The organism is Isoptericola sp. MSGPD8_1_ISO-PGPR-S23-394, assembly GCF_058072785.1.
In genome coordinates this window covers 339,247-396,917 of sequence record NZ_CM176517.1, presented here as the reverse complement: position 1 = coordinate 396,917, position 57,671 = coordinate 339,247, and the positions used below count along the sequence as shown (strand labels likewise).

Genomic DNA, 57,671 nt, shown 5'->3' with positions numbered 1-57,671 from the left:
GGCGCTGGTCGCCTACTACCGGTCCCACCGGGCCTGAGCTCGCGGGCGCCACGGGGCCGAGGGTCGCCCGCTCAGTAAGGTCTGGACCATGCCTCCACTCGATCCGCGGGCGATCCTGGCCGGGCGGGCGACCGCCCGGCCCTCGGTCGGCACGATCCTCACGATCGCCGTGTCGTCGCTGTGCCTGGTCGTGGCGCTCGCGATCATGTTGCAGGACGGGGCCACGGGCGTCCCTGCGGCCGTCGTCCTCGCACTCGTCCCGCTGCCGCTCCTCCTCGCCGGGATCCTGGCGCTGGACCGCCTCGAGCCCGAGCCGCCCGACGCCCTCGTCGCCGCCTTCGGCTGGGGCGCCGGCGTCGCGGTCCTGCTCGCGATGCTCCTCAACACCGCCGGGCTCGACCTGGTGTGGGCGCCCATGCTCGGCTCCGAGCTCGGCATGTACGCCACCGCGGCGATCACGGCGCCCGTGGTGGAGGAGATCCTCAAGGGCGCCGTGCTCGTGGGGCTGCTGTGGTTCCGCCGCAACGAGCTGAACGGTCCCACCGACGGGATCATCTATGGCTCGATGGTGGCGCTCGGCTTCGCCGTCGTGGAGAACATCAGCTACTACGCCTTCGCACCGCCGGGCACCCTGGCACTGACGTTCACGGTGCGCGGCCTCGTCTCCCCGCTGCTGCACCCCCTGTGCACCTCGCTCACGGGCATCGGGGTCGCCGCCGCCGCGCTGCGCCCCGCGGGCCGCAGCCGGGTGGCGCCAGTCCTGGCCGGGCTCGTCGGCGCGATGGCCCTGCACTCGCTGTGGAACGCGTCGTCGGCGTTCGGCCTGGCCGGGCTCGGTGCGGCCTACCTGGTGGGGCTGGGTGTGCTGGTCGCTCTGGGGTTCGTGCTGCACCGCGACCGGCGCCGCATCGTCGGTCTGATCCGCACCTATGTGCCGCCCTACCAGGAGTTCGGCGTGGTGACCCCCCACGACGTCTGGATGCTGTCGAGCCTGCAGCGCCGCCGTCAGGCCCGTGACCGCGTGCGCGCCACCCGGGGCCGCGGCCCGGCGCGGGCGCTGGCCGACTACCAGCAGGCCGCCACCGAGCTCGCCATGCTGCACCGGCGCCACAGCCTCGGCCTGGTGCCCGACGCCGGGTTCGTCGCCCGGCGCGACCCGTTGCTGCTGCTCATGCACCACGCCCGAGCGGCGTTCCTGCCGCCACCCGCGTCACGAGGTACCTGAGCCTGGAACAGCGGGCCCTCATCCGGTCGCCTCCCCGGCCGGGTCGACCTGCGACAGCTGCCGCAGGCATGCCGTGGCGTCGAGCACCTGCCGGATCTCTCCCTGCCGGGCCGCGGCCAGCGCGCACCAGGCGAGCTGCCGGGCCAACGGCTCCTGCTCGGGCAGGATCTGCGTGTCGGCCACCGACCTCATCACCCTGACGAGTGCCGTGGCCACCACCTGCGGTTCCTGGCACCCGTCGTGATGGAGCCCGAGCGCCACCGACGTTCGCACGTCGATCGCTCCCCGCAACGCCCGCCGTACCGTGGGACCCGCCCACGCCACCGCAGCGCGGCGGCGCCGGCCTTGATGCTGTGCCAGACGGCAGTGGAAGTCCTCCAGCTCGTCCGGGGTCAGCTCCGGCGGCAGGACGGTGTCGATCCTCCACGTCGCGCCGCCGGACGGGACCGTGCCGTCGGGCGTGCGGGTCAACGTGGCATACCCCCAGATCGTCGGCGTGATCACGCGGTGCAGGTCTTTCCCGAGCATCGGTCCCCCAGTGTCCGTGGCGGTCGGTGGGATGAAGGACGCCCCGCCTCTCGCCGCGCACAGCGAGAGGCGGGGCGGACCCGGTCAGCCTGCCGTTCGGCGTGCGGCCCGCACTCCGTAGGCGCCTGCCAGGGTCAGCAGGACAGCCAGGGCAAGGATGCCCGCGATCGTGGCACCGGTGCGGGGCAGCGACCCGACCGGGGTGACGATCGTGTCCGGTTCGTCCCCGGCCGCCGGCGGGGTAGAACCCGGCGGGGGCGTCGGCTCGGCGCAGGCCTCGGCGGCGGCGGTGAGGTCGTTGTGCCCGATCCCCGCGACGTTGGCGAACCCACCCGGCTCATCCGATCCCGGCTCCGGGCAGGTCCACGTCGAAGCATCCGCCGCCGACCCGTCGACCGTGGCCGTGACCTCCACCCGGTACGTGTGCTCGCCACCAGCCTTCAGCCCGACCTCCGCCGTGACCACGTTCTCCGCGGCGCCCTGGTCACCCAGACCCGTCCACGACTCCAGGATCTCGGCGGCCTTGGGAGCCTCGGTCACCGTGGCCGACTCGACCTCGATCCCCGCACCGAACCGCAGCCGGTCCGTGAGCGTGTAGACCCCGCGAGCCGCGCCGTCGTTCGACGCGACGATCTCGTAGGCGACCGTCCACACACCGTTGTCCACGCTCGGCTCACCGACCACCGACTTGGTGATCTCGATCGAGGGCACCGGCGCGCAGTCGGTGTCCGTGACCGTCCCACCGGTCTCGTCGGTCAACGTCGCCGCGTTGTTCAGCCCCTGGGAGACCAGGTTCGAACCCGTCGGCTCGGTGCAGTCCGGCGAACCGGTCCCGTCCTCGCCCACCTCGTCGGTGAACGTCAGTGGCACGTCCGCCACCACCGTCACCGTGTAGACGTGCGGGGCATACCCCTCGTCGTCCAGACCCGCGATCGACACGTCCGTGGCGATCCGCTGGTCGCCGTCACCGTCGAACCCGTCGTTGACGCTCACGCCGTCCGGACCGGACACCGAGACCGTGTCCACCGTGATGACCTCGGCGAACAACAGCTCGTCGTCCAGGTCGTACGTGGTCGCCTCGGTCCCGACGTTGCCCACCGTCAGGTCGTACACGACCTCCCACTGACCGCCACCGACGGGCTCCGCGGAGACCAGATCCTTGTCCAGCGTGGGCTTGCCCGGCCGGACGCACTCGTCGTCCGAGTCCTCGATCCCGTTCCAGTCGACCTCGGCCACGTTGTTGAGCGCCCCGTCGACGGCGTCGCCACCGCTGGTGCACTCGTCGGAGTCCGGCAGGACCACGTCAGACAGGTCCGCCGCGTACCGCACCGTCACGGTGTAGGTGTGCACCACCGCGGCGCCGTCCGCCCCGGCGATCGACTGACCCTCGACGATCAAGGTGTCGTCCACACCGTCGAAGCCGTCGTTGACCCCGACCGAGTCCTCGGCATCCGTCGTCACGTCCTCGACGCCGACCACCGAGATGCCTGTCCCCCACGCGAGGGTGTCGGTCAGGTCGTACTCACCGGCACCCGGACCGCGGTTGGTGACCTCCAGCTCGTAGGTGGCGTCGTAGACCCCGTCCTCACCATCGACCGGCGCCACCGCACCCGTGATCGACTTGGCGATGTCGATCAGCGGCGGCTCGGTGCACGCCTCGTCAGCCTGCACCTCACCGTTGTGGACCAGCTCCGCGGTGTTCGCGAAGCCGCCGGACTCGCCCGACCCCGGCTCCGGGCACTCGAGCGTCTCCGGAGTGACGGTCTCGAGGTCCAGCGAGGCCACCACCTCCACCTGGAACGTGTGCGAGGCACCCGCATCGAGCGACTCACCAGCCACGATCACGTTCTCGGGTGCACCGGCCGCTCCTTGACCGGTCCAACCCGAGTTCGTGCTCACCCCGTCCGGAGCCGAGACGACGGCGGACTCGAGGATGTCGATGCCCTCGCCGTACCGCAGCTCGTCGGACAGGTCGTAGTCGCCCGTCGCGGCACCGATGTTCTCGGCCACCACGTCGTACGTGATCGTCCACGTGCCGTCACCGTTGGCCACGGGGCTGTCCTCGGACAGCTCCTTGTCCATGACGATGAGCGGCAGTGCGGCGCACACGTCGTCCTCGGCGAGGATCCCGTTGTGGTCGAGATCGGTCGAGTTGGCCAACCCGCCGCTCTCGCCCGATCCCGGTGGGGGGCACTGCAGCACCGACGGGTCGATGGTGTCCTCGTCCAGCTGGACGGTGACGGCGATCTGGTAGGTGTGCGTTGCTCCGGCGTCGAGGGCGACCTCGGAGGCCACGACGTTGGCCGCGGCGCCCTCGGCACCCAGCCCGGTCCATCCGTCGTTGGTCGTCACCCCGTCCGGAGCCGTCACGACGCCGGCCTCGGTGATCTCGATGCCCTCGCCGTACCGCAGCCGGTCGGTCAGGTGGTAGTCGCCTGCCTCGCCACCGACATTCTCGGCTACGAGGTCGTAGACGATCGTGAACGTCCCGTCGCCGTTCGGCGTCGGCCCCTCGGTGATCGCCTTGTCCACGACGATGTACGCGACCGCGACGCACGCCTCATCGGTATCAGTGAGGTCGTTGTGCTCGATCTCCGCCGTGTTCGACAGGCCTCCCGGCCCGTCCTCACCCAGCGCTGAGCACGGTGTGATCACCGGGACGCCCGTGGTGCCCTCGGCGATCCCGAGCACGACCTCGACCTGATAGGTGTGCGTACCACCCGCAGGCAGCAGCACGTCCGAGGCGATGACGTTCTCCTCAGCGCCCTCGGCGCCCAGGCCCGTCCAACCGTCACTCGGCTCGACGCCCTCCGGAGCGGTGACCACCGCACCGGAGACGACCTCCAGGTCACCGTTCGCCGTCATCCGGTCCGTCACCTCGTAGACGCCCTCCTCGGCGCCGGTGTTCATGGCGACCACGTCGTAGGTCACCGTCCACGTCCCGTCCCCGTTCGGGGTCGGGCCATCCGAGACCGACTTGGTGATGTCGATCGAGGGGACGGGCGCGCACGCCTGGCCCGGCTCCGTCTCGCCAGTGGCGTCCTTCGTCAGCTCCGAGATGTTGTTGAATCCCTGCTCGGCGTCCGACCCCTCGGCCGGGCACACCGTCGGGTCCGGGTCGGTGCCCGCGCCGTCGAGCTGCAGCGGCACGTCCGCGACGACCGTCAGCTCGTAGGTGTGCGGCGCATAGCCGTCGTCGTCGTTGCCCGCCAGCGGCACCTCCGACGCGATCAGCACCTCACCCTGGCCGTCCCACGCCGGGTCGGCCAGCTCCACACCCTCCGGCGAACCCGTCACCTCCGCCGAGACGATCCCGATCTCCTCGGCGAACCGCAGCGTGTCGTCCAGCGAGTACGACGCCGACGCGGTCGAGGTGTTCGACACGACCAGCTCGTAGACGACCTCCCATTGCCCGTCACCGACCGGTGTCGCCGAGACCAACTCCTTGGTGTGGGTCGGGTCGCCCACGATCTCAAGGCCCGCCGGGTCACAGTTGATCGTCGGCGGGACCTGCGAGTCCTCCGGCACATCCGCCGACGCGCACGCCGTGTTCACCACGCCGTCTGTCATCGACGCGTCCGCCACGACCTCGAACTCGTGGACCTCCTCCTCGCCGGGCGCGAGCTCATCGATCGTGAACGAACCCAGCTCGGGCTGCAAATCGTCCGACACCTCGACGCCCGTCAACGTCCCCTGCCCCGTGTTCTCCACCACGATCCGGTACCGGATCGCATCACCCACCGAGAACGTGGGGTAGTCCTCGACGGTGTTCGCGTCGTGCCACTCGCCGTCGACGTCCTGCACATACTTCTTCAACGCCGCCGAATAGTAGTTCGCCACCGTGATCGGTGCCGAAGTACGCATCACCAGCTCGGTGCGCCCGTCTCGCGCTTGCGCCCGGTTGACCAGGACGTCCCCGCCCTCGACACCGTCCGTGGCCACGTTCAGGGTGAACTGCTGCGTCGCACCCGGAGCCAGCTCCGGACCGATCACGCGCACCGCCGTCGCATTCGGGGTGAAGGTCGTCGACCACCCCACGGTGTTGCCCGCCGCATCACCCGCGGAACCGTTCGAGGCGTCCGCCGGGTCGTCGCTCAGCGACGCCGGGTCCGCCGTCGTGTAGTACACGGTGGCGCCGCCTACGGCATCCACCCCCGTGAGCCTGTACGAGCCCGCGAACTCCGTACCACGCTCGTCACCGTTGAACGGCAAGATGTCGATCGTGTCGGTGAACGGCTGAGCAGCTGTGTCGAACGACCGCAACGTCACCGTCCACGACCCCTCACCCACACCATCACCATCAACGTTCGGGATGAACGGCGTGTCCGCCGACTTCCCGATCGTGGTTGTTCCCCCCTCAGCGAGCGTGACGTCGGCGGTGACAGCCGGCGTCGCGACGTCGGTCCCGTCCCCGAACGTGATGCCCGCGTAGGCAGAGTTCGTCATGACCGATCCGGCCTCGGCCTCCTCGGTCACCGATGCCTGATAGGTCTGGGTGTGGACCACGTTCGTCTCGGTGCTGTCGTACACCCAGGTCAGTACCTGACGTCCCTGCGCGTCGGCCGATGTCGATGGCTCCGGGGACGCGGAGCCCGGCACGTATGCGAGACCGAGCGGAAGGGTGTCGACGATGCGGAAGTCTGGCACCGTCTCCGGAACTCCCGTACCGCCCGTCGCCGCGTACTCGAGCGTGAACGTTGCGGAGGTACCCGGTGCGAGCAGGTTCCTGTCGACGGACTTCGCGATCATGGGGTCGACAGCGACCGTCCGCAGGATGTCACGGGACTGCGACGTCGTGGGGTACCGAGCCCCGGGCGTCGCGACAGGGCCTGTGGTGTCGTACTGCCACGGCCCGTCGTTCACCTGGTACGAGCTGAACTGCCACACGTCGGTCCCTGCGGCGACGTCGCCCTTGATCTGCTGGGTCGTGAGCATGACCGCGAAAGCCAGCGAGCCTGCCACATTGGATGAGTATCGGTACTTGACCGCCTTGACGGTGGTGGGATCGGCGGGCGGCTCGGTGACCCAGTTGCCGGCGTCGGCGTCGCAGTTCTGCGCGAATACCTGCGGGTTGTAGACGCCCGATCCTGGCGTGAGCGCCGAGTGGTTCCCGACGTAGTAGAGGTAGTCGCCCCTCGCCTGGTTGTCCTGCGGGACCTCGACGTCGACGAAGTCCACGTTGCGGGTGTCGAGCGCCGTGCACAGCTCGATCGTCTGGCCCCCACCGTTGTGGTGCAGCGCGCTGTGGTTCGACGACTGGACGAGGGAGCCGGCAGCGAGTCGGTAGGTATCATCGTGGTTCGTCCCGCCCGAGTTCGTGAACGCACGCCGCCATGCCGAGTTCCACCCACCCTCGCGGGTCCACGTCTTCTCGCTGGCGTTGTTCTCGGGGTCGTCGGTGGCCGTCAGGGTGCCGTCGGCCGACGTGTACGTCGGCGCCGTGACGTCGAGCTGGAGGGCCCCCGCATCCGGGGCCTCGAGGATGATGTTGACGCGGCCGCTGGCGATCGCATCCCTGTCGAGGGGCAACGCTGCGCCGTTGGAGCTCTCCGTGGGGATGTTCGCAGGCGAGTAGTCGATGCCGGAGATCGTCAGGTCGAACGAGTCTGTCGTTCCGATCCGTACCAGGCTGCAGGTGACCGACTGCGCAGTCTGCTCGGGCGGAAAGCCCGCTCCGGAGTACGGATGAGCAGAGGCGGCGGAATAGTCGAAGTCGCCGCACGTAGCGGAGACGATGGACGCGCCAGCGGACTCCGGCGTCAGGTCCAGGCGGTACGTGATGCTGTCGGGGCCCGCCGCGCTGCCCTTGGCAAGGTTCAGCGTCCATTGGAAGTCGACGTGCTGCCGGTCAGGATCGGGCCCCTGGTTCCACACGGTCCACTGCGTCGGCCCGGTCCACGTGATGTCCATGTCGAAACCTGGAGCCTCGATCGGGAGTGCCTCGACAGCAGCAGTCGAGCCGTCGATGTCTCCCGACAGGGATACCTGGCCACCATCGCTGCCCGTGACGAGGAGCGCCGTCTGGAGCGCAACCGCGGTTCCCTGGTCCTGGGTGCCCAGGTTGCACGTCAGCACCGTCCCGTCCTCCGACAAGCTGGAGGCAGGGTCGACTCCGTCCGTGAGGCACAGCGCCGGCACTCCCTGGAATGCGCCCTGGTCCGAGGTCGCCGTGAACGTCACGTCGTCGACGGGGTCGTTCGACGGCGCCTCCGCGTCGTCGTTCACGTTGATGCGCCACTCGGCGACGACCACGTCGCCAGGCTCGGTCACGTCAGGCGTATCGTCGGCCCATCGGGCTGTGATCTCGTAGACCGGGACGGCGTTCGCTACGGTGGCGGTCGTCGCCAAGGCGCCGGTGAGCGCGACCGCGAGGGCTGCTGTCATCGACAGGACGCGGGCCATGGGCGAACGACTGGACGCTCGTGTCCAGATCGAACGGCGTGCGGCGGGTCCGGACTGTCCGGCTCCCCCAAAGATTCTCGGCACGAGCACCTCCCGGGTCAGAGCACGCGAACGCCGCGCGCTACCACTCATACGACCGAGGTGCCGCGAGTCCCGCTGGGCGAGCATCGTGATTTCATCATCCGGCTCATCAACTAGCGGGATGATTTCACCCACCCGTGCCCCGGCGTCGTCGGCGTCACCCGGGGGCGCCGACGACATGCCGAGCGAGCCTCGCCCTGCGCCTCCACCACGGATGCGCCATGATCAGCACCGTGAACACTGCGGGGGGCTCACGTTTCAACGATGAACGACATGAGATCGAGGAGGTGTTGCGGTCAGGGGACATCGACCTCGTGGAGAGGTACTTCGACGAGCAGTGGTATGCGCTGCCGGCGAACTACGCCTCCGAGCTGGTCACGTTCGGGGCCTCGTTGGACCAAGACGTGATCAGTCGGCGACCACGACTTCTTCATGCTTTGCTCATGGCCGCACATCATACGGACCTGACCGGACGGGATCCACACGTCCGAGCAGTCCTGCACGAGCTGGCGCGACGCGGGAGCGCGTACGCCTCACGGCTCGATCGTGCGCGGTCAGCGAAGGACCTCGTGTCGATGGGAACGATCGCTGTCATCTCGGCACGTCTCTACGGCGACTACGCGGAGTCGGAGAGGATCGGCGCCTGGGTCGATCGGCGCGAGCCCCATCTCGTCCACCCTTCCGCAGACCTTCGTTCCGCGGCCCTGCGGCCCGGGTGGCTCACCAGCCAGCGGGCACTCACGGCGCTGCTCGCCGGGGACGTGGACCGGGCCAGCGAGCTGAACGCCCAGGCGTACGGCGAGGCTGGTCCCCCTCCGCACGCCCACTACGCAGGCGCCAACGCTGCCGCCAACCTGGCTCTGGTCTGCGCTTTTCGCGGTCACGTCGAACTGGGTCAGTCCTGGGCCGAGAAGACCTATCGGATGGGCCCCCTGACAGCGCAGATCGAGCACCTGACGGCACTGGGCGCGAAGGTCGCGCGAGCGCTCTGCGCCATGGAGGAAGGCCGTCCGTCCGAAGCTCGCGCCCTGCTGGAGCAGATCGGCCCACCGACGCAGAGCGTCGAGCTGTGGCCCTTCGTCGCCTACGCCTGGGCGACGTTCGACTCCACCTATGGAGACCCGGCCGAGGGAGCCAAGCGGCTCGACGAGGCGCGCACCCAGCACGGGGCAGGCACACCCGACAGCACGACGATGACCGGTGAGCTGGTCTACCGCTCGGAGGCCGCGCTGGAGTCCCGGATCGCCCCGGGGAGCCGCGTGATCAACCTGACCCGCGCCCTCGACCATCCGTGGTACCTGGCCCACCACCTGGCCTGGGCCCATCTCAGCCAGGGGGACGACCGCGAGGCGGTCCGGGTCGCATCGCGCGCCCTGCACTCCGCTGGCCCGGCGCGCCCGCTCGGCGACCGCATCGCCCTGCACCTGGCAGGAGCACTCGGGCGTCTCGGACTTGGCGAAGAGGGCGAGGCGAGGAGTCAGTTCCTCCTCGCTCTCGGGCTGCGCTCCACGGCGGAGCACGTCCGCCCGTTCCTGGCTGCACGGAACGACGACCTCGCCCGGCTGTGCCGCATCGCGGGAGTCTCCCCTGTCCTGCCCCCCAGCGGGTCCGCGACCAATCCGGTGCGGTTCAGCAGGCCAGTACACCTGACGCGGCGCGAGCGCGAGGTCCTGCGGTTGCTCGACGAGGACGCGACGGCCGCAGGGGCAGCACGCGCTCTCTACGTCTCACCAGCGACCGTCCGGACGCAGATCCAGAGCATCTACAAGAAGCTGGGGGTCTCGAGCCGGCTCGACGCCCTGGCCCGTGCCCACATGCTCGGGCTCATCGACGACGCCGCTCCCCGACCGCGCTGACGCCGTCCGGCCCCTGACCACGGGGCCGGACGGCGGGCGCCATCGTCGCTCAGGAGCGGCGCCACCGCGAAGCGACCAGCAGCAGGCATCCGAGCGCGACCAGCAACGCCATCGCCACGAGCACCGCCGTACCGACGTCGGCGCCGGTGCGGGGGAGCTCACCGCCCTGGCCGTCAACCGTCGGGGTCGCCGCGCTCGGAGTGGACACCGTCGACTCCGGCGAGACCACCGGCCGGCCGCCCGCGTCCGAGCCTGCTGCCGAGGCGGTGTTGTCCACCGATCCCGCGGCACCGTCCGACGCCGTCACCGCGTAAGGAGCGGCGGTGACGGTCACCGTCTGGCCCGGGGCCAGCTCGTCGACGCCGTCGACGCCGGACACCATCGGATCGACGACCTGCACATCGAAGATCGTGGTGTTGCCGACGTTCGTGATGTCGAACGCGTACGTGATCTCCTCTCCCGGGCCGGCGACCTCGTCGCCGTTGCCGTCGTCCAGGGCTGCACGCTTGGTCAGCGCAAGCCCCGGGACGGACTCCAACGGGACCGTGACCGACGAGGTCTCCTCCAGAGGGTCTCCCCGCAAGGAGGAGGCGGTCACGGTGGCAGTGTTCTCGAGGACCCCCGCATCGATCTCTGCCTGGCTCACGGAATAGCTCGCCGTCGCCGTCACCACCTGCCCCGGCGCCAGGGAGCCCGGCTCACCGGGCCAGTCGTCGAACACCACGTCCGACACGCCCTCCAGCTCGTCGTCGATCGTGACGGCCGCGATCGTGACGCTGCCGGTGTTCTCCACCTCGAACGTGAAGGTTGCTGCGTCACCGGCGAGGGGCCGGGTCGGGTCGACCAGCTCCCCGGTCTTCGCGAACCGGAGGGCCGCGTCCCCGTCCAGCACGACGGTCACGTCGTCCCGGGCGTCGACGAGGCCACCGCGAGCACCTGCCGCACCGACCGTCGCCTCGTTGAACACCTCGCCCGTGTCCAGGTCGTCCTGCGAGACGTGGTACGTCGCCCGGGCGACCACCGACTCCGCCGGGGCGAGCGTGCCCGACTCCGCGGGCCACTCGCCGTACGTGATGTCGGAGAGTCCTGGCAGGGCGTCCGAGACCTCGACACCGGTGAGCGTGACGTTGCCCGTGTTCGTCACCACGAACGTGTAGTCGAAGGCGTCGCCGGCTGCCCCGACGTCGGCCGTCGACCCGGCCGCCTTGTCGAGAGCGACGGCAGGTTCCGCGCCCAGCGGGACCGTGGAGGTGTCCCCGTCGGTGACGGCGCCGCCCCGGACCCCGGTCGCCGACGCGGTCGCGACGTTCACGACCTCACCGCCGTCCAGGTCCGCCTGCGTGACGGCGTAGGTGGCCGTCGCCCGCACCTCGGCCCCAGGGCTGAGCTCTCCGGGCGAACCCGGCCACGGACCGAACGTCACCGCCGAGACACCGTCGAGCTGGTCGTCGATCTCGACCCCCTCGAGAGTCACGTTGCCGGCGTTCGTCACGACGAAGGTGTAGTCGACGAGGTCGCCCGCCCTCGGCGCGACGGCGGCGATCTGTCCCGACTTGTCCAGCGTGACGCCGGCCGCCGCGGGGAGGGCGACCGTGTCCCCGTCGAGAGCCGAGACCGATCCACCGTTCGCAGCCGTGCCGGTCGCCTCGACGACGTTGTCCACCCGCCCGCGGTCGAGGTCCTGCTGGGTGATGACGTACGTCGCGGTGGCGCTGACCTCCTCGGAAGGAGCGAGCACACCCGGTTCACCGCCCGGCCACGGCCCGAACTCGATCGACGACAGGCCGTCGAGCTGGTCGTCCAGCGCGACGTCCGAGACGGTCGACGTGCCGGTGTTCGTCGTGACGAACGTGTAGGTGACCGTGTCTCCGGCTGCGGGCGCCCCGGCGTCGAGCCGCCCGGACTTGGTGACGGACAAGGAGGGATCGGCCGGGACGGGCACCCGCGTCGCGTCCTGCGCGACCGCCGTCTGGCCGTCCGGCGCCATGCCGGTCACCGTCGCCTCGTTGTCCACGCCGCCGGCGTCGACGTCGTCCTGGTCGGTGACGTAGGTGGCGGTCGCCGTCACGGACTCGCCGGGAGCGAGCACGCCGGCGTCCTGGGGCCACCCGTCGTAGCTGATCGGCGACAGCCCGGGCAGCGCGTCCTCGACGGTCACGTCGTCCAGGGTGACGTTGCCCGAGTTCTCGATCTCGAAGGAGAAGGTGACGGTGCCGCCGGCGGACGTGCGAGCCGGGTCGTCGGCCGCGCCCGTCTTCTCGAACGTCAGCGCCGGGTGGGACGCGAGGAGGACCGTCGCCGTGTCGGAGGACTCCACCGTGGTGGTGTCCGGTGCGCTGCCGGCGGCCGTCGCGGTGTTGTCGACGGATCCCGCGTCGACGTCGTCCTGCGTCAGCTCGTAGGTGGCCGTCGCGACCACCGAGTCGCCTGCGGGGAGCACACCTTCCGCACCGGGCCACGCACCGAACGTGAGTGCCGACAGGCCCGGCAGGTCGTCGACGATCTCGACGTCCGCCAGGGTGACGTTGCCGGTGTTCTCCACGTCGAAGGTGTAGGTGACGACGTCGCCGGCGTCCGCGCCGGACGTCTCCCCCGACTTGGCGAGCCGGATACCCGGTGCGTGCGCGATCTCCACGGTATGACCCGCGTCGTCGGTCGCGACACCGCCACCTGCGGAGTCGGCCCGGACCGTCGCCGTGTTCTGCAGCTCGCCACCGTCGACGTCGTCGGCGGTCAGGGTGTAGGTGGCCGTGGCCGAGACCGACTGGCCGCTGCCCAGGTGGCCGGGCAGGGTGGGCCACGGCTCGTACGTCACCTGTGACAGCCCCGGCATCGGGTCGTCCAGCTCGATGCCGCTCAGCGGACCGCTCCCGGCGTTGGTGATCGTGAAGCGATAGGTGACGACGTCTCCGGGGCGGGCGTCGGCCGGGTCCGCCGGCGTGGCGGTCTTGGTGAGCACGACCCGGTCGACGACGTTCACGTCGGTGCTTTCACCGCTGAGCGTCGTCCCCTCGAACGCCGGATCGTCCGCGGTCGCGGTCGCCGTGTTCGTGATAGCCGTGCCAGCGTCCTCGAGAACGCTCACCGTCATGCTCACCTCGACGGAACCGCCGGCAGGGATCGTCTCGACGACCCACGTGACGTCACCGTCGGCGTGCTGGCCGTCGTCGGACGCCGAGACGAGCTCGGTGCCCGCCGGGACCTCGTCGACCACGGTGACGCCGGTCAGCTCCTCGTGGTCGAGCGGGTTGGTGACCGTGATCGAGTACGTCGTTTCCTGACCCGGCACCACGGCGGACCTGGCGTCCGACTTCTCGACCTCGAGGTCACCGGCCGCCTCGGTCGTCCGGACCAGGACCGTGTGCTCGTTGTTCGTCTCGTCGGAGTCGTAGGTGGGGCCGTCGACCAGCGCGACGATCTCCGGGTCCGCGCGCGTCACGATCGCCTCGAGGAGGAGCGGCGCAGGGCTCCCCGTCGTCAGCATCTCCGTCGGCGTGCACTCGAGTGTCGCCGGACCCTCGACGGGTGCCGTACCGTCCGACGTGCAGGTCCAGCCGTCCGGGGCGAGCTCGTCCACCCGGACGCCCGCCGGCAGCGAGAGGGTCACGACCGCCTCGGCCTCGGCCGAACCGCCCAGGTTCTCGAACTCGAACGGCACCACCACGGGACGTCCGACCTGACCGTCCACGGCGTCGGCTCCGCCCGCGACGAGGTCGGCCTCCGTCGTCACCGCACACACCGGCCGGGGCTCGGAGGCCAGCGTGCGGTCGGAAGCGACCGCCACGGAGTTGCAGGCGAGGGCGTCGGCTCCCACCGCACCCTCGATCGCCGCGGTCAGGACGAACGACGCCGTCTCGCCCGGCGCCAGGTCACCCGTGACGAGCGCCCGCACCGACCGCATGCCGACGGGCTCCGCCGACCAGTCGTCGTCGCCGGGCTCCGGGTGGACCTCCGGACGGTCCGGGTCGGTGGACGCGGAGAACGCGAGCTCCACGTTCGGGCTCGTGCCCGTGACCGCACTGAGGCTCTGGTCGAGCTCCGAGCCCCGCGGTGTGCTCGCGGTGCTCGGCGTGATCCCGGTGTCACCGACGTGCGGGAGCACGTCGTAGGCCACCACGTCGCCGAGGGACGTGTTGCCGCTGTTCTGCAGCGTCACGCGGTATCCGATGCTGGTCGCGTTGGCCGGCACCTGCACCACCCGGTCCGGGTCGGCGATCCACTCGCAGCCGTCCGCGGCGGTCGGGTCCGGCTGGCAGATCTCCTTCACGACCGTCAGGGAGTCGGCGGCGGAGACGGCGACGCTCTGGGACGTCGTCGCGAACCAGGCGGAGACGTCGCCGGAGCCGTCCACGTCGTCGGTGTTCTGCGTCCCCTCGCGGAAGTCCGCCTCGGTGTCGTCCCAGGTGCGGGTCGAGTCGCCCATCCATGCGTGCGCGACGCTGGTCGTACCGGCGGCCACGGCGAACGTCGGCTTCGCGACGACGGTCATCGTCGGCAGCGGCTCGTAGTCGTCGAACGCCGTCGCGTCCGGCCACACCGCCACGACCACGTCCCGCTCGACGCCGTCGACGGTGCGCGTCGCATAGTCGAACGTCACGCCGTCCGGCGCGTCGGAGAACGCCGCCGACCCTTCGGAGACGGTCCACCCTGCTGGCGCGATGAAGACGTACTGCGGGGTGAAGGGGCTGTCGGTCGGCATGTCGGTCACCGAGCCGGCGACGCTGAACGTGACGTCCCGGTCGGGTACCGCGCTGCCACCGCCCTCGACCGCGGGAGCAGCCGAGAAGTCGGCGACCACCTCGGGAACCGCACGGGGTGTCTCCACGAGCCGCACGGTGCGTGAAGCCTCGGTCTCCTGGGGCTCCAGCTCCGGCGCGTCGGGCCAGGACATGGTCGACGTCGCCGTGTTGACCCGCTCGACGTCGACGGGCGACCCGGGCTGCACCCGGTAGCGGACGTTCGCGTTGAACCAGTTGAAGGTCCGGTCGTCGGGCTGCGCGCGCGACGGCTGGATGTCTCCGCTGGTGACCCTCATCGACACGATCCTGGTGCCCTCGGGCGCCCGGTAGCGGGAGCCCGAGGTCGTCCCGGTCCGACCGTCGTCGAGCTCCCACTCGATCGTTCCCGGACCGGACAGCGCGATCTCGAAGACGTCGAGGTTCTGCTGGTCGAACGTGTCCTCGATGACTGCCGTTCCCACCTGGTTGCTGCCGTTGCCGGCGGACACCGTCCACCGGTACTCGTTGGCGGGCTCGCCGGCGTCCGGCACCTCGATCAGCCGCGTGGGCCCGTCCGTCCCCGTCCGCGACGTGTCCTTCGCCGTCGTCCCTGTACCGAACGGGTCCCAGCAGGCGACCACGACGTCGACGGTGGTGTCCGCGGACTTGGTGGTGCGAGCCGCGTCGAGGTAGGTCGCCTCGACGGAGAGGCTGACGGGAACCGTCGCCTCGAAGTTGCATCCGTCGGCGTCGGCGTCGGCGAAGTTCTCCCCCGGGAACCGGAGCTCGACCCGGTGCGGCCGGTAGTTGTCGCGGGTGTACCAGGCCGACTCCGGGCTGCCCCAACCACCCGCGGCGTCATACACGGGCTCGTCCTCGGTACCGCGCGTCCACGTGATCGTGTGGGTCGCCTCGTCGTACACACCGCCATCCGTGTCGACGACCTCCGCCTCGGGCGGCAGGGTCTGCGTGACGGTGTAGCTGCCGGCCGCGACCCACTCGGTGGTGCCGTAGGCGTCCCGGTAGGGCCCGCCGGTGACGAACAACGGGAAGGCGCCGCTGCCCATCCTGTTCGTGAGGGTCAGCGGGTCGTCGACGGAGACGGTCCTCTCCGCACCGACGATGGCGACGCTCGGGTCGGGGACCTCGTTGTGCCAGACGACGGGAGCAGCGGTCGCCTCGACCGGGTCCGGCACGTTCTCGGCCGACGCCTCCACGCCCATGACGATCTCGAAGCCGTCGGGGTAGAACTGCCCGGCTCGCGCCGTCGCGCCGAAGCCGCTCGTTCCCTCCGCTTCGACCTGGTAGGTCACGAGGAACGTCCCGGAGTCCCCGGCGGCCAGGTCTCCGAGCTGGAAGACCTTGCCGGTCAGGTCGTCGCCCGTCGGTGTCACGTCGGGTGCCCCGTTGGGGCGCGTCCACGTCTCGTACGCGAGGAGCGCAGGGGTGCTGTAGTCCGCGCTCGGCGCGAGCGCCGCCAGCCCGTAGGGGTCGGGCTGCGACGGGGAGAAGCGGACCTCCGCACCGGTGCAGTCCGCCACCGAGCACGCGTACGAGACCCGGTACGCCAGCCGGTCGTCGTGCTGGCCGTACGACGTCTCCGTGACGGGCTCACCGGTGAGGTGGTGCACCGGGGTCACGCTCACGGTCAGCACCGCGTCCGCTGCCGCCGCCGGGCCGGCCGCGACCGTCCCGGTGAGGGCGAGGGCGGCGACGACGGTGGCGGCGACACCGCGCACGAGCGATCCCACCCGGCGCAGCCCCCTGCGTCGTCCCGTCGCTGCCATGGTGGAGCCCTTCGTCTGCTTCATCGGTCCCTCGCGTCGTCGGTGGAGATCTCGAGCTGGACGGAGTAGTCGTCGTCACCGTCCGGATTGACGACACGAACCCGTGCCGTGTGGGTCTCGCCGGCGTCCGTCACCGTGCAGTCGTGCTCGGCGCCGTCGGCGACGCTCAGCTCGCCCGCGGCGCACCGGACCGTCGGCCGCACATCGATCTGTCGCTCGATCGTGGTCATCAGCTCCGTCGCGAGGTGTTCGCCGTCGGCCGTCGGTCCAGCACTGCAGCTCGCGACGAACAGCAACGGGACCAGGGCCACCAGCCCCGGCCGGCGCGTGCCGCCCGAGCGCCGGCGCAGCCGCGTTGCACCGGTGCGTTCCACCACCGGACGACGTGTCGTGCACCCCACGTTGTGCTCCCCAGTCCTGGTCGTCGCAAGCCGCCTGAACGCGGCCAGCGAGACATATTCGACACGCTCCGGTCTGGTAGCGCTCGTCCACCGGTGAGAGATCATCAACAGGGTCATCATCCACGTGGCCTCGAGACGGCCACCGGCCGAGGCCGTCCGGACGCCCGGTACACGCGCGGGCGCCCGCGAAGACCCAGCGCGATCGCGGCGCCGACGGCGACGTGCTCGGCGACGAGGAACCCCGCCGCCTCGCGCGTCGCCGCACCGAGCGGACCGGCCAGCGACACCAGCAGGACCACCCCGCACAGCACGAGCCACGTCCGCTCGCCGTCCCCCGTCAGCCGCCGCAGGAGCGCACGCGCACCCCACCCGAGCAGCCCTGCCACCAGTCCGGCCACGACGACGTCGACCAGCCCCACCTCGCGCAGCCCGTCCCCGGCACGGGCCCGCAGCTCCGCACCGCTCAGCGTCGCGACGATCCACACCACGGCGGCGACCGCCGCGGCCAGCAGCGGGACGGCCCACGGCGGTGTCGGACGGCGGAGCACGCCGCGCCCCGGTCGCCCGGTCCCATGCCCGCCGTGCGGCGTCCGCCCTGTCGCCTGATCGGTCATCGCCCTGCCTCCTCCTGCCGTTACGCACCGGCTGTCGTCGATCGTCTGTGGGAGACCAGCCTGGGAGCGGAAGGCCCGGCCGCGCCTCGGCCGGAGGGAGACATCGACCACGACCTCCGTCGTCGGCGGCCCCGACCGCTGCCCGGGGGCACCCCCGACCTTCGTCGGTGTCGGGCCGCGACGACGCGTCGAAGCGTGCAGGCCATGGAGACCCTCGGCCCGCGACTGCCCCGGCGCCTGCTCGTCGGTGCCTGGCTGGTGATCGCCGCGCTGACCGTGCTGGTGGTGGTGACCTCGAGCCTCGACGCCCCTGACAGGTCGCTCCTCGACGTCGTCGTCGGTCTCGGCGCGCTCGGGCTGACCGCTCTGATGTTCACCCGGCACACGGTCGCGGCGGCCCTCGGGCTCGCCGTCCTGGCCGCGCTGTCGCCGGCCGCGACGCCCGCCGCTACGGCCGCCACGCTGCAGGTGGCGCGGAGCCGGCCGGTCCGCACCGCCCTGCCCGTCGCGGTCGCCGGGACGCTCGGGCACGCCGTCCAAGCGCTGTGGCACCCCGTCCCGCTACCGCTCGAGTGGTGGCTGCTGTGCGACGTCGCGGTGCACGCGGCGCTGCTCGGGTGGGGCGCGTACTGGCAGGAACGGGCGCTGGTGCTGTGGTCGCTGCGAGAACGCGCCCGCCGCGCCGAGGCCGAGCAGGAGCAGCGGGTGGCCGAGGCCCGCACGGCCGAGCGCACCCGGATCGCCCGCGAGATGCACGACACCCTCGCCCACCGGCTCTCCCTCCTCGCCGCGACCGCGGGGGCGCTCGAGTACCGGCCCGACGCTGACCCGGCCGCGCTGGCCGCGGCGGCCGGCCGCGTGCGCTCCGGCGCCAGCGACGCCCTCGAGGATCTGCGCCAGGTGGTCCGGCTGCTGCGCGCGGGACCCGAGGACCTCGGCCACGCACCCGACCTGGACGACGTCGCCCGCCTCGTCGAGGAGGCGCGGTCGTCAGGGAGCGACGTCACCTACGAGGCACCGGCGGCCGACGCCGGCGACGTGCCCCCGGCCGTGCGGACCACGCTCTTCCGCGCGGTCCAAGAGGGACTCACCAACGCCCGACGGCACGCCGCCGGCGCGACCGTACGCGTGGAGCTCGAGCTCGCCGGCGACGAGGCCCGGGTACGCGTGGACGACGACGGCGGCGGGCCGGGCGCACCCGGCGACGGCCCGGGCAGCGGCACCGGGATCGTGGGGCTGCGCGAGCGGGTGACGCTCCTCGGCGGGCGCCTGCACGCCGGGGCGCGCGCCGACGGAGGATTCACGCTCGAGGCGTGGCTACCGTGGGACCGATGACCGAACCGCAGCAGCCCGGGGTGCGCGTCATGCTCGTCGACGACGACGCGCTCGTGCGTGCCGGCCTGCGCCTCATGCTCGACGGCGCCGACGGCATCCGGGTGGTCGCGGAGGCGGCGGACGGCGGCGACGTGCCCGGCGTGCTCGACGCCCACCCGGCGGACGTCGTCCTCATGGACCTGCGCATGCCCGGCGTCGGCGGGATCGCCGCGACCCGGGCCGTCCGCGCACGCCCGGCCCCGCCCGCCGTCGTCGTCCTCACCACCTTCGACACCACCGAGGAGGTCGGCGGGGCGCTGCGTGCCGGGGCCGCCGGCTACCTCCTCAAGGACATGCCGCCCGCACGGATCGCCGCCGCGGTCCGGTCCGCCGCGGCGGGCGAGCCCGTACTGGCGCCCGACGTCGCCCGGCGGCTCATGGCGACCGTCGCGGGAGCGGGCGGCGCCCGAGATCGCGCCCGCGACGCCCTGAGCGCCCTGACCGCCCGGGAGCGCGACGTCGCCGCCGAGCTCGGCCGCGGGGCCTCCAACGCCGAGATCGCCGCCCGCCTCTACCTGAGCGTGCCGACGGTCAAGGCGCACGTCTCCCACCTGCTGGACAAGCTCGGCCTGGAGAACCGCACGCAGGTGGCGCTGCTCGTGCACGACGCCGAGGACTGAACGGTCGACGGCATCCGGACCGGTCAGCGCCGTGCCAGCCCGTCGACGCTCACGACGCCGGTACGGACCATCTTGTGCCACGCGGCCGTCTTGCCGCGCGCCTCCTGCCAGAGAGCACCGACGACGACGAGGCCGAGCATGGTGGAGTACACGGGCCACAGCGGCAGCGTCCAGAGGTGGCGCAGGTCGGGCCAGGCACGGTTGAGGGCGAGGGCCACTCCGATCACCGCGAGCGAGACGAGCAACCCGAGCCAGCCCAGCCACCCCCACAGCCCGCCGTCCACAGACACGGGTCCCAGGACGAGCGCCACCGGGAACAGCGCGAGGACCAGGAGCTGCAGCAGCGGCATCACCACCATGGTCAACGTGTTGACGACCAGGTAGAGGCCGAACGCCCGGTAGCGCGGGTTGCCGATCATGTCCAGGTGCCGGCGCATCGTCTGCAGCAGTCCGCGCGCCCACCGGACACGCTGGCGCCACAGCGTCCGCAGCGTCGAGGGCGACTCGGCGTGCACGAGCGCACGCGGCCGGAACACCACGCGGTACCCCGCACGGTGCACCCGCCAGGTCAGCTCGAGGTCCTCGCCGACCGTCGTCTCGTCGAATCCGCCCACCTCGGCCACGACGTCCCGCGTGAACGCGCCGATGTTGCCAGAGACGATCGGCAGACAGCCGAGAAGCGTCAGCGCTCTCCGGACCAGACCTGTCCCGGCGTGGCTGAGGATCGCGAGCAGCCGGGTCTGGACCCGGTCGAGGTTGACCGGACGGTCGTCCCCGCACACGGCGCCGACACGGGGGTGGTCGAACCCGCGGAGCATTTCGGCGACGGTGTCGCGGCCGAAGATCCCGTCCGCGTCGACGAAGAACAGGATCTCTCCGTTCGCCTCCGCGATGCCCCGGTTGAGCGCTGCCCCCTTGCCGGCGTTCGCCTGCTGCACGGCCCGCACCTGGGGGTACGTCCGTTCCAGCCTTCGGGCGATCTCCGCGGTGCCGTCGTCGGACCCGTCGTCGACGACGACCACCTCGAGCCGGTCGTACGAGCCGCTCACCAGGGACCGCACGCAGTTCTCGAGCACCGGAGCCTCGTTGTAGGCGGGGATCACCACGCTGACCCGGGGCCGTTCCGCGAGGATCGTGTGGACGCCATGACGGCGGCGGTGAGCCTCCCGCAGCTCGAACGCGACGGCCAGCGGCACGAGGACGAGCTTGGCCAGGCCGAACAGCGGCAGCGCCAGGCCGCCGAGGACGACCGTCAGCGACACCGCGTCAACCGCCTCGCTCACGCTCCCACTCCGGCTCCGTGTGCCGGCAGGCCGGAGTCCTCGAGCACGGCGTCGATCACCTCGGGCGCGGCGGCGCTGTTGGCGCCGAAGCGGGCGTTCACCTCGAGCACCACGGGCCGGCCGTCGACGTCGCGCCGGACGTCGAGATCGACCGGCCCAGTCAGTCCCAGAGCAACCACCGCGCGGCTCGCGACCTCGGCGACGTCGTCGGCACGCACCCGCCGCACGGCGGTGGCGTTGCCGACCCGGCCGTCCGCGAGCGCCGTCTTCTCGAGCACCACGGTGACCTGCGCCCGGTCGGCGCCCGGCGCGCGGAAGACCATCGGGGCGTACTCGACACCCGGCGCGAACGCCTGGACGACGGATCCTGGCGGGACCTCGGCCCACGAGCCGGTCCACGCCTCGTCGACCACCTCGACGCCCCGCCCACCGCGCGAGACCCGCGGCTTGGTGACGACCGCGCCGCCGAGCGCGCGCACCGCGGCGCGCGCGTCGTCATAGTCCTCCGGCACGCCGTGCGCCGGGACGGGCACTCCTGCCGCCTCGAGCGCCCGGCTCGTCAGGAGCTTGTCGTGCGCGAGCCGGACCGCCCGCTCGGGGGCGACGACCGTGTGAGCCGGGTTGAGCTGCGCCATCGACGCCGCCAGCACGGGCAGCTCCTCGCTCACCGTGGGGATCACCAGGTCGATCTGCTCGAGGTCGACGAGTCGCCGCAGCACGGCGACCAACCCGGGGTCCGTCGCGTACGGCACCCGGACGACCCCGGGGTGGTGCTCCGCGTCGACGGCCAGCACGTGCTGACCCCGTGCGCGCAGCTCGCGGACGAGCGCGGTGCCCGCGGGCCCACCGGCCCCGGTGACCAGCACCCGGCTCCTCACAGCTCTCCCAGGGCCGAGCCGAGCACGCGGACCGGCTCGTAGCCCTCGGCGAACTCACGCTTGGCCTGCGCCCCGCGGAAGGTGGCCAGCCCACGCAGACGCTGGGCGCTCATGTACGGCTTGTCGGCCTGGTCGCGGTGCAGGCGCACGGCCTGGACCTTGACGTCGAGGTGGTCAGCGATGTCGATGAACACGCTCGGGTTGAAGGAGCGGGTGACCGACGGAGACTCGAAGCACAGGATCGTCGTGCGCTGCCGTGCGGCTCGCAGCGTCGCGGCGTGGACGGCCGCGTGGTCCTGGTGCTGGTCGTGCCCCGAGTGGGTGAGGATGACGTCGGGGTCGAGATGGTCAATCGCTGCCTCGATGGCCATGACGAGCCCCTGCTCCGCCTGGGCGAGCGCTGTGTCGGGGAAGTCGTGGACCGTCACGGTCCGGGCACCGAGGAACGCCGCGCCACGCTGAGCCTCCCTCAGACGCGTCTCCTCGGCACCGCCCACCGCACCCCGGCTCATCACGACGGCGTGGACCTCGTGCCCCGTGTCGACCAGCTTGGCGAGGGTGCCCCCGCACGCCAGCTCGAGATCGTCCGGGTGGGCACCGATCGCGAGGACCCGGCGCGGCCGCGCCACACGGACCGCCGAGCGCCGGAGCAGCAGCACCCCGGTACCGCCGAGCAGGACGACCGTCGTGGAGGCGAGGGCGATGCCCAGCGCGACGTCCGACCCACCGGGGAGCGTGACGGCAAGGACGTTGACCGGGACGAGTAGGGCGGTGACGCCGAGGACGCCCCACCGGACGGCGGACGGGCGGCGGAGGTACCGGTCGTCCAGCCGGTCGCCGCGGGTGACCGCGACCGTCGAGGCGAGGACGAGGAGAAGGATGAGGAAGAGGTGATACATCATCGGTCCTGGTGGGTGCGGGCGCACGAGGGCGCAGGAGGGTAGGGATCTGGCGGCGGCGGTGTGTCGCGTGCTGAGAGGCGCGGACGCCGCGGCCCGGGTGAAGAGGTCGGGAAGGCCGGCGGTCAGGTACGTCGGCCGGGTCGCTGTCGGCGCGCCGCCGCGATGACGATCACCGCGAGGACGGCGGCGGCGGCGAGGGCGCCGGCGGTCCGGGCGGCGACGGCTCGGGCGCCGGGTGCCGTCGCGCCGGCGGCAAGGGTGTCGGCGGTGCCGCCGGCACGGTCGACGGTGCTGGTCAGCGGCTCGGGGGTGCCCTCGACGTCCGCGGTATAGGAGTCCTCGGTGTCGACAGGTGTTGCGGCCACGAGCAGCATCAGGGCCTCGCCGGGAGCACGCGGCTCCAGCGTGACCTCCAGCGCGCGGCCCGTGCAGGTGTACTCCGGTGCGTCCGCGCCGGGGATCTCCCGGCCCTCGTCCCCGCCGTCGAGCACGCGGAACGTGATCGCTCCGCAGTCGATCTCCTGACCGGAGTCGACGACGAGACGCACCGGCGTCGGGGTGCCCAACGGAGTGACATAGCGCCACTGCAGCGCACTCTGGGAATCGAGACGGTCCTCGTTCTCACGGTCGGTCCAGTAGCCGTAGAGACGTCCGCCGCTCAGGTCCGCCTCGTCCGCGCGGATGCTGACCCGCTGGGCGACCTCCTGGACGCCGGCCCGGAACGTCAGCTCCACGTCCTCGCCCGCACCGACGGCGCCCGGGTCCCAGGCCGTGAGCAGCTCCGCGGTCGCCCGGCCCTCCTGCGCGCCGTCCCAGGTCACGTGCGCCACGTCCCCGTCGACCTCGACGTGGCCCACGCGAGTCCCGTCAGCCGTCGTCGCATCCGTCGCGGGGACGAGCGCTCGCAGCTCGGGCGGCAGCTCGACGGTGAAGCCCTCGGACCCGCCGTCGCCGTCGAGCGACCACGTCAGGGTCACGGGCACCGTGTCCCACAGACCGGTGCTCGTCGCCGCGACGGCGTCCCACGACGGCGGATCCTGGTCCGGGACGCCACAGGCGGTGGCGGTCGTCAGTGCGCCAGTTCCGACCAGCAGTAGGGCGATCCTGGCGACCAGGCGTCGGTGCTGCATGCGTCCTCCACGTCTCGGTGGCGGGCTCGAGCGGCCCACCACCTGATCACACGCTGAGCGGGGGCCGCCGTGACGCGAAGGAGTGGGTGAACCCCGTCACAGTGCGTATCTCAGCCCGACGGCACGAAGAACGTCACCCTCCGCAGCGCACCGGCCCCGGCACCGGAAGGGTCGACGAAGCGGGTGGTGAGCTCGTGGGACCCGGTGTCCAGGTCGGCGAAGAAGTAGTTGAACGTGGTGTCGGTCTCGAGCGCAGGGAACGACGTCGTCCCACCGTCGAGCGTCACCTCGTACGGCGTGCCGGCCGGCACGTAGAGGTCGAACGCCACGAGGTTCCCGGGCAGCACGCTGACGTCCTCACCCGGCACGGGCGCGAGGATCACCGGCGCCTCGAAGACGTACGGTCCGGCTGCACCACTGGCGCCCGACCGGGCGGCATCCACGGTCTGCGTGGCGGTGTACGCCGTGGCGACGTCCGGCTCCCCGGGTTCCGGGACGGCCTCCCACACGCCGGCGTCATCGGCGGTCGCCGTGGCGACGACCACACCGCCCTGGTCCAGGACCTCGATCGTCGCCCCGGGGAGCGCCGTCCCGGTGAGAGTGACCGGCGTGCGGAAGTTTCCCGCTGCCGGTGCGGTGATCGTCGGCGGATCCGGCGACGGGGACGGAGTTGCGCTCGGCGACGGCGACGGCGACGGAGCTGTGCTCGGCGACGGCGACGGACTCGGAGTCGCGCTCGGCGTCGACGTCGGGGCCGGTGTCGCCTGCGGCGGCGCACCAGGTGTCGGCTCGGCCGCGTCGGCGGCGGGCGGGTCAGAAGCTCCGGGCACCGGAGGAGCCGCCGGTTCGGCGGCCACCGCCTCGTCAGGTGCCGCCGGGGCCCGGTGCGGATCAGGGAGCAACGGCGGCTCAGGAGACGGCTCAGGCTGGTCGGAGGACGACGGCGCCGGCGACGGCGCCGGCGACGGCGACGGCGACGGCGACGGCGACGGCGACGGCGACGGCGACGGCGAGACGGGCTCGGCCCGTTCGGGGGCAACGGGCGCCGCGGGCGCGGCAACGGCCCCGGTCCCGGCCCCGGCCACTGACGACCCGGGTGAGCTGCCGGAGCCCCAGAGCACGGTCGCGCCGACGACCACGGCTGCCACGACGACGACACCCACGGCCCCGGCCGCGATCCCGGTCGTGGTCAGCCCTCGATCGTGCGCCCGTCGCCTGGACCCGCGCGACGCTGCCGCGGCTCCGACGCCGGCCCCTGTGCCGGACGTGCCGGCGAACGCTCCGTCCACGAAGGAACCGGCACCGAGCACGACCGGCAGCAGGAGGACCGGCACCCGCAGGGAGACGTGCCGCAGCTCGGCCAGCACCTCCGTGCAGGAGGCGCAGCCGACGAGATGTGCGTCGACGCGCCGCGCCTTGGAAGCCCCGAGCCGACCGCGGTCGTAGTCGGCCAGGACGGCGAGCGTCTCGCGGCAACCTGGCTCGGCGTCGCGGGTCCGTACGTGCGCCTGCAGCCAGGCTCCGCGCAGGCCCTCCCGGGCACGGCGGGACAACTGGGCGACGGCGTTCGGACTGGAGGCGAACTGCGGGACCAGTTCACGCGGAGGCGTTCCCTCGACCTCCGTCAGCCACAGGATCCGTTGCCACTGGTCGGGCAGGGAGGCGAACGCCCGCGCGAGCACGTCCCTCTCCGCCAGCGCGTGCGCGTGGTCCGGGCTGTGCTCGCCCTGCGCGTCCTCGATCTCCTCCAGCTCCATGAGCACGGACTCGGTCCGGCGGGACCGGTCGGTCACCAGGTTGCGCACGGTCCGCAACAGGTATCCGACGAACTCGTCGCGCGGCCCGTGCTCACCGCGCAGGGCGCGCAGGACGTTGAGGAAGGCCTCCTGGGCCACGTCGTGAGCGTCCGGAGCCGGGACGAAACGCCGGGCATACCTCAGCGCAGCAGCGTGGTGGCGCCGGTAGAGCTCACCGTACGCGTCGTCGCGCCCCGAGCGGACGAAGGCGGTCAGCTCAGCGTCGGGGAGCTCGCTCAGGAAGTTCGACAACCGTCGCCCTTCGACGAATGGACATCCGGGGCCATACGGTTCTCCCCGCTGGAGAAGACCCCCGGGGCAGACCACCATGACGACTCTGTGATGCACGTCACATCTATCGACGGGTGCTGAGTGCGAGCGGCAGGAGAACCGCACACAGGTGGCGCTGCTCGTGCACGAGGCCGAGGGCTGAGGGAGGCTGAAGCGCTCTCTCAGGCCGGCACGACGGCGCAGCCCCGCCGGTCCAGGACCACGCCCACCTTCTCGTCCGTCTGCGGCACCGGGCCGTCGGTGAGAGCCACGAGCCGCTCCTCGCCCGCACCCAGGTCGACGTCGACGGTGACCTCGGTCCGACCGCGCCGGAACGTCGAGGCGACGACCACACCACGCGACCCCTCGTCACCGTCACCCGTGCCCGGGGCCACCCGCAGGCCGCCCGACCCGACCGCCAGCAGACCGTCGTCGTGCGGGAGGAACGCCTGGTAGCCGAGGAACTCCGCGACCTGGCGCGTGGCCGGCGTTCGCCACAGCTCCTCCGGCGGCGCGACCTGAGCCAGCCTGCCCGCAGACATCACCGCGACCCGGTCGGCCACCGTAAAGGCCTCGTCGTGGTCGTGGGTGACGAACACCGCGGTGGTGCCCGTGGCGCGCAGCACCGCCCGGATCTCAACGGCCAACCGCTCGCGCAGCCCCCGGTCGAGCGCCGAGAGAGGTTCGTCGAGCAGGAGGAGGCGCGGTCGCGGGGCGAGTGATCGTGCCAGCGCCACGCGCTGCTTCTCGCCGCCGGAGAGCTCTGCCACCGTGCGGTTGCCGAATCCCGCCAGGCCCACGAGGCCCAGCAGCTCCGCGACGCGCTCGGTCCGCTCCGCGCGCGGCCGGTCGGCGAGCCCGTAGGCGACGTTGCCCGCGACGTCCCGGTGGGGGAACAGCTGCCCGTCCTGGAAGAGCAGACCGAACCCGCGCCGGTGCACGGGCACCCCGGCCAGGTCCGCCCCGCCGAACGCGACGGACCCCTCGGCCACCGGCTCCAGGCCGGCGACGGCCCGCAGCAGCGAGGACTTGCCACACCCGCTGGGACCCAGCAGGGCGAGCACCTCCCCGGCCGCGACATCGAGCGAGACACCGTCGACCGCCGTCGTGCCCGCGTCCCCGCGCCGCTGCCCGTAACGCACGACGACGTCACGCACGGTCAGACCCGCCTCGCGCCCCGACGCTCCTGCCATCAGAACTCCCCTCCGGTGTCTCCGCGCATCCGTTCGGCCACCATCATGACGGTCGCCGTGAGCGTCGCGAGCACCACCGACGCCGCGAGCGCCATCCCGTAGTTCTCCGCACCCGGCTGCCCGATCAACCGGTAGATCACCACGGGCAGCGTCGCGGCGTCGGGCCGGGCGAGGAACGACGTCGCGCCGAACTCTCCGAGGGACACCGCGAACGCGAACCCGACGGCCAGGCCCAGCGAGCGTGCGGCGAGGGCCAGGTCGACGCTCGCCAGCACCCGGCCCGGCGACGCCCCAAGCACGGCGGCGGCCTCCCGCAGCCGCGGGTCGATCGCCCGCAGCACGGGCAGCATCGTCCGCACGACCAGCGGGATCGCCACCACCGCCTGTGCGATCGGCACGAGCAGCCCGGAGGTACGCAGGTCGACGTCGAACCCGAGCGGACGGTCCAGCGTCAGCAGGAACCCGAAGCCCACCGTCACCGCGGACACGCCCAGGGGGAGCATGAAGACCCCGTCCAGCCCGGCGACCGCACGCTGCAGCCCGGGTGCCCGCGGCCGTCGCGAGACGACGAGCACGACGAGTCCCCCGACGACGATCGCGATCAGCGTCGCGAGCGTCGCGATCCGCAGCGAGTTGAGCGTGGCCTCCCACACGGTGACCGTCAGCGCGTTGCGCCCGCCCGTGGTCCCCAGCGCGGCATAGTTGGCGAGCGACCAGGCACCGTCGGGCCCCTGGAACGAACGCGCCACGAGCCCGACGAGCGGGAACGCGACCAGTCCCCCGACGACGACGGCGGTCGTCGCCGCGGGCAGCGCGTCACGGGCGGCGCGCAGGTCGAGCGGGTGCGCGCCAGACGTCTCACCGGTCAGGTGCAGGGCACGTTCCCGCCGGGCGCGCAGGCGGGCGCTCACGAGCAGGGCTGCCACCACCACGACGAGCTGCAGCACGCTCAGCACCGCTGCGGCCCGCAGGTCGAGGAACTGCGTCGTCCGGATCCAGATCTCCGTCTCGATCGTGCCGTACCGCATGCCGCCGAGCACCAGCACGACCCCGAACGCCGTCGAGCAGAACAGGAACACCACCGACGCCGCCGACGCGATCGCCGGGCCCAGCGCCGGCAGCGTCACCGTCCGGAACGCCCGCCACGGGGTGGCGCCGAGCGCGCGGGCCGCCTGCTCGGCCCGCGGGTCGAGCCGCTCCCACAGGCCGCCCACCGTGCGGACCACCACCGAGTAGTTGAAGAAGACCAGCGCGACGACGACCCCCGCGAAGCTCTCCTGCCACCCCAGCCACCCGAGCGGACCGGACGGGGTGAACAGGTTGCGGAACGCGACGCCGACGACGACGGTCGGCAGCACGAACGGCACCGTGACGAGGCCGCGCAGCAACGTACGACCACGAAACCGGCACCGGTACAGCACGTAGGCGCCCGGCAGGCCGAGCAGCACGCTGAGCAGCGTCCCGACGCTCGCCTGCGCCAGCGTCTGCCCGACCACCCGCCACGTCCGGGGCTCGCTCAGGACCTCCGCGAAGCCGGAGAGGTCGAGCGTCCGCCCGCCCGCGCCGTCGTCGGCGAAGAAGCCCTCGACGACCAGCGCGACCACGGGCCACGCGAAGAAGACGGCGAGGAACACCAGCGGGACGCCGACCGCCCCGCCCCAGCCCAACCACGCCCACCGGGGCCGGCGCCGCGGACTCACCGGAGCGAGTCCTGGGCGAGCCTGCGGCTCCGCACCGGGCGAGCGCCTTGCTCCGCTGCGGCCCTCACCCTCGCGTCGCCTCCGGCTCACCCGATGCCGTCTCGGCTGAGCCTGCGGCTCCGCACCGGGCGAGTGCCTTGCTCCGCTGCGGCCCTCACCCTCGCGTCGCCTCCGGCTCACCCGATGACCGTGGCCGTCCACTGCTCGATCCACTCGTCGCGGTGCTCGGCGATCTCCGTGGCCGGGACGTCGTAGGGCTCGTCGGCCAGCGGTGCGAACTGCTCCCACTCGGCCGGCAGCTCGACCGTCTCGTCGGCCGGGTACATGTACATGTTCGCCGGGATGTCCGCCTGGACCTCGCCGGACGCGAGGAAGTCCACCAGGGCACGGGCACCGTCCGGGTTGTCCGTCCCCGCCAGGACGCCCGCGTACTCCACCTGCCGGAAGCACGTGCCCAGCAGCGCCGTCGTCGTCGACTCGCTGCCGTCCTCGGTGACCGTGAAGGCGGGCGACGTCGCGTACGACAGCACGATCGGGCGCTCCCCGCCCTCCCCCGCACCGGAGAAGTCGACGTAGTAGGCGTCCGACCAACCGTCGGTCACCCGGAGCCCGTTGTCCGCGAGGTCGGCCCACCAACCCTGCCAGGCGTCCTCGCCGAACGCGCTGATCGTGGCCAGCAGGAACGCGAAGCCGGGGGACGACGTCGCCGGGTTGGTGACGACCGTCAGGTCGGCGTAGGCCGGGTCGGTGAGGTCCTCGAGGCCGGTCGGCGGCTCGATGTCCGCGTCCTCGAACCACGCGGTGTCGACGTTGAGGCACACGTCACCACGGTCGATCGGGGTCAGGCCCTCCAGGCCCTCCTCGACCTGGGCGCTCACCGAGGGGTCCAGGTCCTCGGGCGTGTACGGCTCGAACACGCCCTCCTCGACCGCCCGCGACGCGAACGTGTTGTCGACCCCGTAGACGACGTCGCCCAGCGGGCTGCCCTGGGTCAGGACGAGCTGGTTGACCAACGCCCCGGCGTCGCCCGCCGCGACGTGCTCGACCTCCAGACCCGTGTCTGCCTCGAAGGACTCGAGGAGCCCCTCGCTCAGCGCGAAGGAGTCGTGCGTGACCAGCGTCACCGTGCCGGACAGCTCGGCGGACGAGTCCGCCGGGACCGGTGTGCTCCCCTGCTCTCCCGGGGCGTCGTCGCCCGTGCAGGCGGCCAGGGCGGGCACCAGCCCGACGACGGCGAGGGTTGCCAGGGTGCGGCGGGTACGGATGGTCATACGTCCTCCTCAGACGGATCTGAAGGGGGGCCGTGCCCGCCGTTCGCGGACCACGGGATCGAGAAGCCCGACTTCCTCCACCGGTGCTAACCGGATCAGGTTCGAGGGTCTGCGGCGAACCGCACTCTCAGCGCTCGCTGGCGCTCCCCTGTCGTTCCCTCCGAGCCTACACACCGCACGCACGCTACGGTGGTGGCGTCCGTCGGGCGGGCCGCTCGCGGCACCGTCCGATGCTGCCGTCTGGTACTGGAGGATCCGTGGAGCATTCCGAGCAGTCCGAGCCCTCGCTGGGGGTCAAGATCGGGACGGTCGCCGCGACGTTCGCGGCCGGGTGGGTCGCGCAGAAGCTCATCAAGGTCGTCTGGGAGAAGGCCACCGGTCACGACGCCCCCATCGACCTCGACGCGGACGACATCCCGATCGTCCAGGCGATCACGTTCGCGGCGGTCACCGGTGGGGTCGCCGTGCTGGCCCGCCGGCTCGCCCGTCAGGGTGTGACCAAGGCGGTCGACCGGCGCGCCAAGAGCGTCTCCGTCGTGTAGGCCCGACGGCGCCGCCACGGCCGGACGCCGTCCCTCAGCTCCGGCTCCGCTGGCGGCGGCGCGCGAGCTGCGCCTCGTGCCCGTGGGGACGGTCCACCGTGTGCACGGCGGCCAAGGCCGCGGCGAGGCGGTCGTCCGGCGCGAGGTCCGCGTGCAACGCCAGGGCCGCGACGATCTGCGAGGCGGCCGCCTGGACGGGGATGCCGGCCCGTGCGGCTGTTTCGCCGAGCCGGTCGCCCGCCTCGTCCTCCGCGATGCCCTGGACCGCCATGAAGGCGCCCTTGGCCTGCTCGACCGCAGCGGCCGAGACCATCGCGCGCCCCACCGCACGGTGCGACTCGCGGTCCAGTGCTTCCCTCGTCACCGGGCTGATGTCGAGCACGTAGCCCACCACGTGGCTGACCGCGCCCTCGTCGTCGTGCTGCGCCTGCCCCGTGACGACCACGGTGCGGGCCTTCCCGTGCGGGTCGACGATGCGGTGCGCGCTGCTGAACGGTCGCCCGGCCCGCAACGCCACGACCGCTGTCCGGGAGAGCCGTGCGCGGTCGTCGGGGTGGGTGCGGCTGCGCAGCAGGTCGACGGTGGGCTCGATCTCTCCCGGCTCCCGCCCGTGCATCCGGTAGACCTCGTCGGACCACCACGTCAGCCCGGACTCGACCTCGACCCGGTACCGACCCACGACGAGCTGCACGCCAGCGGCCAGCGCCTCGGCGGCCGCGGCCAGACCTGTCGCTCGGCTGGTGCGGTGCGACGACGACCCGCTCATGACGACTCTCCGGATTCCCGGGCACGGCGCCCGGTCAGGACTGGTGTGCCGCCCACCGTACTCCCGGGGTGGAGAACTGCCACCCGAGGGCCGATGCTTCACCCGACGGGCTTCAGCGACGACTTGTCGTCGGATGCGGGTGCCTCGCCGGCCACCTCCCGGCGATGTGCACGGACCGAGTGGACGACCGCGCCCACCCAGACGACAACCACGACGCCGAAGACGACCGCCGCGGCGGCACCTTCCAGGGACACGAACTCGGTCCCGAGGAGCGTCCGCGTGTTCGTCAGGACGATGAGGCCGCCGACGGCCGACCCGAGGACGCGCGGAGGAACCCACCGCACGATCCAGGCCGCGATCGGGGCGGCAATCAGCCCGCCGATCAGCAGGGCGATCGCCCAGGAAGTCTCGATCCCCGCCGTCCCGAGCCCGACGAAAAAGCCGAGGCTCGCAGCCACTGCGACGAAGAACTCGCTGGTGTCGATCGAACCGATGACCTTCCGGGGCTCGAGCCGCCCGCTCGCGAGGATCGCCGGGGTACCGACCGGCCCCCAGCCCCCGCCGCCCGTCGCGTCCATGAATCCGGCGACCAGCCCGAGCGGGGTGAGGAAGCGTCGGCGCAGCGGCTGGCCCACCCGGTCGGTGCGGAGCCCCCGGAACGTGAACCGGAACAGGACGTAGAGGCCCAGGCCGAGGAGCAGCACGGACATCAGCGGGCCGGCGATCTCCGTCGAGAGCCACGAGAGGAACGTGGCCCCGACGAAAGCTCCCACCGCACCGGGGACACCGATCCGCGCGACGACGCGCCAGTCGACGTTCCCGAAACGCCAGTGCGAGGCGCCGGAGGCGAGGGTGGTCCCGATCTCGGCCAGGTGCACGGTCGCCGAGGCAGCCGCGGGGTTGGTGCCGATCATCAGCAGGAGGGTCGTCGAGGTGACGCCATAGGCCATGCCGAGGCTGCCGTCGACGAGCTGTGCCCCCAGACCGACCAGGGCGAGGAGTACGAGGGTGTGCACGGTGACCTCCGGAGACGGATCGGCATTACTCGACATACCCTATAGGTTCAGTCGGGTTTTGGGGAGACGTTCGCCCGACGGGATCGATCCCGGCCTACGGGTTCTCCCAGGCCTCCTCGTCGTCCACCAGCCGGCGCAGCTCCTCCGGCACCGACCCGGCGGCCAGGTCAGCCAGCGTGACCTGCGCGAGAACGGCTCGCACGTTCGCCCGCAGCGCCACCCACACGTGGAGCAACGATGCTGCGGAACCCGAGTAGTCGAGATCCGAGGGCCGCTGGTCACGCACGTAGACCAGGGGGCCGTCGACCGCGCGCACGACGTCAGCCACGGTCACACGATCCGCCGGCCGTGCGAGCACGTACCCACCGCCGACCCCTCGCCGGCTGGCGACGATCCCGTCCCGACGCAGATCCCGCAGGATCGCCTCGAGGAACCGGTGGGGGACGTCCTGTGCGGACGCGAGGGCCTCGGCAGACACGGGGGCGCCGTCCGTGACGGCCGCCAGCTCGATCGACGCCCGCACCGCGTAGTCGGCCTTCGCCGAGATCCTCACCTACGCCGCCTCCCTGTCTGCTCGCGGGTCTGCCCGCGCCGCGCGGAGCACCTCGCATGATACGTGCCCTGCCCTGCCCGAAACGCTTGCCCCAGAATGCAGTCAGGCCCCCCGCACCGTGTGGTGTGGGGGGCCTGGCTGTGAAGGGTGTCCGGCGGCGTCCTACTCTCCCACCCCGTCTCCAGGGCAGTACCATCGGCGCTGAAGGGCTGAGCTTCCGGGTTCGGTATGGGACCGGGCGTTTCCCCTTCGCTGTGACCGCCGTAACGTTATCGAGTTGTTCGGGTTCCCCCTTGTTGTTTCACCTGGTCGAGGTGAAAGGGGGTGGTGCCCGTTTCTCGGGAACCGCACAGTGGACGCGTGCATAGCAGAAGTGTTGGTGTTGAAGTTGTTGGCTTATTAGTACCGGTCAGCTGCGACAGTCGTTGGTCCTGTCTTCCACTTCCGGCCTATCTACCCAGTGGTCTAGCTGGGTGCCTTCACCCCACGAGGGGGATGGAAACCTCATCTTGAAGCAGGCTTCCCGCTTAGATGCTTTCAGCGGTTATCCCTTCCGAACGTAGCGAACCAGCGGTGCTCCTGGCGGAACAACTGGCATACCAGAGGTTCGTCCGTCCCGGTCCTCTCGTACTAGGGACAGCCCTTCTCAAGTTTCCTGCGCGCGCAGCGGATAGGGACCGAACTGTCTCACGACGTTCTAAACCCAGCTCGCGTGCCGCTTTAATGGGCGAACAGCCCAACCCTTGGGACCTACTCCAGCCCCAGGATGCGACGAGCCGACATCGAGGTGCCAAACCATCCCGTCGATATGGACTCTTGGGGAAGATCAGCCTGTTATCCCCGGGGTACCTTTTATCCGTTGAGCGACGGCGCTTCCACAAGCCACCGCCGGATCACTAGTTCCGACTTTCGTCCCTGCTTGACCTGTCGGTCTCACAGTCAAGCTCCCTTGTGCACTTGCACTCGACACCTGATTGCCAACCAGGCTGAGGGAACCTTTGAGCGCCTCCGTTACATTTTGGGAGGCAACCGCCCCAGTTAAACTACCCACCAGGCACTGTCCCTGATCCGGATCACGGACCGAGGTTAGATGGTCGATGCGGTCAGAGTGGTATTTCAACGGCGACTCCACTCGCGCTGGCGCGCGGGCTTCAAAGTCTCCCACCTATCCTACACAAACCGCACCGAACACCAATACCAAGCTATAGTAAAGGTCCCGGGGTCTTTCCGTCCTGCTGCGCGTAACGAGCATCTTTACTCGTAGTGCAATTTCGCCGAGTTCGTGGTTGAGACAGCGGAGAAGTCGTTACGCCATTCGTGCAGGTCGGAACTTACCCGACAAGGAATTTCGCTACCTTAGGATGGTTATAGTTACCACCGCCGTTTACTGGGGCTTAAATTCTGAGCTTCGCTTACGCTGACTCGTCCTCTTAACCTTCCAGCACCGGGCAGGCGTCAGTCCGTATACATCGTCTTGCGACTTCGCACGGACCTGTGTTTTTAGTAAACAGTCGCTTCTCCCTGGTCTCTGCGGCCCTCACCGCTTCCCACCGCTAGGGTGTTCACGGATCGGGCCCCCCTTCTCCCGAAGTTACGGGGGCATTTTGCCGAGTTCCTTAACCACGATTATCTCGATCGCCTTGGTATTCTCTACCTGACCACCTGAGTCGGTTTGGGGTACGGGCGGCTAGAACCTCGCGTCGAGGCTTTTCTTGGCAGCTGAGGATCACCCGATTCCCGCTAGTGCGGTCACCGTCAGTTCTCACCGTCAATGCTTCGCGGATTTGCCTACGAAGCCGGCTACAACCTTGGACGTGGTCTACCATCGCCACGCCGGGCTACCTTCCTGCGTCACCCCTGTTAACACGCTTACCTACTACCGGATTGGGTCCCACGCCGTTGTACCGGTGTCACCCGAAGGCGACGGTGGTACTCGGGGGTGGTCAGCATCACCGGATTCGGTATGGGCGGTTCTTCGCCGGTAGGAGAATATCAACTCCTTGTCCATCGACTACGCCTGTCGGCCTCGCCTTAGGTCCCGACTTACCCAGGGCGGATTAACCTGGCCCTGGAACCCTTGGTCATTCGGCGGACGGGTTTCTCACCCGTCTTTCGCTACTCATGCCTGCATTCTCACTCGTGTGGTCTCCACCGCTAGGTCACCCTGCGGCTTCACTGCCCACACGACGCTCCCCTACCCACCCACACACCTGAACACCCCCTCGAAAGGGAATGCTGGGTAAAGTGTGAGTGCCACGGCTTCGGCGGTGTACTTGAGCCCCGCTACATTGTCGGCGCGGAATCACTTGACCAGTGAGCTATTACGCACTCTTTCAAGGGTGGCTGCTTCTAAGCCAACCTCCTGGTTGTCTGTGCAACTCCACATCCTTTCCCACTGAGCACACGCTTAGGGGCCTTAGCCGGTGGTCTGGGCTGTTTCCCTCTCGACTACGAAGCTTATCCCCCGCAGTCTCACTGCCACGCTCTGGCTTACCGGCATTCGGAGTTTGGTTGACGTCAGTAACCTGGTGAGGCCCATCGGCCATCCAGTAGCTCTACCTCCGGCAAGGAACGCGTGACGCTGCACCTAAATGCATTTCGGGGAGAACCAGCTATCACGAAGTTTGATTGGCCTTTCACCCCTAACCACAGGTCATCCCCTCAGTTTTCAACCTAAGTGGGTTCGGTCCTCCACGCCGTCTTACCGGCGCTTCAACCTGCCCATGGCTAGATCACTTCGCTTCGGGTCTAGACCCGGCGACTGAATCGCCCTATTCGGACTCGCTTTCGCTACGGCTTCCCCACACGGGTTAACCTCGCCACCGAGCACTAACTCGCAGGCTCATTCTTCAAAAGGCACGCCGTCACCCCTGCTAAGGAGGCTCCGACGGATTGTAGGCACACGGTTTCAGGTACTATTTCACTCCCCTCCCGGGGTACTTTTCACCTTTCCCTCACGGTACTTGTCCGCTATCGGTCACTAGGTAGTATTTAGGCTTAGCAAGTGGTCTTGCCAGATTCACACGAGATTTCACGGGCCCCGTGCTACTTGGGATCCCCTTCACCAGGCCGCACCATTTCGTCTACGGGACTCACACCCTCTACGGTCCGCCTTTCAATGCGGTTCGACTATGACACGACTTTCTTACTGGTCCAGACCATGTCAGTGATCTGAGAAAGGTCCCACAACCCCGCACACGCAACGCCTGACAGCTTGACACGCATACGGTTTGGCCTCATCCGCTTTCGCTCGCCACTACTCACGGAATATCTCTTCCTGCCGGTACTGAGATGTTTCACTTCCCGGCGTTCCCCCCTGCACCCTATGAATTCAGGTACAGGTAACCGCACATGACTGCGGCTGGGTTCCCCCATTCGGACATCCTCGGATCACAGCTCGTTTGCCAGCTCCCCGAGGCTTAACGCAGGCTACAACGTCCTTCTTCGGCTCCTAGTGCCAAGGCATCCACCATGTGCCCTTCTAAACTTCGACACACACTACAAATATGCTACAGAAATCCAAGAATAATACTTGAACATCTGGGATGCTCGCGTCCACTGTGCAGTTCTCAAGCAACGGACGGTCCCGCCGGCCACCAGGCCCACCCGACCCCCACACACCCCACCAACCATCACCCCCGAAGAAGCAACGACCCGGCACGACGCGCGAAGCGGTATGAAGACCCGACCAACGACCCGTATCCATCAAAGGTCACCCGACCACGCAGGCCGGTTGCCTCAGGACCCAACAGTGTGCTCACACGACCCACCAGAGGCCACCGACCACGTTCCCACCCACCACCGAAGCAGCAGACGTACTAGCAGCCGGCACGCACCCAGCGCACCGCAAACAGTCAATGTTCCACCCAGAGCAACCACCAGACACACGTTCGGCGCCTACGATGGCTGTGCATGACCACCCACCCCCAGGGCAGAACCCCACCAGGTGAGCAGTATGTGCTCCTTAGAAAGGAGGTGATCCAGCCGCACCTTCCGGTACGGCTACCTTGTTACGACTTAGTCCCAATCGCCAGTCCCACCTTCGACCACTCCCCCCGGACGAACCGGTTGGGCCATGAGCTTCGGGTGTTACCAACTTTCGTGACTTGACGGGCGGTGTGTACAAGGCCCGGGAACGTATTCACCGCAGCGTTGCTGATCTGCGATTACTAGCGACTCCGACTTCATGGGGTCGAGTTGCAGACCCCAATCCGAACTGAGACCGGCTTTTTGGGATTCGCTCCACCTTACGGTATCGCAGCCCTCTGTACCGGCCATTGTAGCATGCGTGAAGCCCAAGACATAAGGGGCATGATGATTTGACGTCATCCCCGCCTTCCTCCGAGTTGACCCCGGCAGTCTCCCATGAGTCCCCGGCATAACCCGCTGGCAACATGGGACGAGGGTTGCGCTCGTTGCGGGACTTAACCCAACATCTCACGACACGAGCTGACGACAACCATGCACCACCTGTGCACCGACCTTGCGGAACCACCATCTCTGGCAGCGTCCGGTGCATGTCAAGCCTTGGTAAGGTTCTTCGCGTTGCATCGAATTAATCCGCATGCTCCGCCGCTTGTGCGGGCCCCCGTCAATTCCTTTGAGTTTTAGCCTTGCGGCCGTACTCCCCAGGCGGGGCACTTAATGCGTTAGCTGCGGCACGGAACTCGTGGAATGAGCCCCACACCTAGTGCCCAACGTTTACGGCATGGACTACCAGGGTATCTAATCCTGTTCGCTCCCCATGCTTTCGCTCCTCAGCGTCAGTTGCGGCCCAGAGACCTGCCTTCGCCATCGGTGTTCCTCCTGATATCTGCGCATTCCACCGCTACACCAGGAATTCCAGTCTCCCCTACCGCACTCTAGTCTGCCCGTACCCGATGCAAGCCCGAGGTTGAGCCTCGGGTTTTCACACCAGACGCGACAGACCGCCTACGAGCTCTTTACGCCCAATAATTCCGGACAACGCTTGCGCCCTACGTATTACCGCGGCTGCTGGCACGTAGTTAGCCGGCGCTTCTTCTGCAGGTACCGTCCACCCGAAGGCCTTCTTCCCTGCTGAAAGAGGTTTACAACCCGAAGGCCGTCATCCCTCACGCGGCGTCGCTGCATCAGGCTTTCGCCCATTGTGCAATATTCCCCACTGCTGCCTCCCGTAGGAGTCTGGGCCGTGTCTCAGTCCCAGTGTGGCCGGTCGCCCTCTCAGGCCGGCTACCCGTCGACGCCTTGGTAGGCCATCACCCCACCAACAAGCTGATAGGCCGCGAGCCCATCCCCCACCGAAAAACTTTCCAACACCCACCATGCGGCAGATGCTCATATCCGGTATTAGACCCCGTTTCCAAGGCTTATCCCGAAGTGGAGGGCAGGTTGCTCACGTGTTACTCACCCGTTCGCCACTGATCCACCCAGCAAGCTGGGCTTCACCGTTCGACTTGCATGTGTTAAGCACGCCGCCAGCGTTCGTCCTGAGCCAGGATCAAACTCTCCGTAAAAGAGAGAAAACAACCAACAACCCCCAAAGAGGGCCACCAGTCGCCTATCGATACTGGCCAGACCAAACAGACTAGCTGTTCAATCCAGTCCAAAGGAACCAAAAAGGTTCAAAATTTGGCATTGACTATCAAGCACACTGTTGAGTTCTCAAACAACCGACGCACACCATCCAAGACCAGAACTTCCCGTCCCGGCCCCATCCGGGGCAACCCCTCAAACTTAGCAGTTCGAATTTCTCCCGGCAAATCGCTCGAACCTTATCGATCCGTGCCATTTTGGTTGAAACCGAACCCGCCCCACACTATCAGAACGCGCTCAGCGCGACTGATCCAGAAGGATGTGGTTTCCAGCCCCGGCCCGGCCACCGGTACCCAGCCTCAGTGGCTGTCTCCTCGGTGTCCGTCGGCCCGTCGGGCTGACTCAGAGAACACTACAGAGGTTCCCGCCCCGACGTCAACGCGGCCGGACGTGGCGCGCGCCACTCCTCCGCTCAAGGGCCGCGGGACGGTCCGCGGTGCTCCGCAGGACGACCGACGGCGCCGCCCAGCACTGGCCGGGCGGCGCCGTCGTCCTGCCGGGAAGGTCAGCCGGCCGTCGCCGGTGTGGCGCCCGCTGCCACGCGCCGTGCCTCCTGGAACTCCTGCTCGACCTCGTCTCCCGGAGGACCGGTCACCAGGCTGACCACGACCGCGGCCACCAGGCCCACCACGAACCCGGGAATGATCTCGTAGAGCGAGTCCGCCAGCGCGCTCTGCCCCCAGACGAAGGCGACCACCGCACCGCCGACCATGCCGGACAGCGCCCCCCAGCGGTTCAGCCGGCGCCAGTAGAGGCTGAGCAGGACCACCGGGCCGAAGGCCGCACCGAAGCCTGCCCAGGCGAACCCGACGAGATCGAGGATCGTCGTCGTCCGGTCCAGCGCGATGACTCCGGCGACCAGGGCCACCGCGAGGACGCCGGCGCGTCCCAGCATCACCTGCGTGCCCGCCGACAGCTCCCTCTTGGTCAGCATCTTGGCGAGGTCCTCGACCAACGCGGAGGACGAGACGATGAGCTGCGAGGAGATCGTCGACATGATGGCGGCGAGGACCGCCGCGAGGACCAGTCCCGCGACCACGGGGTGGAAGAGCGTCTGGGCGAGGAACAGGAAGACGGTCTCGGGGTTGTCGAGCGTCACGCCGTTGACGTTCACGTACGCCACCCCGATGAGTCCGGTCATGACGGCGCCCGCACCGGTCAGGATCATCCACGAGATGCCGATCCGGCGGCCCGCCGTGGCGTCCGCGGGCGACCGCATCGCCATGAAGCGGACGATGATGTGGGGCTGGCCGAAGTAGCCGAGCCCCCACGCTAGGGCCGACACGATGCCGGAGACCGACGCGCCGGCGACGAACGACAGGTGATCGGCGGCGGCTTCCGTGTCCGCGGCGAGGATCCCCTCGCGCACGACGTCCCAGCCACCCATCTCCACGACCGCGACGATCGGCACCGCGACGAGCGCCAGCAGCATGAGGATCCCCTGGGCGACGTCCGTCCACGTCGCCCCCAGGAAGCCTCCGAAGAGCGTGTAGGCGAGCGTCACGCCGGCCACCACCAGCAGGCCCGTCGTGTAGCTCAGGTCGAACGAGCTCTCGAAGAAGGTCCCGCCGGCCACCATGCCCGACGAGACGTAGAAGGTGAAGAACACCAGCACGATGGCACCGGCGGCGACGCGCAGCAGCCGCGACGTGTCACGGAGGCGGTTCTCGAAGAAGCTCGGGATGGTGATCGAGTTGTTCGAGACCTCCGTGTAGGCCCGCAGACGCGGCGCCACGAACTTCCAGTTGAGCCACGCACCGATGGTCAGCCCGATCGCGATCCAGGCCTCCACGAGACCCGCCACGTAGATGGCACCGGGCAGCCCCATCAGCAGCCAGCCCGACATGTCCGAGGCGCCGGCGCTCAGTGCCGCGACACCCGGGCGCAGGCGGCGGCCGCCCAGCATGTAGTCGTCGAGATCGTTCGTCCGGCGGAAGGCCGCGTAGCCGATGCCGAGCATCAGGGCCAGATAGGCCACGATGGCGATGGTCGTCCAGGTCTGATCGCTCATGCGATCGTTCACCCTCTCGTGCGTCGTGCAGCGTCTGACCCGCACTGCACCGTCGCAGTCCGGGTCGCCCGCCGCGTCGATCGCGACAGGCGGGGGCCAGGTCTGTTCCACCCGACGCGGGATCGCCGTCGTCGGTGGGCCTCGCTGCGGAACCACCCCACGGGGTCGACAACGAGAAACGGCCCGATCCGTCAGGATCGAGCCGTCTTCTCGCTGTGCGCCCGGAGGGATTCGAACCCCCAACCTTCTGATCCGTAGTCAGATGCTCTATCCGTTGAGCTACGGGCGCAGACTGTCCGATGCTGTCGCACCGGCCGACGAGAACATTACCGTGCCGGATGCCGATCCCCAAACCGGGAACCGCCATCGTGACCGACACCACGGTTGGTGCCCGGCATCCTCGAGCAACAGAAAAGACCCCGGGCGTCGAGCTCCGGAGTCTTCCTGGCGGAGACGGGGGGATTTGAACCCCCGAACGGGTTGCCCCGTTACCACCTTAGCAGGGTGGCGCACTAGACCAGACTATGCGACGTCTCCTCGCAGCGACCGTCAACGACGCCTGTGCTGCGGCGACCACAGTACCCGTCGGAAGGCCTGCGGGGCAAAAGCCCAGGGGCCGACCGGCATCCCCTGGCCCGCCGGGCCGGCACCCAGGGTGCGCGCAGGCCCGGCGTCGCGGCGGAGGGCGGGGGATTCGAACCCCCGGTGCGGGGTTGCCGCACAACGGTTTTCAAGACCGTCACATTCGGCCGCTCTGTCAGCCCTCCCAGGCCCCGCAGTCTAGCCGGGGCCGCACAGCGCGAACGGCGGCCGGTCGGTGGGTGGAAGCCCACGGACCGGCCGCCGTCGAGGATCAGCTCGAGGAACCGCCCGTGCGAAGCTGCCGCATCGCCAGCTGCACCAGGGAGATCAGCGTCTGCTTCGTGGCCGCCCGGGACCGCGCGTCCGTGTAGAGCATCGGGACGTGCGCCGGGATCTGCAGCGCCTCGCGCACGTCCTCCAGGCGATGCTTGGCCACACCGTCGAAGCAGTTGACGCCCACCACGAACGGCACACCGCGCTGCTCGAAGTAGTCGATGGCCGGGAAGCACTGCTCGAGGCGGTCCGTGTCGACCAGCACGACCGCGCCGATCGCACCGCGCACGAGGTCGTCCCACATGAACAGGAAGCGGTCCTGGCCGGGGGTCCCGAACAGGTACAGCCAGAGGTTGCCGGGCAGCGACACCCGCCCGAAGTCCATCGCGACCGTCGTCGTGGTCTTGCGGTCGGTCACGCCGCCCGCGTCGTCGACGCCGACGGAGTGCTCCGTCATCGCCGCCTCCGTGTTGAGAGGCTCGACGTCCGAGATGGAACCGATGAAGGTCGTCTTGCCGACGGCGAAGCCACCGGCCACCACGATCTTCGTGACCGTCGGCGCGGCGGCGCCGGACTCCGGGGCAGGTCCGGCGGCGGCTGCCGGTGCCTGCTGCTGCCCCCCGGGAGCGGCCTGCTGCGGCGCCTGGCTCATCGGTGCCGTCTGCTGACCGACCGCGCCGTTGGTCGCCGTGGAGGCCATGGCCGGCGCACCGTTCGACGGAGCGGGTGCGGCCGGGGCCTGCGCAGCGCTGGGCGCCACGGGCGCCTGCGGACCGCCGGCGCCCTGCGGGGCGGCCTGCACGTCGGCCTCGGTCCGCGGCGCGCCGCCGAGCACGCTCTGCCGGACGGGCGTGCCGGTGCTCGTCACGCCGAACGGCGACGGCGAACCGCCGCCGGCCGGCGAGGAGACCGGCGCCCAGCTCGGGGCCAGGCCGGCGGACCCACCGGGCGACGCGCTGTCAGAGGGTGGAAATGCCATTGAGAACACTCTCCAAGACGCTCAGGGAAAGCCCCGAGTGGTTGCTGCCGTGGCCCGTGTGGACATTGACCGGGGCCGAGGTGTGCACGGTGATGTGGCCCTCCTCCTGCATGTCCGCCACCAGGATGCGGACGACCCCGAGGGGGAGCTTGAGCAGGGCGGAGAGCTCCGCGATCGACACGTAGGTGTGCGCTGCGTGCTGCAGGATCGCGCGCTTCTCCGGCGTGAGACCGAAGCTGCTGACCGCCCCGGGCATCACCTCGACCAGCGCCTCGAGAGGCAGGTCGGACAGGGAGGAGCGGACCCGGCCACCCGTGACCGCGTAGGGACGCACCGTGGAAGCCTCGTAGCCATCCGCGGAGTGCGAGCCCAGGGAACCGAACGGTGCGTGCGTCATCCTCTATCTCATCCAACCTGCGCTGAGCGCGTCGTGCCGTCGACGGGAAGGCTGCCTCGCATCTCGGAGATGAGCTGCGGGGTGAGGGTCGCCTCGGTCCGCGAGACCAGCAACGCCATCTCGTAGCCGATGAGCCCGATGTCGCAGTTCGCCTCGGCGACGACGGCGAGGACGGAACCGTTCGAGACGTTCATCAGGAAGAGGTACCCGTTGTCCATCTCGATGATGGCCTGCCGGACGTTGCCACCGCTGAGCTGGCGCGACGCACCACGGGTGAGGCTCGACATCCCCGAGACGATCGCGGCGAGCTGGTCGCCGCTGACACGGTCGAGGTGGTCCGACATCGCCATGAGCAGTCCGTCCGCCGACACCACGAGGGTGTGGCGGCTGCCGGGCACGGTCCGGACGAAGTTGTCGAGAAGCCACCCGAAGTTGGTCGCTTCAGTACTGAGGGTCACGCTTCCTCCTCGTCAGGTGCGCTGAGTGCGCAGGTCACCGCTGCTGCGGAGACGATCCAGGGGACATCATTCACGGTCAAGGGGTCATCCGTCGAGGCCCCGTCACCCGGTTGCCTCGGAACGGCCACGGGCGGTTGCCGACTGGAAGGCCGACAGCCGTGCGCGCAGCTGCTCCGGATCACGTTCGATGCGGGCCGAGAAGCGGTCCGCCGAGGCGGTCTGCTCAGCGGTCCTGCTCCGGCGGGTCAAGCCGTTCGCGGCCTCCGAAGCCACCGCGGTCGGTCGGTACGTCTGCTCCTCGTTGCTGGTCGTCACGTTCTCTTCCTGGAAGACACCACGCTGCATGAGCGTGGACATCTCCTCGTACAGGACGGCCGAGGCCATCCACTCGGAGCGCGCCTCGACGGTGTCAGGCACGTACTGGGGGTCGAGCGGGTCGGCCTTGGCCTCCCCGGTGGAGCGCAGCGGCAGGACGGACTCGCCGTAGGACCTGCCCACCGGCCGGCCCTCGTCCGCCGACGCCGCGAACGCCGGAGCCGGCTGCGCGGGCTCGGCGGCGACGGGTGCCGGCTCGGCCTGCTGCGGCGGCGGCGCGTAGGGCACGTCCTCCACGACCGGCGGCTGGTAGGCCACCGGTGCCGGGGTCGTCGCGGGCTCCGGCACGAACGGGCGCGGGCCCGGGGCGTCCGTCGGGCTCGGCCAGCCGGTGCTCGCCGGGGCCGACGCGGGTGCCGGCCGACCCGCCACCTCGGCGTCGGGCTCCTGCCGCACCGCGAGGGTCGGCGTCGTCAGCGGGTCGACCCCACCGACCGACCCGACCGGCTGCGGCCCGGACCCCCGCGTGACCGAGTCCGCGGCAGCCGCGGCGGTCTCCTCAACCGCCGGCTTGCGGCCGAAGAGGCCACGCTTCCGCGCGCTCTGCTGCTGCGGGGCGTCCGCCCGCCGGGTCGGCAGGTCGGACATCAGGTCCTCGAACGCCGGGAGGGTCGTGTAGCCCTCGTCCTCCGGCGCACCCGCGGTACCGATCGGCACGTCTCTGACGGGCACGTCGTCCGCCGGCGCCTCGGCGTCGTCGACCGGCGACCGGACCGACTCGGTGTCCGCCTCGGACGGGCTCAGGTCGACCGGCACGTCCGCCGGGTCGTCCGTCACGGCGTCGAGCTGCAACGTTCCCTCGGTGGGGGAGCCCTCGAGCCGCTCCATCGAACGGAAGCTCGAGAACAGGCCCGTGCGCTGCTCCGGCTCGATCGGCGCGGCGACCGGCTCGTCCTGCGGCAGGAGCGGCAGGGAGCCCGACCGGGCGTCCGGCTCCTGCGTGCCGGGGGCGGGACGCTGGCGGCTGGGCAACGAGCTGGCGGCCGGCTCGACCTCGGCCGGCGGCGTCCACGACCCGTCCTCGGCCGCCGCCTGCGCGGACTCGTCCATGTGCGGCGTGGCGAGCGGCGGCAGCACGATCGACTCGGTCGGCGGCCCCTCGTCCGCACGACGGCGGCGGGGCATCCCGGTGCGCGTCGTGCCGTCGGTCAGGGCGTCGATGTCGACCGGCTCGGCGGTCGGCGGCTCCGGTTCGGCCATGCCGAACGCCGAGCGGGCCGGAGCGTTGTCGGCAGGGCGCGGGCGGGCGTCGGGCATCGCCAGCGACGACGTCTCGGCGCGCGGGGCGTCGCCCGTGAACTGCGGCTCGGGTGCGTAGGCGGGCGCGGGCGCCGCAGGGCTCGACGCACCCCGCGGGTCGGCCGGGACCGTCGCCGGCGCGGCGTCAGCGAGACCGGCCTGCGCCGGCTCCTGGCCGAACTGGGCGACCGCCTGCTGCGTCGACGTCGCGAGCGGGTCCGTCGGCTGCGGCAGCGGGACCGCCTCGTCGGACAGGAAGAGCTCCGGCGGGAACGCCACCGTCACGGTGGTGCCCTTGCCGTTCGCCCCCGCGCTGAACTCCACGACGGCACGCAGCCGGACGGCCAGACGGCCGACCACGAAGAGGCCGAGGCGCTGGGCGCCCACCGCGTCCGAGGCCGTGGTCGAGGCGACCTTCGTGTTCGCGTCCGCGATCTCCTCCGCCGACATCCCGAGACCGTGGTCGCGCACCGTGACGACCACGCCGCGCTCGTCACGGGTCGTCGAGACCTCCACGGGCGTGTGCGGCTCGGAGAACATCGTCGCGTTCTCGAGCAGCTCGGCGATGAGGTGCGCCGCGTTCAGCGCGTTGTGGCCGAGCATGTGCGGATCGGCGTGCAGGCTCAGCCGCACGCGGTCGTAGAGCTCGATCTCCGACGACGCGGTCCGGATCACGTCGGAGACCGGCATCGGGTTGCGCACCCGTCGACCGGAGTCGATGCCGGCCAGGACGAGCAGCGACTCGGCGTTGCGCCGCATCCGGGTGGCGAGGTGGTCGAGGCGGAAGAGGTTCGACAGCGTGCTCGCGTCCTCCTCCGACCGCTCCAGCTCGTCGAGGAACGCGAGCTGACGGTTCAGCAGCACCTGGTCGCGACGCGCGACGTTGACGAACATCTCGGCGATGGACCCACGCAGGGCGGCCTGCTCCCGAGCCACCGACATGGTCGTCTCGTTCACCTGGTTGAACGCGTAGGCCAGGCGGCCGATCTCGTCGTCGGACTCGACGGGGATCTGCACCAGGTCGATGTCGGGGGACTGCCCCGGCACCGCCATCTGCTCGACCATCTGGGGCAGGCGCTCGCGCACGTCGGCCGTGGCGGTGGTCAGACGCTGCAGCGGCGTCACGATCCGGCGGGCGATGACCAGCGCGATGAGGAGCGACAGCAGCACGACACCGAACGTGACGGCGAGCGTACCGAGCGCCTGGGTACGGGCCGAGGACGACTCGCTCTGCGCGTAGTCGACGGTCGCCGCACGGACCTCGTCGCGCACGGGCTGCATCTCGTCGACCCAGGCCTGGGAGAGCTCCGCCCAGTTCGCCGCATCACCCTGGTCGAGCCGGGAGAAGTCGAGGTACTGGAGCTGGAACCGGAGGTTGTCCAGCTCTTCGGAGTACTCCGGGAGCTGGATGTCCAGGCCCAGACGGTCGACGCGGTCCTGCGCTGCCGCCCGGAGGTCGTCCGTGGTGTTCAGCGCCGTGACCATCTGGCTCATGAGGTCGGCGTTGCGGTCCTCCGCCGTGGCCGCGCTGGCCGCGTTCGCGATGCCCAGCGCCACGATCGGCCGCTCGTAGGTGTTCGCGAGCATCGCCTCGTCCATGGCGACGTAGGCGTTGAGGTACTCGGCCAGCGTCGAGTCGGTCGACGCGGCCGACAGCGCGCGGGGGACGTCGAGCGCGCGCTCGATCAGCTCGTTGTACTGCGCCGTCGCGGAGGCCGGCTGGATCTGGCCCGCGATCACGTCGGTCTGCAGGGCGTCGACAGCACGCCGGTCCTCGAGCGTCGCGTTGATCGCGTCGCGGACGTTCGTGCTCAGCAGGTCGGTGTCCAGCGCGCGGAACGCCTCGTTACGGGCGTCCACGGCCTCGTCGGTCTGCTCCTGCGCCTCGACGAGCCGGTCCTTCGCGTCATCGACACCGTTGAGCATGGCCACCGCCAGCGCGCGCTCGGACGCCATCGCGGTACCGGCCCGGTCCTGCAGCTCGAGGCTGTCCACCAGTCCCGACGTCTGGTCGGCCTCGACCGCGTCCTGCAGCGCGCCCCACGAGATGTACGTGGCGGCCAGAAGTAGGACGAAGATCGGCACGGCGAGTGTCGCAAGGATCTTCCCGCGAACGCCCAACCTGCGGAGCATGGGGACCTCTCTCCATCACTGATCGTTCGGAGCAGAGGGGCATCCAGCCGCTCGACTCCGATGTTCATCGCACTCGCTGGGACCGCTCTCGCTGCTCGACACCGCGCGGCGAGTAGCCTCCATGACTGTGCGAGCCGTCACGATATCGGGCGAAGGCCCCGCAGGGAAACTCACCACAACAGCCGTCAACCTACCCGAACCGGGCACCGGGGAGGTACTGGTCGAGGTCGCTTCGAGTGGCGTCAACCGTGCTGACCTGCTACAACGCGCCGGACTCTACCCTCCGCCGCCCGGTGCACCCGAGTGGCCGGGACTTGAGATATCCGGTACGGTCCGCCGCCTCGGCGTGGGCGTGTCGACCCGGCGAGTCGGCGACGAGGTCGTCGCGCTCCTCGCGGGCGGGGGCTACGCGGAGCAGGTGATCGTCCGCGCCGACCAGACGCTGCCGCTGCCCGCCGGCCTCGACCTGGTCGACGCGGGTGCCCTCCCCGAGGCGGTGTGCACGGCGTGGACCAACCTCGTCGACACCGGCCGGCTCCGCAGCGGCGAGACGCTCCTGGTCCAGGGCGGCTCGGGCGGCGTCGGCAGCGTCGCGGTCCAGCTCGGTGCGGCCCTCGGCGCCCGGGTCGTGGCGACGGCGGGTGGGCCCGAGCGCGCCGCACGCTGCCGCGACCTCGGGGCGAGCGCAGTCGTCGACCACCGCAGCGAGGACGTCGTCTCCGCCGTCCGGGAGGCGACCGACGGCCGGGGCGCCGACGTCGTGCTGGACGTGCTCGGGGGCGGCGGGCTGCCGGACAACGTCCGGCTGCTCGCCCCCGGGGGCCGGCTCGTGGTGATCGGGCTGCAGCAGGGCCGCACGGGTGACCTCGACCTCGCCCGGCTCATGGCGAAGCGCGCCACTGTCACCGGCACGACGCTGCGCTCGCGCAGCGCCGAGGAGAAGGCGGAGATCGTCGCGGCGGTCGGCGAGCACGTCTGGCCGATGATCGCCGACGGGCGCCTGCGCCCGGTGGTGCACGCACGACTTCCGCTCGACGAGGCACAGGCGGCTCACGACCTGCTGGAGTCCGGCGAGGTGTTCGGCAAGGTGCTGCTCGTCCCCTGAGCTGGGGGGGGCTACTCGCGGCCGGTCGCCGTCATGACGATCGCCCCGGAAACGAGGACGAGTCCCGCGACCTCCGGCCACGACGGGACCTGCTGCAGCACGACGGCGCCGATCACGGTCGCCGTGGCCGGGAGCATCGCGAGGAGCACCGAGAAGGTGGCCGTCCCCCCGCGGCGCAGCACGAGCTGGTCCAGCACGTACGGCACGACCGACGAGCACAGGGCGACGGCGAGCAGGAGGGCCAGGAGCCGGACGTCGGGCACGACCTCGAGCACCGACGAGCCGAAGAACGGCGCGAAGACGACGGCACCCACGGCCATGCCGATCGCGAGCCCGTCGATCCCCGCGCCGCCGCCGGCGGCCCCGGCGACCCGCTTGCCGAGCACGATGTAGCCGGCCCAGCAGGCCGCCGCCGCCAGGACCGCGACGAGCCCGACGACGACGTCCGACCGCGGGAGGTCACTCTCCAGCGTCACGCCGGCGAGCAGGACCACACCGCCGGCGGCGACGACGATCGCGCCGCGCTCGCGCCACCCCCGTCCGGTGATCGCGGCGACGGCGATCGGTCCCGTGAACTCGATCGCGACCGCGACGCCGAGCGGCAGGTGGTCGATGCCCACGTAGAAGACGATGTTCATCGCGGCCAGCGCCGTGCCGAAGAGACCGGCCACCACGACGTCGTGCCGGGTCCACCGGCGGCGCCACGGACGGCGCCACGCGAGCAGCACGACGGCGGCCAGGACGATGCGCCACCAGCTCACGGTGGGTGCGCCCAGCGTGTCGAAGAGCCCGACGGCGACGGCGGCACCCAGGTAGAGGGTCAGGCCCGAGACGACGAACAGCGCCGGGGCCGGGACGCGATCGACACCGCGCGGTGCCGCGGACGACGGCGGACCGGGCGGGACGGGAGTCGTGGCGTCGGGCACCCGGGGAGCCTACGCCCGAGGCGTCCGTGCGGACGTCCACATGCCGGGAGATGTGGAGGAATCGCGGCGATGTCCTGGACGAAGAGTGATCACGTCCTCTAGGTTCGCCTGCGGTCGGCACACCCGTGGCGACACCATCGATCCCCAGGGGGAAACCATGTCCTTCGGCGAAGCCGTCCAGTCCGTCCGCAGCAACCTCACGAACTTCACCGGCCGTGCGCGGCGCTCCGAGTTCTGGTGGTGGTACCTGTTCGCGATCCTCGTCATGTTCGCCGCGGGCATCGTGTTCAGCGTCGTCGTGGGGATCATGACCGCGATCGACGTGCAGGCCCTGACGACGGTCGTCGGGATCGTCCTCGGCCTGGCGCTGCTGGCGATCTGGGTCTACCTCTTCATCGGGATCCTGTCGGCCGGGGTCCGCCGCCTGCACGACCAGGACAAGTCGGGCCTGTTCCTGCTGCTCGCCTTCGTCCCGTTCGTCGGCGGCATCCTCGTGCTCGTCTTCTGCGCCCTGGAGGGCACGCAGGGCCCCAACCAGTACGGCCCCGACCCGAAGGCCGCCCCCGCCACCCCCGCCGTCTGACCACTGCCTGCCCGAACTCGTCCCCGGCAAGGCGGAGGTACGGGACCGGCTGCGGGCACGAAAGAGCCCCGCGACGTCGTCATCTCCCGAAGTGGAGCGCCCCCTGGGGCGCGTGAACGCGACGTCGCGGGGCTCATCTGTGCCCGCAGCACCCAGCTGACTCAGCCCTTGACCGCCCCCGCCAGCATCCCGCGGACGAAGTACCGCTGCAGCAACAGGAACACGACGAGCGGCACGACCATCGCGATGAAGGCCCCGGCCGTGAGGATGTGCCAGTCGCCACCGCGGGAGCCCGCCAGCTCGGCGACCGCCACCGTGAGCGGCCGGTACTCCGGTGCCGCGAACGTCAGCCCGACGAGCAGGTCGTTCCACACCCACAGGAACTGGAAGATCCCGAACGCCGCGATGGCTGGGACCAGCAGCGGGAAGAGCACGCGGAAGAAGATCTTCACGTGGCCCGCGCCGTCGACCCGGGCCGCCTCCACGAGGGACCGCGGGATGTCCTTCATGAAGTTGTGCAGCAGGAAGATCGCGAGCGGGAGCGCGAAGATCGAGTGGGAGAGCCACACCGTCCAGAACGAGCCCTGCATGCCCCACTGGTTGTAGTTGGTCAGCAGCGGCACGAGGGTGACCTGGATGGGCACGACCTGCAGGGCGAAGACGCCGACGAACAGCAGGTCGCGTCCCCGGAAGTCGATCCAGGCGAACCCGTAGGCAGCCAGGAGCGCCACCGTGATGGGGATGACCACCGCCGGGATCGTGATGACGAAGGTGTTGACGAACACCTCCGACAGGTTGCTGCCGTTGCCGTAGAGGGCCTGGTTGTAGTTGTCGAGCGTGAACTCGGCTTCCCCGGAGAAGATGCCCGGCAGCACGGTCCACCAGCCGCTGGTGCGGATGTCGATCTCGGACCGGAAGGACGTCACGAGCAGCCCGACGGTGGGGATCGTCCAGAGGACCGCGAGGATCACCGCGGTGAGGGAAGCCCAGGGGGACGTGAGGCGCCCCTTGGTCGCGATCGCGCGCTTCTCGAGCCGGCTCAGCTTGCGCGGCTTGGTCGGCCCGGTGTCCTCGGTCTGGGGTACCGAGGCCGGGACGGCGGGAGTGGTGCTCATCGGATCTCCTCCGACCTGCGCATCTGGCGCACGTTGTACGCGACGATCGGGATCACCAGGATGAACAGCACCACGGCCAGCGCCGAGGCCAGCCCTTGGTTGTTCTGCCGGAAGGCCTGCGTGTAGAACTCGTTGGCGATCACCTGTGTGCCGAACTGCCCGCCCGTCATGGTGCGGACGATGTCGAAGGCCTTGAGCGTCGCCATGGCGATCGTGGTCAGGACGACGACCAGCGCCGGGCGGATGCTCGGGACCGTGATGTAGCGGAACATCCCGACCCCGTGCAGGCCGTCGAGCCGCGCGGCTTCGACGATGTCGTCCGGGATGGCCTTGATTGCCGCAGCCAGCACCGTCATGGCGAAACCGGTCTGGATCCAGATCATCACGAAGATGAGGAATCCGGTGTTCCACGGCTCACCGATGAGAAACTGCTGCGGTGGCAGGCCGAGCCAGACGAGCACCTGGTTGAGGAGACCGATCTGCTCGACGCCCGGCTGGTCGGGGCGGAACTCGTAGACGAAGCCCCAGATGATGGAGGCACCGACCATCGAGATCGCCATCGGGACGAAGATGAGCGTCTTGGCGAACTTCTCGAAGCGTGCCCGGTCCACCAGCACGGCGTAGACCAGTCCGATCAAGGTGCTCAGAAGCGGCGCCAGGATGACCCACGCCGCCGTGACCAGCAGCACCTTCTGGAACGTCCCGACCGTGAGCATCTGGACGTAGTTGTCCGCACCGACGAACTCCGTGGTGGTGCGGTTGAAGAACGAGTTGTAGAGCGTCTCCAGCCCGGGACGCAACAGCCCGAACGCGATGAGCAGCAGCGCCGGCCCCACGAAACCTACGGCGACCACCCACGACGGGATGCGCCGCGGCCGGTCCACCAGGAAGAGGATCAGGCTCATCACCCCCGCGAAGAGGAGGATCGCCACCGCCATCACCGCGAACTTCTGACCCGGGGTATCGGGTTCGAGCAAGAACTCCGTCAACCAGTCCACGACTCACCTCCGCACAAGATAGGGCCGACCCGGCCCGTCGGACGCGCGCGGCGTCCGACGGGCCGGGCCGGAGAGATCACATCGGCCAGCTGTTCTCGATCTGGTCGGCGACCTCCTGCGAGGAGGCACCGGTCAGCCAGTCGACGATGCCGTTCCAGAACGTCCCCGACCCGACCTCACCGGGCATGAGGTCGGAGGCGTCGAACCGGAAGACCGTCTCCTCGTCGGCGACCAGGGCGGCGGCGTCCTGGTCGAACTCCGAGGCGAGGTTGTTCACGTCCAGGCCGTTGTTGGCACTGAACCAGCCGCCCTCGGGCGTGGCGATGGCCTTCTCGTTGGCCCAGTCCGCGCTGGCGAGGTATGTCTGGAACGCCTGGACCTCCGGGCGGTCGTCGAACGCCGCGACGAACTCCCCGCCGCCGAGCACCGGCTGCATGTCCGTCTGGTCGGTGGGCAGGTAGAACGCGTAGACGTCACCGTCCGAACCGACCTCGGTGCCCTCCGGCCACTGCGTGGCGTAGAAGCTGGCCATGCGGTACATCCAGCAGCTGCCGTCCAGCACGCCGACACCGGCCTGGTCCCACGCCGTGGTCGCGATCGAGTCGACCCCGCCGAGACCCGCGTTGACGTACTCCGGGTTCTTGAGGATCTCCCCGGCCGCGTCGAAAGCCTCGACGATCTGCGGGTCGTTGAACGGGATCTCGTGGGAAATCCACTGGTCGTAGACGTCGGGGCCGGCCGTGCGGAGCACGACGTCCTCGATCCAGTCGGTGCCGGCCCAGCCGGTCGCGTCCCCGGACTCGACACCGGCGCACCACGGCAGGACCTCCTGCTCCGAGGCGATGGTCTCGGTGAGCTCCATCAGCTCGGTCCAGGTCTCCGGGACCTCGTAGCCGGCGTCGGCGAACATCGCCGGGTTGTACCAGACGAACGACTTCGCGTTGGCGCCCAGCGGTGCCGCGTAGAACGTGCCGTCGACCGAGCCGTACTCCTTCCACTCCTCGCTGAAGAACTCGTCGACGTTGGCCACGGTGGCCTCTGGTGGCTCGACGATCGCGTCCGGGAAGTCGCTGACGATGGTGTTCAGCAGGCCGGGCTGCGGCAGGTACGCGATGTCGGGGGTGTTGCCCGCCTGGATCCGCACCAGGAGCTGCGCCTCGAACTCGCGCGACCCCTCGTAGTCGACAGTGACGCCCGTGCACTCCTCGAACGCGTCGTAGGAGTTCTCCTGCTGGGTCTGCTCGGGCTCGACGATCGAGGTGTAGATGCTCACCGACGTGCCGTCGAGGTCGCCGAACTCGTCGTAGGCGGCGCAGTCGATCGACGACTCCATCATCTCGCCGTCGTCCGCCGTCTCTTCCGCGACGCCGCCCTCACCGTCGGGGTCGCTGCACGCGGCCAGGAGGAGCGCGAGGCTCGCACCTCCCGCGACCGCTGCCAGGCCACGGCGTCGTGCCGTCGTCCTTGTGGTCATGTCCAACCCTCCACTGCGTCGTGTGGTCGCACCGACGGCATGGTCCGCCGTCGGACTCGTGAGCCGTTTTGTCCCGTCTTCGGCACTCACGACCCCTTTGTAAAGTTGATCGCAAGTTTGCAGGGCATGCAACCGAGAGAGCGCTGCCCGACGGTTACGATGCGGTGACGATCCGACCCCGCGGCCAGTCGTGACACCCTTGGCGTCGGATGTCACGAGCACGTCGGACGAGAGCGGAAGGACCACCATGATCGAGCTGAGGACACCGCGGGAGATCGAGGAGATGCGCCCCGCGGGCCGCTTCGTCGCAGAGACCCTGCAGGCCGTGCGCGCGGCGGCGAAGCCGGGCGTCAACCTGCTCGAGCTCGACGAGCTCGCGCACCGCCGCATCAAGGAGCGCGGCGCCGAGTCCTGCTACATCGACTACCACCCCTCCTTCGGTGCGAGCCCGTTCGGCAAGGTCATCTGCACGTCCGTCAACGATGCCGTGCTCCATGGTCTCCCGCACGACTACACCCTGCTCGACGGGGACCTGCTCAGCATCGACTTCGCCGTCGCCGTTGACGGCTGGGTCTCCGACTCCGCCCTGTCGTTCGTCGTCGGGGAGTCCGCGTCACCCGCACGGGCCGAGGCCGACGCGCAGCTCATCCGCACCACCGAGGTGGCCCTGGAAGCGGGCATCGCCGCCGCTCAGCCCGGGAAGAAGATCGGCGACATCTCCGCCGCCATCGCCGCCGTCGCCCGCGAGGCCGGCTACTCGATCAACACGGACTTCGGCGGCCACGGCGTCGGCCGCACCATGCACGGCGACCCGCACGTCCCCAACGACGGCCGCGCCGGACGCGGCTTCCCGCTGCGGCCCGGGCTCGTCATCGCGATCGAGCCGTGGTTCCTCGAGACCACCGCCGAGATCTACACCGACGACGACGGCTGGACGCTGCGCTCGGCCGACGGCTCCCGCGGCGCCCACAGCGAGCACACCATCGCCATCACCGAGGACGGCCCGCTCGTCCTCACGGCTCGCGACTGAGGGCTACAGCAGCGACTTCAGGAGCTGGGCGGCGCCGTCGTCGTCGATGGTGCCGGTGACCTCGTCGGCAGCACCGCGGACCACGTCGTCCGCGTGCCCCATCGCGACGCCACGCGCCGCCCAGCGCAGCATCTCGACGTCGTTGCGACCGTCGCCCATCGCGACCGTGCGGTGCGGCTGGACGTGCGTGCGCCGTCGGACCTGCTCCAGCGCCGTCGCCTTCGACACCCCCAGCGGGGCCAGGTCCATCCAGGCGCTCCAGCCCACCGCGTACGTGACGTCGTCCAGACCCAGGTGCTCCACGAGCTCGTGGAACCGCTCGGAGGTGGACTCCGGGCTGCGCACGATGACACGCGTGACCTCGCTCGACCACAGGTCCTCGAGCGGCACCACGACGTGCACGCCCTCCAGCTCGCCCTCCGGGAACCGCTCCGTCATACGGAAGCCGACCCCGAGGTCCTCGACCGCGTAGCGGGCGTCGGGCAGCTCGTGGCGCAGCAGGCTCAGGGCGGGCTCGGGGTCGAACGTCACGACGTCCTCCGCGGCCCATCCGCCGGGCAGCTCCGGGTCGAGGCGCACCGTCACCGCGCCGTTCGAGCACACCATCCAGCCCGCGGTGATCCCCAGGTGCGCGGCGACCGGCAGCATGGCGATCAGCGAGCGGCCGGACGCGAGCACCACCTCGTGGCCGGCCGAGCGCACCGCCGCGACGGCGTCGTGCACCGCCGGGGTCATGTCGCCGTCGTAGGACAGCAACGTGCCGTCGATGTCGAGCGCCACCAGCATCCGGTCCGGCGAGGGGGTCGTCGCCACCTCAGCGCACCGGCTCGAGGACCTCGAGGCCGCCCAGGTAGGGCCGCAGCCCGGCGGGCACCCGGACCGAGCCGTCCGGCTGCTGGTGGTTCTCCAGGATCGCGACGATCCACCGCGTAGTGCCGAGCGTGCCGTTGAGCGTCGCCACCGTGCGGGTGCCGCCCTCGGTGCGCTCGCGAACGTTCATCCGCCGGGCCTGGAACGTCGTGCAGTTCGACGTCGAGGTGAGCTCGAGGAACCGCTCCTGGCTCGGCAGCCACGCCTCGCAGTCGAACTTGCGCGCGGCGCTCGTCCCGAGGTCGCCCGCGGCGGTGTCGATCACCCGGTAGGGCAGCTCGACCGCCGCCATCATGGCCTCCTCCCACGCGAGGAGCCGCTCGTGCTCCGCCGCGGCGTCGTCGGCCGAGCAGTAGCTGAACATCTCCACCTTGTGGAACTGGTGGACGCGGATGATGCCGCGCACGTCCTTGCCGTGCGACCCGGCCTCGCGGCGGTAGCAGGCGCTCCAGCCGGCGTAGCGCTTCGGGCCGTCCGAGAGGTCGAGGATCTCGTCGCCGTGGTAGCCCGCGAGCGCCACCTCCGAGGTGCCGACCAGGTACAGGTCGTCGCGCTCGAGGCGGTAGATCTCGTCGGCGTGCTCGCCGAGGAACCCGGTGCCCCGCATCGTCTCCGGGGTGACGAGCGTCGGGGTGATCATCGGCGTGAAGCCCTCGGCCAGCGCCTTGTCCATCGCGGCCTGCAGGATAGCCAGCTCCAGGCGGGCCCCGACGCCGGTGAGGAAGTAGAAGCGCGAGCCGGACACCTTGGCGCCGCGCTGGGTGTCGATGGCGCCCAGCGCCTCGCCGAGGTCGAGGTGGTCGCGGGGCGCGAACCCCTCGGCGGCGAAGTCGCGCGGGGTGCCGACCGTGCGCAGCGTGACGAAGTCCTCCTCGCCGCCCGCCGGGGCGCCCTCGACGACGTTGGGGATCCGGAACAGCAGCTCGTCCAGCTCGGCGTCGGCCTCGTTCGCCGCGGCCTGGTGCTCCTTGACCTGGGCGGCCAGCTCCTTGGTGCGGGCCAGCAGCGCCGCCTTGTCGTCGCCGGAGGCCTGGGCGACCTGCTTGCCGAGGGCCTTCTGCTCGGCCCGCAGGGACTCGAACTCCGCCAGGGAGCTGCGGCGTCGGGCGTCGGCGGCCAGGGCGGCGTCGGCGAGGGCGGGGTCCTCACCGCGCGCCCGCTGGCTCTCGCGGACGATGTCGGGGTTGTCGCGCAGGAGACGGATGTCGATCACGCCCGCCAGCCTAACGGTCCGGGGGGCGCGGGCCCCCGCGTGCGCTCCGGACCCCCCGGGGCGCCACCGTCGCACGCCGCTCCCCCGGCGCGTCGCACGCCACCTCGCGCACGACGGCCCGGTTCGCCCTATGTTGCCCTCATGCCCTGGGAGCTCATCGTCGGAATCGTCGCACTGGTCCTCGGTGCGGTCGCGCTCACGGTGGCGCTAGTCGCCGTGCGGCGCGACCGTGAGCGGCACGCGACCGCCTCGCCCCCCGCACCGGGCGCCGGGACGCCCCTCACCGGCCCGCTGATCGCCGTCGTGGTCAACCCCTCCAAGGAGAACACCGACCGGATCGTCGTCACCGCCCGCCGGGTCTGCGCCGAGGCGGCGCTGCCCGAGCCGCTCTTCTACGACACCACCGTCGACGACCCGGGCACGGGCCAGGCGCGCGCCGCCGTCGCGGCCGGTGCCGACATCGTGGTGGCCGCCGGCGGCGACGGCACCGTGCGGGCCGTCGCCGAGGGGCTGACCGGCACCGACACCCCCATGGGGATCGTGCCCGCCGGCACCGGCAACCTGCTGGCCCGCAACCTCGACATCCCGCTGGCCGACGTCGACGAGGCGATGGCCGTCGTCATCGGCGGACGCGACCGGCGCATCGACGTCGGCCGGGCGAGGGTCACGCCCGCGGCCGACGGTGCGGACGACCTCGACGTCGCCTCGGAGGACGTCGCCCCCGAGGGCGAGGGCGACGAGCGGGTGGCGCACCTCTTCCTCGTCATCGCCGGGCTCGGCTTCGACGCGGCGATGGTCGCCGACGCCGACGCGCAGCTCAAGGCCCGCATGGGCTGGGTCGCCTACTTCCTGGCCGGTGCCCGCCACCTGCACGGGCGCCGCATGAAGGCGCAGATCACCCTGGACGACGAGACCCCCGTGGCGGCCCGCCTGCGCACGTTCATGGTCGGCAACTGCGGGCGCCTGCCCGGCGGGATCACGCTCCTGCCGGACGCCGTGATGGACGACGGCATCCTCGACGTCGCCGCCATCGACACCCGGGGCGGTCTCGCCGGGTGGGCCCAGCTCTTCGGCGAGGTCGTCGCCCAGGGCATGGGCGTGCAGAACGAGGCGAGGATCAAGATCGGCCGGATCGACCACGTGCGCGCCCGCCGGGTCCGCATCGACGTGGACGGCGGCGAGCAGGCCCAGGTGGACGGCGACGTGCTCGGCCGCGCCGCCAGCCTCGAGTCCTGGGTGGAGCCCGGGGCACTGGTGGTGCGGGCGCCCGCATAGGCTGACCGGGTGCGACCCCCCGCCCGTCCCCTCGCCGTGCTCGTCGCGCTGCTGGCAGCCTGCGTGCTGCTTCCGTCCGCGGCGCACGGCGACGACGGCGGCGAGCCCGCCCCGCCGGAGACCCCGCTGGTCCTCGCCGGCGTCGCCGGTCTGCA

38 protein-coding genes, 3 tRNA genes, 3 rRNA genes and 1 riboswitch (2 of these 45 only partly in view) are annotated in these 57,671 nt (G+C 70.5%); of the genes, 11 read left to right on the top strand and 33 right to left on the bottom strand.

The window, feature by feature from the left end:
- Together pgi and AC3RJ8_RS01745 are read left to right on the top strand one after the other, a co-directional pair.
- Nucleotides 1-37: the 3' portion of a glucose-6-phosphate isomerase gene (pgi, locus tag AC3RJ8_RS01750; protein WP_489714250.1), read on the top strand. The gene continues 1,673 nt to the left of window position 1, outside the view; only the last 37 of its 1,710 coding nucleotides appear in the window; its start codon lies off the left edge, out of view; it ends in the stop codon at nucleotides 35-37.
- A 51-nt stretch (nucleotides 38-88) separates the two neighbouring features.
- Entirely contained in the window at nucleotides 89-1,225 is a 1,137-nt protein-coding gene (locus tag AC3RJ8_RS01745; RefSeq protein WP_489714249.1) for a PrsW family intramembrane metalloprotease, read from the top strand.
- Between the two features lie 18 nt (nucleotides 1,226-1,243).
- Here the strand turns inward: AC3RJ8_RS01745 and AC3RJ8_RS01740 are convergent, their stop codons facing one another.
- Nucleotides 1,244-1,729 carry a hypothetical protein gene (locus AC3RJ8_RS01740; RefSeq protein ID WP_489714248.1) on the bottom strand — a complete coding sequence of 162 codons (486 nt, stop codon included), beginning with the start codon at nucleotides 1,727-1,729 and terminating at the stop codon, nucleotides 1,244-1,246.
- Nucleotides 1,730-1,837: 108 nt separating this feature from the next.
- Nucleotides 1,838-8,155 (bottom strand): DUF7507 domain-containing protein, encoded by a 6,318-nt coding sequence (locus tag AC3RJ8_RS01735; RefSeq protein WP_489714247.1) that lies wholly within the window; start codon nucleotides 8,153-8,155, stop codon nucleotides 1,838-1,840.
- A 656-nt stretch (nucleotides 8,156-8,811) separates the two neighbouring features.
- Between AC3RJ8_RS01735 and AC3RJ8_RS01730 the strand changes: the two genes are divergently transcribed.
- Nucleotides 8,812-10,092, top strand: coding sequence for a helix-turn-helix transcriptional regulator (locus AC3RJ8_RS01730; protein WP_489714246.1), 1,281 nt, complete (start codon nucleotides 8,812-8,814; stop codon nucleotides 10,090-10,092).
- A gap of 49 nt (nucleotides 10,093-10,141) precedes the next feature.
- On the opposite strand, the gene AC3RJ8_RS01725 is transcribed toward AC3RJ8_RS01730, so the two are convergent.
- The 3 genes from AC3RJ8_RS01725 to AC3RJ8_RS01715 all read right to left on the bottom strand — a co-directional run bounded on the left by AC3RJ8_RS01725 (nucleotide 10,142) and on the right by AC3RJ8_RS01715 (nucleotide 17,612).
- On the bottom strand, nucleotides 10,142-16,621 hold the full coding sequence (locus tag AC3RJ8_RS01725) for a DUF7507 domain-containing protein (RefSeq protein ID WP_489714245.1): 6,480 nt from the start codon (nucleotides 16,619-16,621) through the stop codon (nucleotides 10,142-10,144).
- Nucleotides 16,618-16,971: a DUF4333 domain-containing protein gene (locus AC3RJ8_RS01720; RefSeq protein WP_489714244.1), complete on the bottom strand. Its 354-nt coding sequence runs from the start codon at nucleotides 16,969-16,971 to the stop codon at nucleotides 16,618-16,620. Before AC3RJ8_RS01720 ends, AC3RJ8_RS01725 begins: the two co-directional genes overlap by 4 nt.
- Before the next feature lie 143 nt (nucleotides 16,972-17,114).
- Nucleotides 17,115-17,612, bottom strand: a complete 498-nt coding sequence (locus tag AC3RJ8_RS01715) for a DUF6069 family protein (protein WP_489714243.1) — start codon at nucleotides 17,610-17,612, stop codon at nucleotides 17,115-17,117.
- A 204-nt stretch (nucleotides 17,613-17,816) separates the two neighbouring features.
- On the opposite strand from AC3RJ8_RS01715, the gene AC3RJ8_RS01710 reads away from it, so the two are divergent.
- Complete coding sequence (locus AC3RJ8_RS01710) at nucleotides 17,817-18,947, top strand: sensor histidine kinase (RefSeq protein WP_489714242.1); 1,131 nt, start codon at nucleotides 17,817-17,819, stop codon at nucleotides 18,945-18,947.
- Complete coding sequence (locus AC3RJ8_RS01705) at nucleotides 18,944-19,606, top strand: response regulator (RefSeq protein WP_489714241.1); 663 nt, start codon at nucleotides 18,944-18,946, stop codon at nucleotides 19,604-19,606. Before AC3RJ8_RS01710 ends, AC3RJ8_RS01705 begins: the two co-directional genes overlap by 4 nt.
- Nucleotides 19,607-19,629: 23 nt before the next feature.
- Here AC3RJ8_RS01705 and AC3RJ8_RS01700 read toward each other — a convergent pair whose 3' ends face one another.
- The 8 genes from AC3RJ8_RS01700 to AC3RJ8_RS01665 form a co-directional block, all read right to left on the bottom strand.
- Entirely contained in the window at nucleotides 19,630-20,889 is a 1,260-nt protein-coding gene (locus AC3RJ8_RS01700) for a glycosyltransferase family 2 protein (RefSeq protein ID WP_489714240.1), read from the bottom strand.
- The gene (locus tag AC3RJ8_RS01695; RefSeq protein ID WP_489714239.1) at nucleotides 20,886-21,755 is read right to left on the bottom strand and encodes an ATP-grasp domain-containing protein; all 870 of its coding nucleotides are present in this window, start codon (nucleotides 21,753-21,755) and stop codon (nucleotides 20,886-20,888) included. Before AC3RJ8_RS01695 ends, AC3RJ8_RS01700 begins: the two co-directional genes overlap by 4 nt.
- An 8-nt stretch (nucleotides 21,756-21,763) precedes the next feature.
- Nucleotides 21,764-22,669: a PIG-L deacetylase family protein gene (locus tag AC3RJ8_RS01690; protein WP_489714238.1), complete on the bottom strand. Its 906-nt coding sequence runs from the start codon at nucleotides 22,667-22,669 to the stop codon at nucleotides 21,764-21,766.
- A 122-nt stretch (nucleotides 22,670-22,791) separates the two neighbouring features.
- Entirely contained in the window at nucleotides 22,792-23,799 is a 1,008-nt protein-coding gene (locus AC3RJ8_RS01685; RefSeq protein ID WP_489714237.1) for a hypothetical protein, read from the bottom strand.
- Nucleotides 23,800-23,909: 110 nt separating this feature from the next.
- Nucleotides 23,910-25,847, bottom strand: a complete 1,938-nt coding sequence (locus AC3RJ8_RS01680; protein WP_489714236.1) for a sigma-70 family RNA polymerase sigma factor — start codon at nucleotides 25,845-25,847, stop codon at nucleotides 23,910-23,912.
- Between the two features lie 200 nt (nucleotides 25,848-26,047).
- Nucleotides 26,048-27,058 carry an ABC transporter ATP-binding protein gene (locus AC3RJ8_RS01675; protein WP_489714235.1) on the bottom strand — a complete coding sequence of 337 codons (1,011 nt, stop codon included), beginning with the start codon at nucleotides 27,056-27,058 and terminating at the stop codon, nucleotides 26,048-26,050.
- The gene (locus AC3RJ8_RS01670; RefSeq protein WP_489714234.1) at nucleotides 27,058-28,758 is read right to left on the bottom strand and encodes an ABC transporter permease; all 1,701 of its coding nucleotides are present in this window, start codon (nucleotides 28,756-28,758) and stop codon (nucleotides 27,058-27,060) included. Before AC3RJ8_RS01670 ends, AC3RJ8_RS01675 begins: the two co-directional genes overlap by 1 nt.
- Before the next feature lie 176 nt (nucleotides 28,759-28,934).
- Complete coding sequence (locus AC3RJ8_RS01665) at nucleotides 28,935-30,029, bottom strand: thiamine ABC transporter substrate-binding protein (protein WP_489714233.1); 1,095 nt, start codon at nucleotides 30,027-30,029, stop codon at nucleotides 28,935-28,937.
- A 55-nt stretch (nucleotides 30,030-30,084) separates the two neighbouring features.
- A riboswitch (TPP riboswitch) is annotated at nucleotides 30,085-30,189 on the bottom strand.
- A 97-nt stretch (nucleotides 30,190-30,286) separates the two neighbouring features.
- On the opposite strand from AC3RJ8_RS01665, the gene AC3RJ8_RS01660 reads away from it, so the two are divergent.
- Complete coding sequence (locus tag AC3RJ8_RS01660) at nucleotides 30,287-30,571, top strand: DUF4235 domain-containing protein (RefSeq protein WP_489714232.1); 285 nt, start codon at nucleotides 30,287-30,289, stop codon at nucleotides 30,569-30,571.
- A gap of 34 nt (nucleotides 30,572-30,605) precedes the next feature.
- On the opposite strand, the gene AC3RJ8_RS01655 is transcribed toward AC3RJ8_RS01660, so the two are convergent.
- From AC3RJ8_RS01655 to AC3RJ8_RS01590, 14 genes are all read right to left on the bottom strand, one after another.
- On the bottom strand, nucleotides 30,606-31,337 hold the full coding sequence (locus AC3RJ8_RS01655; protein WP_489714231.1) for a PAS and ANTAR domain-containing protein: 732 nt from the start codon (nucleotides 31,335-31,337) through the stop codon (nucleotides 30,606-30,608).
- Between the two features lie 98 nt (nucleotides 31,338-31,435).
- Entirely contained in the window at nucleotides 31,436-32,353 is a 918-nt protein-coding gene (locus tag AC3RJ8_RS01650; RefSeq protein ID WP_489714230.1) for a sulfite exporter TauE/SafE family protein, read from the bottom strand.
- 94 nt (nucleotides 32,354-32,447) lie between these two features.
- Nucleotides 32,448-32,906: an RrF2 family transcriptional regulator gene (locus AC3RJ8_RS01645; protein ID WP_489714229.1), complete on the bottom strand. Its 459-nt coding sequence runs from the start codon at nucleotides 32,904-32,906 to the stop codon at nucleotides 32,448-32,450.
- A 149-nt stretch (nucleotides 32,907-33,055) separates the two neighbouring features.
- A 5S ribosomal RNA gene (rrf, locus tag AC3RJ8_RS01640) occupies nucleotides 33,056-33,172 on the bottom strand.
- 113 nt (nucleotides 33,173-33,285) lie between these two features.
- Nucleotides 33,286-36,399, bottom strand: a 23S ribosomal RNA gene (locus AC3RJ8_RS01635).
- 475 nt (nucleotides 36,400-36,874) lie between these two features.
- A 16S ribosomal RNA gene (locus tag AC3RJ8_RS01630) occupies nucleotides 36,875-38,401 on the bottom strand.
- Together the 16S, 23S and 5S rRNA genes form the textbook arrangement of a ribosomal RNA operon.
- A gap of 584 nt (nucleotides 38,402-38,985) precedes the next feature.
- A complete protein-coding gene (gene putP, locus AC3RJ8_RS01625; RefSeq protein WP_489714228.1) occupies nucleotides 38,986-40,491 on the bottom strand; it encodes a sodium/proline symporter PutP in 1,506 nt (501 codons plus the stop codon).
- A gap of 216 nt (nucleotides 40,492-40,707) precedes the next feature.
- Nucleotides 40,708-40,780 (bottom strand) — tRNA-Arg (locus tag AC3RJ8_RS01620).
- 156 nt (nucleotides 40,781-40,936) lie between these two features.
- A tRNA-Ser gene (locus AC3RJ8_RS01615) sits at nucleotides 40,937-41,028 on the bottom strand.
- A gap of 142 nt (nucleotides 41,029-41,170) precedes the next feature.
- A tRNA-Ser gene (locus AC3RJ8_RS01610) sits at nucleotides 41,171-41,258 on the bottom strand.
- 86 nt (nucleotides 41,259-41,344) lie between these two features.
- Nucleotides 41,345-41,998 carry a GTP-binding protein gene (locus AC3RJ8_RS01605; protein ID WP_489715549.1) on the bottom strand — a complete coding sequence of 218 codons (654 nt, stop codon included), beginning with the start codon at nucleotides 41,996-41,998 and terminating at the stop codon, nucleotides 41,345-41,347.
- Between the two features lie 307 nt (nucleotides 41,999-42,305).
- Nucleotides 42,306-42,722, bottom strand: a complete 417-nt coding sequence (locus tag AC3RJ8_RS01600) for a DUF742 domain-containing protein (RefSeq protein ID WP_489714227.1) — start codon at nucleotides 42,720-42,722, stop codon at nucleotides 42,306-42,308.
- An 8-nt stretch (nucleotides 42,723-42,730) separates the two neighbouring features.
- Nucleotides 42,731-43,180 (bottom strand): roadblock/LC7 domain-containing protein, encoded by a 450-nt coding sequence (locus AC3RJ8_RS01595; RefSeq protein WP_489714226.1) that lies wholly within the window; start codon nucleotides 43,178-43,180, stop codon nucleotides 42,731-42,733.
- A gap of 102 nt (nucleotides 43,181-43,282) precedes the next feature.
- Complete coding sequence (locus AC3RJ8_RS01590; protein ID WP_489714225.1) at nucleotides 43,283-46,879, bottom strand: sensor histidine kinase; 3,597 nt, start codon at nucleotides 46,877-46,879, stop codon at nucleotides 43,283-43,285.
- A 169-nt stretch (nucleotides 46,880-47,048) separates the two neighbouring features.
- On the opposite strand from AC3RJ8_RS01590, the gene AC3RJ8_RS01585 reads away from it, so the two are divergent.
- Nucleotides 47,049-48,032 carry an NAD(P)H-quinone oxidoreductase gene (locus AC3RJ8_RS01585; RefSeq protein ID WP_489714224.1) on the top strand — a complete coding sequence of 328 codons (984 nt, stop codon included), beginning with the start codon at nucleotides 47,049-47,051 and terminating at the stop codon, nucleotides 48,030-48,032.
- Between the two features lie 11 nt (nucleotides 48,033-48,043).
- Here AC3RJ8_RS01585 and AC3RJ8_RS01580 read toward each other — a convergent pair whose 3' ends face one another.
- Complete coding sequence (locus AC3RJ8_RS01580) at nucleotides 48,044-48,958, bottom strand: EamA family transporter (protein ID WP_489714223.1); 915 nt, start codon at nucleotides 48,956-48,958, stop codon at nucleotides 48,044-48,046.
- Between the two features lie 157 nt (nucleotides 48,959-49,115).
- Between AC3RJ8_RS01580 and AC3RJ8_RS01575 the strand changes: the two genes are divergently transcribed.
- Nucleotides 49,116-49,541: a DUF805 domain-containing protein gene (locus tag AC3RJ8_RS01575; protein WP_489714222.1), complete on the top strand. Its 426-nt coding sequence runs from the start codon at nucleotides 49,116-49,118 to the stop codon at nucleotides 49,539-49,541.
- A 161-nt stretch (nucleotides 49,542-49,702) separates the two neighbouring features.
- Here AC3RJ8_RS01575 and AC3RJ8_RS01570 read toward each other — a convergent pair whose 3' ends face one another.
- The 3 genes from AC3RJ8_RS01570 to AC3RJ8_RS01560 form a co-directional block, all read right to left on the bottom strand.
- Nucleotides 49,703-50,656, bottom strand: a complete 954-nt coding sequence (locus AC3RJ8_RS01570; protein WP_489714221.1) for a carbohydrate ABC transporter permease — start codon at nucleotides 50,654-50,656, stop codon at nucleotides 49,703-49,705.
- On the bottom strand, nucleotides 50,653-51,594 hold the full coding sequence (locus AC3RJ8_RS01565) for a carbohydrate ABC transporter permease (protein ID WP_489715548.1): 942 nt from the start codon (nucleotides 51,592-51,594) through the stop codon (nucleotides 50,653-50,655). The genes AC3RJ8_RS01570 and AC3RJ8_RS01565 overlap by 4 nt, the downstream gene beginning before the upstream one ends.
- Before the next feature lie 136 nt (nucleotides 51,595-51,730).
- A complete protein-coding gene (locus AC3RJ8_RS01560; RefSeq protein ID WP_489714220.1) occupies nucleotides 51,731-53,128 on the bottom strand; it encodes an ABC transporter substrate-binding protein in 1,398 nt (465 codons plus the stop codon).
- A 247-nt stretch (nucleotides 53,129-53,375) separates the two neighbouring features.
- Here AC3RJ8_RS01560 and map point away from each other — a divergent pair, with 247 nt between their 5' ends.
- Nucleotides 53,376-54,158, top strand: coding sequence for a type I methionyl aminopeptidase (gene map, locus AC3RJ8_RS01555; protein WP_489714219.1), 783 nt, complete (start codon nucleotides 53,376-53,378; stop codon nucleotides 54,156-54,158).
- 3 nt (nucleotides 54,159-54,161) lie between these two features.
- Here map and AC3RJ8_RS01550 read toward each other — a convergent pair whose 3' ends face one another.
- Nucleotides 54,162-54,944, bottom strand: a complete 783-nt coding sequence (locus tag AC3RJ8_RS01550) for an HAD family hydrolase (RefSeq protein WP_489715547.1) — start codon at nucleotides 54,942-54,944, stop codon at nucleotides 54,162-54,164.
- A gap of 28 nt (nucleotides 54,945-54,972) precedes the next feature.
- Nucleotides 54,973-56,241: a serine--tRNA ligase gene (gene serS / locus AC3RJ8_RS01545; protein WP_489714218.1), complete on the bottom strand. Its 1,269-nt coding sequence runs from the start codon at nucleotides 56,239-56,241 to the stop codon at nucleotides 54,973-54,975.
- Nucleotides 56,242-56,382: 141 nt separating this feature from the next.
- Between serS and AC3RJ8_RS01540 the strand changes: the two genes are divergently transcribed.
- Nucleotides 56,383-57,516 carry a diacylglycerol/lipid kinase family protein gene (locus AC3RJ8_RS01540; protein WP_489714217.1) on the top strand — a complete coding sequence of 378 codons (1,134 nt, stop codon included), beginning with the start codon at nucleotides 56,383-56,385 and terminating at the stop codon, nucleotides 57,514-57,516.
- 9 nt (nucleotides 57,517-57,525) lie between these two features.
- On the top strand, nucleotides 57,526-57,671 hold the beginning of the coding sequence (locus tag AC3RJ8_RS01535) for a hypothetical protein (RefSeq protein WP_489714216.1). 4,414 nt of this gene lie beyond the right edge of the window; 146 of the gene's 4,560 nt are visible here — the first part of the coding sequence; the start codon lies at nucleotides 57,526-57,528; its stop codon lies off the right edge, out of view.

Excerpts from the sequence above, each read along its gene's own strand:
- AC3RJ8_RS01745 (WP_489714249.1), top strand. The coding sequence starts at position 89 with ATGCCTCCACTCGATCCGCGGGCGATCCTGGCCGGGCGGGCGACCGCC.
- AC3RJ8_RS01735 (WP_489714247.1), bottom strand. The coding sequence starts at position 8,155 with ATGGCCCGCGTCCTGTCGATGACAGCAGCCCTCGCGGTCGCGCTCACC.
- AC3RJ8_RS01730 (WP_489714246.1), top strand. The coding sequence starts at position 8,812 with ATGGGAACGATCGCTGTCATCTCGGCACGTCTCTACGGCGACTACGCG.
- AC3RJ8_RS01725 (WP_489714245.1), bottom strand. The coding sequence starts at position 16,621 with ATGAAGCAGACGAAGGGCTCCACCATGGCAGCGACGGGACGACGCAGG.
- AC3RJ8_RS01715 (WP_489714243.1), bottom strand. The coding sequence starts at position 17,612 with ATGACCGATCAGGCGACAGGGCGGACGCCGCACGGCGGGCATGGGACC.
- AC3RJ8_RS01710 (WP_489714242.1), top strand. The coding sequence starts at position 17,817 with ATGGAGACCCTCGGCCCGCGACTGCCCCGGCGCCTGCTCGTCGGTGCC.
- AC3RJ8_RS01705 (WP_489714241.1), top strand. The coding sequence starts at position 18,944 with ATGACCGAACCGCAGCAGCCCGGGGTGCGCGTCATGCTCGTCGACGAC.
- AC3RJ8_RS01690 (WP_489714238.1), bottom strand. The coding sequence starts at position 22,669 with ATGATGTATCACCTCTTCCTCATCCTTCTCCTCGTCCTCGCCTCGACG.
- AC3RJ8_RS01685 (WP_489714237.1), bottom strand. The coding sequence starts at position 23,799 with ATGCAGCACCGACGCCTGGTCGCCAGGATCGCCCTACTGCTGGTCGGA.
- AC3RJ8_RS01675 (WP_489714235.1), bottom strand. The coding sequence starts at position 27,058 with ATGGCAGGAGCGTCGGGGCGCGAGGCGGGTCTGACCGTGCGTGACGTC.
- AC3RJ8_RS01665 (WP_489714233.1), bottom strand. The coding sequence starts at position 30,029 with ATGACCATCCGTACCCGCCGCACCCTGGCAACCCTCGCCGTCGTCGGG.
- AC3RJ8_RS01655 (WP_489714231.1), bottom strand. The coding sequence starts at position 31,337 with ATGAGCGGGTCGTCGTCGCACCGCACCAGCCGAGCGACAGGTCTGGCC.
- putP (WP_489714228.1), bottom strand. The coding sequence starts at position 40,491 with ATGAGCGATCAGACCTGGACGACCATCGCCATCGTGGCCTATCTGGCC.
- AC3RJ8_RS01605 (WP_489715549.1), bottom strand. The coding sequence starts at position 41,998 with ATGAGCCAGGCGCCGCAGCAGGCCGCTCCCGGGGGGCAGCAGCAGGCA.
- AC3RJ8_RS01600 (WP_489714227.1), bottom strand. The coding sequence starts at position 42,722 with ATGACGCACGCACCGTTCGGTTCCCTGGGCTCGCACTCCGCGGATGGC.
- AC3RJ8_RS01585 (WP_489714224.1), top strand. The coding sequence starts at position 47,049 with ATGACTGTGCGAGCCGTCACGATATCGGGCGAAGGCCCCGCAGGGAAA.
- AC3RJ8_RS01575 (WP_489714222.1), top strand. The coding sequence starts at position 49,116 with ATGTCCTTCGGCGAAGCCGTCCAGTCCGTCCGCAGCAACCTCACGAAC.
- AC3RJ8_RS01570 (WP_489714221.1), bottom strand. The coding sequence starts at position 50,656 with ATGAGCACCACTCCCGCCGTCCCGGCCTCGGTACCCCAGACCGAGGAC.
- AC3RJ8_RS01565 (WP_489715548.1), bottom strand. The coding sequence starts at position 51,594 with ATGGCGGTGGCGATCCTCCTCTTCGCGGGGGTGATGAGCCTGATCCTC.
- AC3RJ8_RS01560 (WP_489714220.1), bottom strand. The coding sequence starts at position 53,128 with ATGACCACAAGGACGACGGCACGACGCCGTGGCCTGGCAGCGGTCGCG.
- map (WP_489714219.1), top strand. The coding sequence starts at position 53,376 with ATGATCGAGCTGAGGACACCGCGGGAGATCGAGGAGATGCGCCCCGCG.
- AC3RJ8_RS01550 (WP_489715547.1), bottom strand. The coding sequence starts at position 54,944 with ATGCTGGTGGCGCTCGACATCGACGGCACGTTGCTGTCCTACGACGGC.
- AC3RJ8_RS01540 (WP_489714217.1), top strand. The coding sequence starts at position 56,383 with ATGCCCTGGGAGCTCATCGTCGGAATCGTCGCACTGGTCCTCGGTGCG.